The organism is Marinisporobacter balticus, assembly GCF_004345705.1.
Taxonomy (GTDB): domain Bacteria; phylum Bacillota; class Clostridia; order Peptostreptococcales; family Thermotaleaceae; genus Marinisporobacter; species Marinisporobacter balticus.
Genome location: NZ_SLWV01000020.1, coordinates 1 through 57,671, shown reverse-complemented (window position 1 = coordinate 57,671; position 57,671 = coordinate 1). Strand labels below are relative to the sequence as shown.

The 57,671-nt window shown below is 33.2% G+C and carries 45 protein-coding genes, 6 tRNA genes and 1 rRNA gene (1 of these 52 running past the window's edge); 5 read left to right on the top strand and 47 right to left on the bottom strand.

Going from position 1 to position 57,671, the window contains the following annotated elements:
* From EV214_RS13035 to cdaA, 40 genes are all read right to left on the bottom strand, one after another.
* On the bottom strand, positions 1 to 536 hold the 5' portion of the coding sequence (locus EV214_RS13035) for a YitT family protein (protein ID WP_279233130.1). The gene continues 184 nt to the left of window position 1, outside the view; only the first 536 of its 720 coding nucleotides appear in the window; it begins with the start codon at positions 534 to 536; its stop codon lies off the left edge, out of view.
* Between the two features lie 718 nt (positions 537 to 1,254).
* Positions 1,255 to 1,992 carry a Rossmann-like domain-containing protein gene (locus EV214_RS13030; RefSeq protein ID WP_132246467.1) on the bottom strand — a complete coding sequence of 246 codons (738 nt, stop codon included), beginning with the start codon at positions 1,990 to 1,992 and terminating at the stop codon, positions 1,255 to 1,257.
* Between the two features lie 72 nt (positions 1,993 to 2,064).
* Positions 2,065 to 3,156, bottom strand: a complete 1,092-nt coding sequence (locus tag EV214_RS13025; RefSeq protein WP_132246465.1) for an ABC transporter ATP-binding protein — start codon at positions 3,154 to 3,156, stop codon at positions 2,065 to 2,067.
* Positions 3,153 to 3,968 carry an ABC transporter permease gene (locus tag EV214_RS13020; RefSeq protein WP_132246463.1) on the bottom strand — a complete coding sequence of 272 codons (816 nt, stop codon included), beginning with the start codon at positions 3,966 to 3,968 and terminating at the stop codon, positions 3,153 to 3,155. The genes EV214_RS13025 and EV214_RS13020 overlap by 4 nt, the downstream gene beginning before the upstream one ends.
* Entirely contained in the window at positions 3,949 to 4,740 is a 792-nt protein-coding gene (gene modA, locus EV214_RS13015) for a molybdate ABC transporter substrate-binding protein (RefSeq protein ID WP_132246461.1), read from the bottom strand. Before modA ends, EV214_RS13020 begins: the two co-directional genes overlap by 20 nt.
* A 128-nt stretch (positions 4,741 to 4,868) precedes the next feature.
* Positions 4,869 to 6,722, bottom strand: a complete 1,854-nt coding sequence (locus tag EV214_RS13010; RefSeq protein WP_132246459.1) for a sigma-54-dependent Fis family transcriptional regulator — start codon at positions 6,720 to 6,722, stop codon at positions 4,869 to 4,871.
* 13 nt (positions 6,723 to 6,735) lie between these two features.
* Positions 6,736 to 7,329, bottom strand: a complete 594-nt coding sequence (locus EV214_RS13005) for a histidine phosphatase family protein (RefSeq protein WP_132246457.1) — start codon at positions 7,327 to 7,329, stop codon at positions 6,736 to 6,738.
* A complete protein-coding gene (locus tag EV214_RS13000; protein WP_132246455.1) occupies positions 7,322 to 8,428 on the bottom strand; it encodes a DVU_1551 family NTP transferase in 1,107 nt (368 codons plus the stop codon). The genes EV214_RS13005 and EV214_RS13000 overlap by 8 nt, the downstream gene beginning before the upstream one ends.
* Complete coding sequence (locus tag EV214_RS12995; RefSeq protein WP_132246453.1) at positions 8,415 to 9,470, bottom strand: XdhC family aldehyde oxidoreductase maturation factor; 1,056 nt, start codon at positions 9,468 to 9,470, stop codon at positions 8,415 to 8,417. Before EV214_RS12995 ends, EV214_RS13000 begins: the two co-directional genes overlap by 14 nt.
* Positions 9,471 to 10,772, bottom strand: coding sequence for a DVU_1553 family AMP-dependent CoA ligase (locus EV214_RS12990; RefSeq protein ID WP_132246451.1), 1,302 nt, complete (start codon positions 10,770 to 10,772; stop codon positions 9,471 to 9,473).
* Positions 10,773 to 10,788: 16 nt separating this feature from the next.
* Positions 10,789 to 12,129, bottom strand: a complete 1,341-nt coding sequence (trsS, locus tag EV214_RS12985; RefSeq protein ID WP_207669695.1) for a radical SAM (seleno)protein TrsS — start codon at positions 12,127 to 12,129, stop codon at positions 10,789 to 10,791.
* A gap of 2 nt (positions 12,130 to 12,131) precedes the next feature.
* Positions 12,132 to 12,578 carry a DVU_1555 family C-GCAxxG-C-C protein gene (locus EV214_RS12980; RefSeq protein WP_132246449.1) on the bottom strand — a complete coding sequence of 149 codons (447 nt, stop codon included), beginning with the start codon at positions 12,576 to 12,578 and terminating at the stop codon, positions 12,132 to 12,134.
* Positions 12,578 to 13,309, bottom strand: a complete 732-nt coding sequence (gene trsM / locus EV214_RS12975; protein ID WP_132246447.1) for a DVU_1556 family methyltransferase — start codon at positions 13,307 to 13,309, stop codon at positions 12,578 to 12,580. The genes EV214_RS12980 and trsM overlap by 1 nt, the downstream gene beginning before the upstream one ends.
* 1 nt (position 13,310) lies before the next feature.
* Entirely contained in the window at positions 13,311 to 13,517 is a 207-nt protein-coding gene (locus EV214_RS12970) for a DVU_1557 family redox protein (protein WP_132246445.1), read from the bottom strand.
* Positions 13,518 to 13,519: 2 nt separating this feature from the next.
* Positions 13,520 to 15,886 carry a pyridine nucleotide-disulfide oxidoreductase/dicluster-binding protein gene (locus EV214_RS12965; RefSeq protein WP_132246443.1) on the bottom strand — a complete coding sequence of 789 codons (2,367 nt, stop codon included), beginning with the start codon at positions 15,884 to 15,886 and terminating at the stop codon, positions 13,520 to 13,522.
* A 139-nt stretch (positions 15,887 to 16,025) separates the two neighbouring features.
* Positions 16,026 to 18,746: a molybdopterin-dependent aldehyde oxidoreductase gene (locus EV214_RS12960; RefSeq protein ID WP_132246441.1), complete on the bottom strand. Its 2,721-nt coding sequence runs from the start codon at positions 18,744 to 18,746 to the stop codon at positions 16,026 to 16,028.
* Between the two features lie 38 nt (positions 18,747 to 18,784).
* Complete coding sequence (locus tag EV214_RS12955; RefSeq protein WP_132246439.1) at positions 18,785 to 19,816, bottom strand: molybdopterin-binding protein; 1,032 nt, start codon at positions 19,814 to 19,816, stop codon at positions 18,785 to 18,787.
* 200 nt (positions 19,817 to 20,016) lie between these two features.
* Positions 20,017 to 20,283: a DUF234 domain-containing protein gene (locus EV214_RS19725; protein ID WP_408631310.1), complete on the bottom strand. Its 267-nt coding sequence runs from the start codon at positions 20,281 to 20,283 to the stop codon at positions 20,017 to 20,019.
* Positions 20,284 to 21,033: 750 nt separating this feature from the next.
* On the bottom strand, positions 21,034 to 22,296 hold the full coding sequence (locus EV214_RS12945) for a DNA cytosine methyltransferase (RefSeq protein ID WP_132246438.1): 1,263 nt from the start codon (positions 22,294 to 22,296) through the stop codon (positions 21,034 to 21,036).
* Between the two features lie 147 nt (positions 22,297 to 22,443).
* The gene (locus tag EV214_RS12940; protein WP_132246436.1) at positions 22,444 to 23,967 is read right to left on the bottom strand and encodes a hypothetical protein; all 1,524 of its coding nucleotides are present in this window, start codon (positions 23,965 to 23,967) and stop codon (positions 22,444 to 22,446) included.
* Positions 23,968 to 23,974: 7 nt separating this feature from the next.
* The gene (locus EV214_RS12935; RefSeq protein WP_132246434.1) at positions 23,975 to 26,092 is read right to left on the bottom strand and encodes an ATP-binding protein; all 2,118 of its coding nucleotides are present in this window, start codon (positions 26,090 to 26,092) and stop codon (positions 23,975 to 23,977) included.
* A gap of 743 nt (positions 26,093 to 26,835) precedes the next feature.
* A complete protein-coding gene (locus EV214_RS12930) occupies positions 26,836 to 28,365 on the bottom strand; it encodes a Tn7-like element transposition protein TnsE (protein WP_132246432.1) in 1,530 nt (509 codons plus the stop codon).
* A 26-nt stretch (positions 28,366 to 28,391) separates the two neighbouring features.
* Positions 28,392 to 30,281 (bottom strand): TnsD family Tn7-like transposition protein, encoded by a 1,890-nt coding sequence (locus EV214_RS12925; RefSeq protein WP_132246430.1) that lies wholly within the window; start codon positions 30,279 to 30,281, stop codon positions 28,392 to 28,394.
* A gap of 3 nt (positions 30,282 to 30,284) precedes the next feature.
* Complete coding sequence (locus EV214_RS12920) at positions 30,285 to 31,973, bottom strand: ATP-binding protein (RefSeq protein ID WP_330571313.1); 1,689 nt, start codon at positions 31,971 to 31,973, stop codon at positions 30,285 to 30,287.
* The gene (locus EV214_RS12915) at positions 31,960 to 34,122 is read right to left on the bottom strand and encodes a Mu transposase C-terminal domain-containing protein (protein WP_132246426.1); all 2,163 of its coding nucleotides are present in this window, start codon (positions 34,120 to 34,122) and stop codon (positions 31,960 to 31,962) included. Before EV214_RS12915 ends, EV214_RS12920 begins: the two co-directional genes overlap by 14 nt.
* Positions 34,119 to 34,967, bottom strand: a complete 849-nt coding sequence (locus EV214_RS12910; RefSeq protein ID WP_132246424.1) for a TnsA endonuclease N-terminal domain-containing protein — start codon at positions 34,965 to 34,967, stop codon at positions 34,119 to 34,121. Before EV214_RS12910 ends, EV214_RS12915 begins: the two co-directional genes overlap by 4 nt.
* Positions 34,968 to 35,127: 160 nt before the next feature.
* On the bottom strand, positions 35,128 to 36,957 hold the full coding sequence (gene glmS, locus EV214_RS12905) for a glutamine--fructose-6-phosphate transaminase (isomerizing) (protein ID WP_132246491.1): 1,830 nt from the start codon (positions 36,955 to 36,957) through the stop codon (positions 35,128 to 35,130).
* A gap of 405 nt (positions 36,958 to 37,362) precedes the next feature.
* Positions 37,363 to 38,709: a phosphoglucosamine mutase gene (glmM, locus tag EV214_RS12900; protein WP_132246422.1), complete on the bottom strand. Its 1,347-nt coding sequence runs from the start codon at positions 38,707 to 38,709 to the stop codon at positions 37,363 to 37,365.
* 188 nt (positions 38,710 to 38,897) lie between these two features.
* Positions 38,898 to 40,511, bottom strand: a complete 1,614-nt coding sequence (locus EV214_RS12895) for a carbon starvation CstA family protein (protein ID WP_132246420.1) — start codon at positions 40,509 to 40,511, stop codon at positions 38,898 to 38,900.
* 30 nt (positions 40,512 to 40,541) lie between these two features.
* Positions 40,542 to 41,036 (bottom strand): hypothetical protein, encoded by a 495-nt coding sequence (locus tag EV214_RS12890; protein WP_132246418.1) that lies wholly within the window; start codon positions 41,034 to 41,036, stop codon positions 40,542 to 40,544.
* Between the two features lie 219 nt (positions 41,037 to 41,255).
* Positions 41,256 to 41,798 carry a 2-oxoacid:acceptor oxidoreductase family protein gene (locus EV214_RS12885; RefSeq protein ID WP_132246416.1) on the bottom strand — a complete coding sequence of 181 codons (543 nt, stop codon included), beginning with the start codon at positions 41,796 to 41,798 and terminating at the stop codon, positions 41,256 to 41,258.
* On the bottom strand, positions 41,798 to 42,544 hold the full coding sequence (locus tag EV214_RS12880; protein ID WP_132246414.1) for a thiamine pyrophosphate-dependent enzyme: 747 nt from the start codon (positions 42,542 to 42,544) through the stop codon (positions 41,798 to 41,800). Before EV214_RS12880 ends, EV214_RS12885 begins: the two co-directional genes overlap by 1 nt.
* The gene (locus EV214_RS12875) at positions 42,544 to 43,605 is read right to left on the bottom strand and encodes a 3-methyl-2-oxobutanoate dehydrogenase subunit VorB (protein ID WP_132246412.1); all 1,062 of its coding nucleotides are present in this window, start codon (positions 43,603 to 43,605) and stop codon (positions 42,544 to 42,546) included. Before EV214_RS12875 ends, EV214_RS12880 begins: the two co-directional genes overlap by 1 nt.
* Before the next feature lie 13 nt (positions 43,606 to 43,618).
* Positions 43,619 to 43,849 (bottom strand): 4Fe-4S dicluster domain-containing protein, encoded by a 231-nt coding sequence (locus tag EV214_RS12870; protein WP_132246410.1) that lies wholly within the window; start codon positions 43,847 to 43,849, stop codon positions 43,619 to 43,621.
* A gap of 64 nt (positions 43,850 to 43,913) precedes the next feature.
* Positions 43,914 to 44,588, bottom strand: a complete 675-nt coding sequence (locus EV214_RS12865) for a nucleotide-binding protein (RefSeq protein WP_132246489.1) — start codon at positions 44,586 to 44,588, stop codon at positions 43,914 to 43,916.
* Between the two features lie 9 nt (positions 44,589 to 44,597).
* Entirely contained in the window at positions 44,598 to 45,674 is a 1,077-nt protein-coding gene (buk, locus tag EV214_RS12860) for a butyrate kinase (protein ID WP_132246408.1), read from the bottom strand.
* A gap of 23 nt (positions 45,675 to 45,697) precedes the next feature.
* Positions 45,698 to 46,609 carry a phosphate butyryltransferase gene (gene ptb, locus EV214_RS12855; protein WP_132246406.1) on the bottom strand — a complete coding sequence of 304 codons (912 nt, stop codon included), beginning with the start codon at positions 46,607 to 46,609 and terminating at the stop codon, positions 45,698 to 45,700.
* A 376-nt stretch (positions 46,610 to 46,985) separates the two neighbouring features.
* Positions 46,986 to 48,704 (bottom strand): sigma-54 interaction domain-containing protein, encoded by a 1,719-nt coding sequence (locus tag EV214_RS12850; protein WP_132246404.1) that lies wholly within the window; start codon positions 48,702 to 48,704, stop codon positions 46,986 to 46,988.
* 89 nt (positions 48,705 to 48,793) lie between these two features.
* A complete protein-coding gene (locus EV214_RS12845) occupies positions 48,794 to 50,110 on the bottom strand; it encodes a CdaR family protein (RefSeq protein ID WP_165916366.1) in 1,317 nt (438 codons plus the stop codon).
* Positions 50,103 to 50,933, bottom strand: a complete 831-nt coding sequence (cdaA, locus tag EV214_RS12840; RefSeq protein WP_243116661.1) for a diadenylate cyclase CdaA — start codon at positions 50,931 to 50,933, stop codon at positions 50,103 to 50,105. The genes EV214_RS12845 and cdaA overlap by 8 nt, the downstream gene beginning before the upstream one ends.
* Before the next feature lie 335 nt (positions 50,934 to 51,268).
* Between cdaA and EV214_RS12835 the strand changes: the two genes are divergently transcribed.
* From EV214_RS12835 to EV214_RS12815, 5 genes are all read left to right on the top strand, one after another.
* Positions 51,269 to 51,958, top strand: coding sequence for a BON domain-containing protein (locus EV214_RS12835; protein WP_165916365.1), 690 nt, complete (start codon positions 51,269 to 51,271; stop codon positions 51,956 to 51,958).
* 212 nt (positions 51,959 to 52,170) lie between these two features.
* Positions 52,171 to 53,388 (top strand): 2,3-bisphosphoglycerate-independent phosphoglycerate mutase, encoded by a 1,218-nt coding sequence (locus tag EV214_RS12830; RefSeq protein ID WP_132246398.1) that lies wholly within the window; start codon positions 52,171 to 52,173, stop codon positions 53,386 to 53,388.
* A 344-nt stretch (positions 53,389 to 53,732) separates the two neighbouring features.
* Positions 53,733 to 54,785: a M42 family metallopeptidase gene (locus tag EV214_RS12825; RefSeq protein ID WP_132246396.1), complete on the top strand. Its 1,053-nt coding sequence runs from the start codon at positions 53,733 to 53,735 to the stop codon at positions 54,783 to 54,785.
* A complete protein-coding gene (locus EV214_RS12820; RefSeq protein ID WP_132246394.1) occupies positions 54,776 to 55,801 on the top strand; it encodes a M42 family metallopeptidase in 1,026 nt (341 codons plus the stop codon). The genes EV214_RS12825 and EV214_RS12820 overlap by 10 nt, the downstream gene beginning before the upstream one ends.
* Positions 55,794 to 56,792 carry a M42 family metallopeptidase gene (locus tag EV214_RS12815; RefSeq protein ID WP_132246392.1) on the top strand — a complete coding sequence of 333 codons (999 nt, stop codon included), beginning with the start codon at positions 55,794 to 55,796 and terminating at the stop codon, positions 56,790 to 56,792. The genes EV214_RS12820 and EV214_RS12815 overlap by 8 nt, the downstream gene beginning before the upstream one ends.
* 47 nt (positions 56,793 to 56,839) lie before the next feature.
* Here EV214_RS12815 and EV214_RS12810 read toward each other — a convergent pair.
* From EV214_RS12810 to rrf, 7 genes are all read right to left on the bottom strand, one after another.
* Positions 56,840 to 56,914: transfer RNA gene (locus tag EV214_RS12810), tRNA-Gly, on the bottom strand.
* Between the two features lie 4 nt (positions 56,915 to 56,918).
* Positions 56,919 to 57,002 (bottom strand) — tRNA-Leu (locus EV214_RS12805).
* A 50-nt stretch (positions 57,003 to 57,052) separates the two neighbouring features.
* A tRNA-Val gene (locus EV214_RS12800) sits at positions 57,053 to 57,128 on the bottom strand.
* Between the two features lie 5 nt (positions 57,129 to 57,133).
* Positions 57,134 to 57,208, bottom strand: a tRNA-Glu gene (locus EV214_RS12795).
* Positions 57,209 to 57,213: 5 nt separating this feature from the next.
* Positions 57,214 to 57,288: transfer RNA gene (locus EV214_RS12790), tRNA-Met, on the bottom strand.
* 7 nt (positions 57,289 to 57,295) lie between these two features.
* Positions 57,296 to 57,370, bottom strand: a tRNA-Asn gene (locus EV214_RS12785).
* A gap of 7 nt (positions 57,371 to 57,377) precedes the next feature.
* Positions 57,378 to 57,494: ribosomal RNA gene (rrf, locus tag EV214_RS12780) — 5S ribosomal RNA — on the bottom strand.
* Between the last annotated feature and the right edge of the window lie 177 nt (positions 57,495 to 57,671).

Below are 57,671 nucleotides of genomic sequence, written 5' to 3'. Positions count from 1 at the left end.
ACACCTCTGCCTACTTCTCGTATGATATGATCTGCAATTTCTCTTTCCTTTTGTGTTACAACAAACAATAGTTTTTTTCTTTCGATTCCATTCATTACTCTGTTCATGACTTCTGAACTAATGTACATAGAAATCAATGTGTAAAGTGCAATACTGATCCCATTAATCCTTGTTCCAATGAATACAACTACTATGTTCATGGCAAACAAATAGTTTGCTATACTTCCTCCTGTTTTTTTCTTAAGTATCACAGCGATAATATCTGTTCCTCCCATAGAAGCTCTATTTTGAAAAACAATGGCGCCACCAATCCCCCCTAATATACCTCCATATACACTAGATACAACCATATCATTCATCGTATAATAATAAGATATATTTTGAGTTAAAATCATAAACCCCGCTAAAGACACCATGCCAATTAAACTAAAAATACAAAACTCTTTATCCACTTGTTTCATACCCATTAAAAATACAGGTATGTTTACAGCTAATATATAATAACCCGATGAAATATGCGTTACATACTGTAGTATTAAGGCAATTCCCCATCATTCATTATAAAGTACAAAAATACTTTATACCTTTATTCTAAATCAAAATTGTACCCTCATTATAAACTATATAAAAAAACTTCACTACCATTTTCTCCAAATTATTGATTTTTATTTTAACGCAATGTGACATCCTATCTTTTAGAAATGAAATGTATCCAACCTCTTTATCAACGCTTCTACATTAGTCTAATAAAATAATTAATCTTTTCTTTTTTCATCCCAGTATAATTATTGAATACTTATTTTAAATTATAATTTTATGAAAAACTTTGTGAATATAGGTAGATTTTGGGGTGATTTTGTTTATATTGTTTATACAAAGGTATCTTTAGTTCATATATCTTTAGCTATTTAAGGATTTAAACACCCTAAAGAATAAACTGCTATTCATAAAGAAACAAAATAGCATCATGATATAAATATAAGCGCTATTCAATCAAAATATGATACTCTAAAAAATGGCTCACACTATCACAATATTGATGAAGAAAAGTGGCTACTGCTTTTGCCTAAAATAAAATAGTAGATTTACAATCTACTATTTTTCCCTTTATTTTTATAAATTTAATTTTTTTTTCATTAACATGCGAACTACAAATTTCTACAGACATTAAATTAAATATTATCATCCTATGTTTATGATCTGTATTTTGTAATTTATGAAATTCTTTTACTTTAATGATTTCTTTGATTGCATTTAAGATGACTGTGGACAAAAACGGTTTAACCCTGATAGACTGGCAGCTCCTGCAATGGTTGTCCCAAAATAAATGACAGGTTTTTCTATCTTTAGGAAATCGACAATGGATCCATTACAGATTGTACTTCCTGTCACTAAAAATATATCCGCCCATGCTTGAACAGCTTCCATATTACATATTCCACTTTCAATTACAATTCCGTACTTATCTTTGCCGATATTATCTTCATCTAGGTCAAAGACTCTTAATGTAAATTTATGTGCCAAAACTTCAACCATCGCTGGTTGCAGACCAAACATAGCAATTTTAGGATTTCCATATTCTTTCTCTATCATTTCCACCAATTCCACACTACATTTTCGAGGTCCATCATCTTTACAATGAATAGTACACTCAGTCATTTTAAGTTCCCTTAAAACCGCATTCATTCCAGATATAAAAACCGCGCGATCAAAATTTGTCTGTAGTGGTATGGTTGCTAATTCCTCCAATTTACCCCTATAGCCATTTGGCATATCCGTAAACGCTTGGCCGTAGGAACATCCAAAACAAGCTTGCATCAATTTCTCTTTCCCTTTCTGAATAGGAAAATCATTTCTGCCCGGATCCCCAATAGCCTCTTGGGCTGTGAGCACAGAACAGGTAATCGCTATTTCTTTTTCATTAAGTTCATTTTCATTTACAAGTTGTTTAAATTTTCTTTGTATTTTTATCAAATAATCTTCTTTTTTCATATCTCTTCCTCCTATTTTTAAAGTTTCTATTTCCATAGTTTCTTTACACTTTATGATTTGTAGAAATTGTCACTAATCCTCTATAATGTGAATATGCTTCATATTCACCGATAAATTAACCCTTGATCCTACTTTTAAATCGAGTCTTTGCCATTCATTACAAGACAATGCCACATGCCAGTATCTACTCCCCTTACAAATCATCTCAACATGCGTGCTATGTATCATTACCTTTTGTACGCAAGCGTTCCATGTATTTAAATTATGTAAAGGTGTATCCTCCCTCAAAGACACTTCTATTTGCCCAGCATGAATCATCAAATAAACTTCCTTTTGATTAGCATCTGTGCGCAATTTCTCATACAGTGGTCCTAAAACCCATTCATTTTCTCTATCGCTAAACCAAAGTATTCCATTAATGTTTTCAATTTTACCCTTGATGATATTCTCACTTCTAAGAAACTCTGCTACAAAGAGTGATCGGGGCTGATGAAATACATTCAAAGGTTCTCCTTGCTGCACTATTTTCCCCTGATTCATTACAATTAGCTGCGTGCCTAACTGTAAAGCTTCATTAAAGTCATGTGTCACATGAATAATACCCAATCCTTCTGAATGATGTAATTCATGTAGCAACGCTTGCATAGCATGACGTGTTTGTGGATCTAAAGCAGACAATGGCTCATCTAAAAGAAGAACAGGAGGACTACACAAGATCGCTCTCGCTAAGGAAACACGCTGCTTTTCTCCTCCGCTTAATAACCGTGGAACACGCTGCAACAGATGTGAAATGCCCATTGCTTCTGTAATCCTGTTCAATCTTTTTCGTATTTCTACCTCTTTATGCCTTTTTTGAGCGCTAGCTCCGAATAAGATATTTTCTTCTACATTTAAAAAAGGATAGAGTAAGCTGTCCTGATAAGCAAATCCAAAGCAGCGTGCCTCTGGAGACCATGTAGTAATATTGGTATTATTTAGAAATATTTGCCCCATAATTGGTTTTCGCAGTCCTGCTAGTGTTTCCAGCAACATTGTTTTCCCACAACCAGTAGGTCCTAAGATCATTGTATATTCTTTTTTGTGCAATGAAAAAGAAATATCTTGAAGTTGAAATCCTCCAGCTTCGACGCGAAGTCCTTCTACTTGAAAAAAAGTTTTTTTCATACGCTGACCTCATTTCGAAGAAGAATCTTTAATATAATGAGCAAGACAAAAGCAATAAAGAGCATGACAATAGCCGTGGAAATGGCAAATTTTATATCCCCAATAGACATATTGAGAAAAACTGCTACAGAAAGAGTTTCTGTCTTCATCCTAGTAATTCCAGCCAGCATAGCCGTTGCTCCAAATTCCCCTAAAGCCCGTGTCCAAGCCATCATTATTCCTGCAATAATTCCGTTTTTAGCCAATGGCAAGGTAACTTTTAAAAAAACATTTGGGGGAGAAAAACCTAAAGTACGTGCTATATTCTCCATTCGTTGATCAATCGAAGCAAATGCCTGCTTAAAGGTTTTAATGGCATAAGGCGTAGCAATAAAGCATTGGGCAATAATAACTCCTAAAGGAGTAAAAACAATCTTTATTCCAGCCTGAGCCAGATGATCTCCCAAAACAGGACCAAAGAAGATTAGTAAAGCAATCCCACTAATCAGCGGTGGCAACACAATGGGCATGTCTAGCATCGTATCCAAAAATACACGCCCTGGAAGTTTATATCTCGATAAAATATAGGCACAAGGCAAAGCAATGATCGTTGCAAAAATTGTGGCGACTAAAGAAGTCCATAGCGTAAACTTTAATGCAAAATGAAATTCTACTTGTTTAAGAATGTTAAAAAGAGTACTAAGATCACTATAAGAGATTAAGCCCATCATTAATAACAGGAGAAATAAGATTGTAAAGGCAAATACTATCCATAACAAACAAAAAAATATAGCGTTTTGTAGTTGCTTAGGATTATTTTGTCTTGAATCCATATTTCTCGAAAGTTGCTGGGCCGTTCTCCTGTATATATTTCATGAAGTCTAATGCCATATCTTTATTTGTTGAATATATTAAAGAAGTAACAGGAATTTCTTCTACCTGATTCACTTTAGGATCCATTTCAATAACTTCTAATTTATCTCTGTCTTTAAATGTATTACTGTATTCAACTATACCCGCATTTCCTTGACCCATAGTTATTGCAGCTAATACCTTTGCAGGTGTTTCTAAATTAGCAATAATATTTTCTTCTATTTCGTCTTTTTTACCCGTCTTTTCAAAAATTTTATAAGCTGTTTTACCTATAGCCGTCGCATCTTTATCAGGAATTACAAGTTCTACGCCTTCACGCGAGAGATCTTCAACTGAATTTATTTTTGCAGAATTCCCCTTAGGTGTAATGATCACTGGTGTATGATAAGCAATAGGCCCCATTACCTGGTCTATAAATCCATTTTCTTTAGCTTTTTCCACAAATGTCATTCCACCAGGCATAAATATGTCTCCTTTTTTCATTGTCTCTACTTGATTCATCAAAGCACCAGAATTGTTAAAGGTCAATTCTACTTTTATTCCTGTTTCCTTCTCATAAGATTCAGCCAAGTCACTTACTGGATTTTTTAAATTTGCTCCAATAAAAGCAAACAAAACCTTTGTGGATTCTTCTTTCTGCTTCGCTTTACTACTACAACCCCCAAGAAATAATAAACCTACAAAACTAAATACTATAAGGTAAAAAATTCTTGATTTTTTATTATTATACATCTCCTAAAACCCTCCTTATTATTTTGATCATAAATTTCGATTCTTTTGAATACTATCTTTGTCGTATTTTATCCTATAAATAACGCCTCTAAATTGAGTTTGAACTATCATACAAAGTCTTTCAAGCTTTAAATGCATAGGTTATACTTTTTAATTTTATTATAAAGCGTATTCCTTCTAATTCCCAAATCATCAGCAGTTCTTGTAATATTCCCTTTGTTTTTTTGAAGAATTTTTTTTATGTGTTCTCGCTCTACATGCGCCAAATTTAAAATTTCAACGTCCTGTGCATCATCAGTAGCACCCGTTTCTTTATTAAAATATTCCGATGGAATTGTTTCTGTATTAATAATCAATTCAATAACATTTTCTAGTTCTCTAATATTCCCAGGCCAATTATAGTTCATCATTAGCTTCAAATATTCATCTGGAATTTCAATCTCTTTTTTATTAAGATTGTCACAAATTGTCTTCATAAAATAATGAATTAAAAGCTTAATATCCCCTTTCCTTTCACGTAAAGGAGGGATATATAAAGGCAATACATTAAGTCTGTAAAAAAGATCTTTTCTGAATCTTCCTAATTCCACTTCTTTTTTCAAATCTTTGTTTGTTGCAGCAATGACTCGAACATTAACCGGGATGGATTTTTGACTTCCGATTCTTGTTATAATGCCTTCTTGCAATACCCTTTGAAGCTTAATCTGCATATCTAGAGGCAATTCACCAATTTCATCTAAAAGTATTGTCCCTCCGTCAGCTTGTTCAAACTTCCCTTGATTGCCCCCTTTTTTAGCACCAACATACGCCCCCTCTTCATAACCAAAAAGCTCAAGTTCCATAAGCTGTTTAGGTATGGCCCCACAATTAATCGCCAAAAAAGGTCCATCCATTCTGATGCTATAATTATGTATAGCTTGCGCAAATACTTCCTTTCCCGTACCGCTTTCGCCTAAAATTAAAATAGTTGATTTACTATCCGCTATTTTTTTTGCATATTGTACAATTTTCAAAAAATTTTCATTCTTACCAATAATTTTATCAAAAGTATAAAATGCTTGTTTCTCTACTTTTTTGATTTTTTCAAAAACATATATAATCTCGACGCTATCATCTATCGGATTATAAATTGGATTTGCCGTCAGATGACAGTTAGAAGCATTATAAAGAGATTTAATGCTGATATCTTGTTCAAAGTGATCTCTATTTAATACGAGTTCTTTAATGTGATCCCACTCATTGATAATCTCATTCATCATTTTTACCTCTAGTTGATTATCTCTATTCCCTAAAAGTTCAGCGACTTTATTGTTATAAATTTTAATTTTCCCATCCACATCTGAAGTAATAATTGCTACAGGCATTGAATTAAATATTGTCTTAATGTGTTTATTATTTGTATTTTGTAATTTATGAAATTCTTTTACTTTCATCATTTCTTCGATTGCATTCGCAGCGGCAATAACCATCCCTAATGTATGTGGATGTACTTGTTCAGTATACCCTGTAAGATCTAGAACACCTATTAAATTCCCCTGATAATCTTTTATAGGTGCCCCTGAGCAGGTCCATCTGTGATAGGATTTGATATAATGATCTGCTCCTGATAATTGTACGGGTTTCCCTGTTTTTATTACAACTGCCATTGCATTTGTTCCAATACTTTCCTCATCCATATATGCACCCGGAATCATTTTTAGTTTAAAAGCTTCACTTAGGATCTTCTCATCCCCAATTGCATTCAATATACAACCCTCACCATCAGTAAGTAACGCAAAAAAATTATGACCTTTAACAATATTTATCAATTGTTCCATATATGGCGCTGCTGTCAAAATCATTTTTCTTTTTTTCGCAAACTTATTTTGTAATTCAGCATCACCAATAATTTTATTACTGTAAACCATATCTCTATTGATATTTAAGCGTTTACATCTCCCATGAGAGCTTTCGATGACAGGTCTAAATTCCTCTTTAATCATAATCATTACTCCTTTAAATTAACCGTTTGTATTCCCATTTTTTATTTGCATCATTGCATATAAGTTCATTCACACAACCATATGGTTGCTGAATACTAAAAATATCTTCAATAGAAAGCCCTAATATATAACTTAATATAACTCTGTTCACCCCCGCGTGCGCAACGATCATTATATTCCTAGCGTAACGATCAACAATACTATCAAATGCTAATAATACTCTACTTGCTAATTGGTTGAAGCTTTCACCTTCAGGCGGTATGAAAGATCCTAAATTTCCCCCTCGGTCTTCATATGCTTGTGGAAAGTTTTTTTTAATATACGAAATTGGTTTATTTTCCCATATTCCCATATTGATTTCTGTAAATTCCTTAATAGGAATAAAGATTTGTTTTTTTTCTTCACATATGATTTTTGTTGTTTGCAAACATCTTGTTAATGGACTCGTAAAAATCTTTTCAATAGGAATCTGCTTAAAATAGCTTTTTAGGAATTTCGCCTGCGCAATCCCCTCATGATCTAAAGATAAATCTGTTATTCCTAAATACCTTTTTTCATTTCCAATATCAATCTTTCCATGTCTAATTAAATAAATTTTTTTATTCATACATAAAACCTTTTCCATTTATCCTCTCGATTTTCTTAATAATAGCTTTTGCTGCAAGCCACCGTTCATTTATTTTTTCTATTGCCTTAGGATTATCTCTGTTGTCTTGTAATGCCTGCCCAAATCGTTCATCCATTTCACAAATATTTTCCTCTTTCACAAGCTTATCCGCTAAATAAAGTATTTCTTTTTCTGTTATAGGCCCCTCCTCGCAAATTTTTATGTCCATATGAGAAGCGATTATATCCCCAACAAAATCATAACCGATTGACTTTATCATATTTGCACCCAATAGCGCATGATTTTTTTCTTTTCTAGCAATATCATGTAATCGTGCTGCTGCAAAAAGGGCATGCTCATTTAAATAAATTCCACAAGAATTAACTTCATTATAGATAATACAGGCAACACTTTCAACTACTTCACAATGTTTGATTATAGGATCAGGCACATGATATTGCACCATGATTTCTAAACATTCTTCTTTAGTAGGCGCATTTTGTTGATCATATGCTGAAAGTTTTTCATAATCTTCTTTTTTATCCATATCCATTAAAATAGCTTTATCAAAAACAGGAACACATAATGAATCCTCTTGAAACACTTCTAAAACTCTTTTTAGACCCCCATCACTATTGCTATTTAGAATCCTATCCTTATATTTGCAATCAATCAATGGTGGATGTCCTTTTTTTTCGCTAAATATTGGATAAAAAACCCCTTTATCACAGCGAGCATAGCTATTTTTTAATCGTTCAAGTGTTTGAATCTTTATTAAAGGAATATCCACCGGTTGCATAAAAAATGCATCTATATCCTTGTCCAATTCCATAATTCCTTTTTTAATAGAACTAAACATGCCTTGTGGATAGGATTCATTCAACACAAAGGTAACTTCAAATCCTTTCAATTTTTCAATGATCTCCTTGCCTCTATGCCCAACAACAACATAAATATCCTCAATGCCAAAGCGCCTATAGGTATCCACTAATCTTTCAATAGCCGTGCCATTTTCAAACTTTAGCAACGGCTTAAAACTATTCATTCTAGATGAATAGCCAGCTGCAATAATAATCGCTGCAATTCTATTTTTTTTCATTCGTAGGTAATCTTCTCACCTTAATCAGTTCTGCAACAATACTAATTGCAATTTCTTCAGGCGTTTGTGCATAGATTTTAATACCAATAGGACAATGAACCCGCTCTATATCCTTTCTTGCAAAACCTTCTTGTAATAATTCATGATACGTATGGTCTCTTTTCGTGTGACTTCCAATCATACCTATATATTTGGCATCCGTTTTTAACATTTGAGCAAGAACTTCCTTATCATATGAATGCCCCCGCGTTACAATCACAATATAGCTGTTGTGATTAATTTCAATAATATTTGTCAAGTTATCAAAGGAGGGAATCACTCTTACTTCTTGTGCTGTTTGAAATCTTTTCGTATTTGCAAATTCCTCTCTATCATCAACAACAATTGTATAAAAGCCTAGATTTTTCGTAAGATCTGCAATTTTTTGAGCAACATGTCCTGCTCCAATAATACACACTCTTTCAAAATTATAAAATGGCTCTATCAAATATCTTTCCTTACCATGAACTAATTTGATTTTAATATCGTTAAAATCTTCTCTAATAGATTTTGTTATCCTCTGAATTTCATTATCCTCTACCCCATAGAACGCGGTTTCGGTACAAATCCATTTATCCCTACCAGAAATATAACCATTTTTCTCAGAAATCTTTGTTATCATAACAAAGTCGATTCCATTTTTTCTAAGTTCGTTTGCTTTTTCATAAATTTTAACCATATTTTTATCAAAAGGATCGATATATTCTAAAAGCACTTCTACATCTCCGCCACATGCCATACCGATTGCCCCAGCATCCTTATTTGACAATATAAAGTCCTCAATTACAAACTCTCTGCTATTAAATACGCTCGCGGATAATTTCATTGCCATTGCCTCAAGCAAACCTCCACCTATAGTTCCCATGATGGAAAAATCTTTTTTTATCAACATTTTGGTTCCTTCATCCCTTGGTGCAGAACCCGATTTATTTAATATTGTAGCCATTACAATTTCTTGTTTATCCTTTAATAAATCCATCACTTGTTCACAAATATCTTTCATCTATTGTTCTCCTTTCCTAAAATCATATATCTTTCTTTTAATCATGCTATTTGTAATTTTAGGTGTTCTATCATCTGGCTGCCAATTTATATCTAAATCTAACTTAAAGTTCAATCTATCATATATGCGATTTGTAATCTCTTCTTTCATCCTTTCGAATTCACTGCTATCATTTAGGATTAATAGTAATGACAGCATATCATCATTATAAAGAGTGGCATTATAATCTAGCACTTCTCTAAATGCTAAAATGATTTCATCTAATTCTCTTAAATGTATTTCCTTTGAGTTTTTCAGCACTACTTTATTTGTCATTCTTCCAATCACTTTATCCATTTTCTTTAAAAATGTGCCACAAGCACAAGCGATTGTTGAAAATCTTGCAATATCTCCTGTTCTATATCGAATAAGGGGCATAGCCTGCCGATTAAACGTTGTGAAAACCACTTCCCCATATTGACCATCATTAACAATCGCGCCTGTTTTCGGATTGACGATTTCAAAGTATAAATCCTCTTCTCTTAAATGATATCCGTTTAATGCTTCGCATTCAACCCCACCGCCATATCCCATTTCAGTCATCCCATAGTGATTAAAAACGTCGCAATTAAACTGGTCTTTAAGTTCACGAACCAAAACATCGGGAACATAATCCGTACTCAGCAAAACTTTTTTAATATGTTTTCTAAAGACATCGCTTTTCATTCTGCTTAAATAAAGTACTTGCATCGGTATTCCTACGATACAGGTAATGTTATTTTCTTCAATACACCGTTTTACTTCCTCTAGGTTTGTTAACACCCCATGAACAATACATTCTATATCAGACAAACGCAATGCTTTTTTTAGTAGATCTCCAATACTACCATAAGCATTACCCGGAAGAAGTACAAGAACATGGTCGCGTTGATCTATTAAACATCTCATACCATGCTGAAAAAAATCAATTGTACCCTTTAAGTCCTTTTCGCTAAAATAAATTCTTTTTTCATCTCCACTCGTACCAGAAGTATTCATGGTAACAATACGCTTAATTTCTTTTTGTGCTACACATAAAAAATCACGTGGATTTTTGATGATATCTTGCGGAAAAGTAAATGGAACGGCTGCAAAATATCTCATTGATTTTATGGAATCAATATCGATATGTCTCAATTCTCTTCTGTAATATCTACTCTTTTCCTTGGCATAGTTTAGTGTTTTAATTAATTGGCTAAATTGATATTCTTCCAAAGCCTCTCTACTTTTTGTCCCTATAGAAGTACGATGAAGTATCCAATTCTCTAGTGGCGTTAACTTCATGCAATCACCTCTTTTCTCAATTTCTATAGAGTGACCTTCCCTCTGCATTTGTTAAATTATACATGCAAAACGGAATGAGCCTACCATCATGCGTTACAACATGAATACAACAATCCTTTATTCTCTCTAAATTCACATTCCAAGCATCTTGAAATGCCATTGCAGAAATGCTAAATGAACTTTTTTGTATGGTTTTTAATATTTTATCCCAATCAGAACAATCCTCTTGCTGTTTATCTTTATTATTATGGTTATAGTAGGACCAATTTCTTGCAACAAAAGCTTTCGCCTTATTCGCACCTTCCTCAGCCTTTTCTGTAGCGCAACAACAACTTGATCGTTTTGTAACCTGCATCAATCCATTTTCCTCTATGATATAGTTGCCATGAAATGAGCAAAGTGCATTTTCACATCCTGGTGGTTTCATACTCTCAACCAAAATCATATTATCTGTTTGTTTGCTTATTTCTGTCATCACTTCTGGTAAAGTAATACGGTCTTTATCTTGTGGCATTTTAGGCATTCTACCAAAATAACTAACGGGTTGAAAATGAACACCTCTTACAGTGGGCACATGCTTTATTCCAAATTTAATGATTTCTCCAATATTGTCAATATTCACCCCTGGAACGAGCGTTGGTACCAATACAACGCCAATACCATATTTTTTGCAGTTTTCAATGGCTTTAAATTTTTTCTCAAAAAGTGCTTTCCCCCTAAGCTTTCGATATATTTTGTCATGGGTTCCATCAAATTGCAAGAAAACAGAGCTCAATCCAGCTTTTTTCAATGATATAACATAGTTTTCATCGTCTGCCATACGAATACCGTTGGTATTGACTTGGATAAAGGTAAAACCCAAATCTACGCCCATCTTAATAATTTCTGGTAAATCATTTCTTACTGTTGGTTCTCCACCAGAAAGTTGAATATTACATGTACCGGAAACACGTAAAACACTTTGGTACTGGAATCTAATATCGTTTAATGAAGGCTCTTGGCCCTTTTTAGCAAATGAATCCGCAAAACAGAATGGACACTGTAAATTACAGTTTTGTGTGACTTCAATTAAAGCTGTACATGTATGCTGCCTGTGTTCATTACAAAGTCCACAATCATAAGGGCAACCCTTATCCACTTTGGTTACGGTTTTTTCTAAATACGCTCTTTCTTTATGTCGTACCCATTTTCCCATTGGAATTCCACCTCTCCATAAAACCGTCTTAAAGGTTCCATGTTCAGGACATGTCTTCATCATATATGAGGTTTCACCCTCTGTAAAAATGGATGCATCAATCTTCTTGAGACAAATCGGACACAGACTTTCAATTTTTGATTGTTTGTTTAACAACATCATATCTATTCCCTGCTCCCATATTCATAATCGTATTCTGATAAAACTTCATACACCTTCATGTAACTTTTTACAAGTATATCGCCACACTTTACTTGATAACTTTGATCACCATTTTCAAATTCAGTCACACCAATAAGATCTATACATTCTGTGCTTCCAAATTCAGATTCAAACCATTCGCAAAATGTATCCATCATACGTGAAAAGTTTTCTTGCGTATATTCTTCTTCATGCCCTTTTCCTGCATATAAACCTAAAATTCCAATTCCGCCCGTTAAAACACCACACGTTTTTTGCGTACTGCCAATTCCTTTGCAGAGTCCATGTGCAACTCTTATCAAATCATGATTCTTTGTTTCTTCTTCATCAAGTGCTAATTTCAACATAATCTGCGTACAGCAAAAACCCGATGCTGACAGTTTGAATATTTTAAAAGCTAAATCATCCATTATGCTTCTCCTTTCCTTCCAATCAAAATAAAATATCCAGGTTTACATAACTTCAACTTTTTCTGAAACTCAAGCCCATTCATACAATCTGCATTATTCGTTGCTTTATTCCAAAAAACATCCATAGATCCATATGAAAAAATAATTTTAACCATCAACGCTTTTAGTAAATCACTACAGTCCTCCAAATGTACTATTTCAAATCCTATGTTTTTTAATTTTTCTTGTAATAAGTCTAAATCATGGAGTCCTCTCATACAGCTATTCAAAGAACCACTTTCTAATGCTTGAATTTCGCTTGGATTTTTAGCATAAACGTCCGTAATTATAAAACAACCGTTTTTCTTTAAAACCCTATGTACCTCATTTATCGATGCATTTAAATCATTCATAAGTGATAAGGTACATTCGGCAAATACACAATGAAAACTTTCATCCGGAAATGGCAAAAAATCCCCTGTTCCTGTTACAAAATCCGCAAAAACACATTTCTCCTTTGCTATTTTTAGTAATTTTTCAGAAGGATCGATACCCACAGCTTTTATATTATGTTTTTTATATAGGTATCTGACCGTGGCTCCCATGCCACACCCTAAATCAAGAACCTCATTCTGATCTGTAATATTGCAAAATGCAATTGCTTTTTCAGTTAAATCAAATCCACCAGGTCTTAATGTCTCCCCCATAACGTCGCTCATGCATCTGCTTTCATATGCATTACAACCATCCACACTATTTATCCTCCAATCCTTTTTCTACTTCTAGCATTTTCCCTAAAGCTAGATCCTCACTTATAAACACAAGGTTACATTCAGGGCATTTTAAAAGCGCAACTTCAAAGTTGCCATCTAAATAGCGTACCTTTGTCTTTTCAGATACTAACTCCTTATGACATTTATCACATATCCATAGATTCTTTTTTTCATTCTCATGTTTCATCATTATTCCTCCACGACTTCCATTCTATGGCTATACACACTATTTACATAGATCTCGTTTTCTTTTTCTTCATATCTGACCCAATAAGTTACATTTTCAAACTTTAATCTTGCAAGGTAATTGTATGTATCAGGATTAAAGAAACGCTCATTATTTCTTCTTGCATTGTCGATTACTTTTTCAATGTCGCTTACTAGGATATATCTTTCTTCCATTATATTCATAACATCATCAGGAATATTTAATTTAAAATTATAATGCTTCATTAAATCCATATCTTGCTCTTCACCCCATATTTCTTTAAGCAGCTTCATCTTTAATTTTGTTCTATTCTTATTCTTTTCAGATAATGTTGGTATTTTTTGAAGAGATGCATCATTCATTTCTTTTCCATAAATGATATCTAAAATATGGTAAGTCCTTTTATTTCCTCTAACAAGCGAATCCTTACACATCGCACAATAAACTAACATATCTTCATTGCTTTCATTTATACGGTCTTTTACAAATACTTCTGCCTGCGCTTTGTTTGCATAAGATACTAATCCACCATAACCACAGCATTTCGCTTTATCTTTTGTATACGCAAGTTCTTCTATCTTATAGCCTAAAGTTTTAACGATATTTCTGACACTTTCATGGATTTTAGGATTATGTCTAGTAGCACAAGCATCATGAATATTTAAAACACGTTTTCCTTTTTTAATATCAACTTCTGGTAAACCATACTTATCAAATATTTGCCATAATGAAACAGTTTCAATCATAGGTAAGTATTTCTCAAAAGTACTGGCACAACTGGAGCAGGCAAGAATAAGTGTTGGCTTATCCATCTCTTCCCATACACGCTTAATTTTATCAGCATTTTCTTGCATAAAATCCTGCCTTCCGGCCCAATCTGCAGGAGCCCCACAACATCCTAAATAAAGCCCCACATCTTTATCCGCATCATTTTCCTTTATTGTTCCAACTAAATGTTTATAAATATCACCAATATATTCTGAATGTGTTGCACTTAGTTGGCATCCCGGATAAAATAAATATCCAGTCTTACCTGAACCTTTGTATAGCCCTCTTGCATATTGTGAAAAGGCTATAACAGGATAATAAAATAATTCTTTTGACTGCTCCTTACTTGGTTGTTTTCTTACTAAAGAAAAATGCTCACTATTACTAAATGCCATATCCTTTAATGCAAAATCATGCGTAGACAATGGCATTTTGCCTCTTTGAACCATACTTTCTCTCGTTTCATGAATGATGTCCTGCATACCAATACCTACTGGACATTGCTCTTTACATAATCCACATTCTGTACAAGCGTTGATCATTTTATTTGCATAATGTGTTCCAAGTATAATGCGTTCATTATGATTGATCCTTCTAATATATGCATCAGGGGTTATATCAAACTTTTGCATATGACTGCAAGCCTTAATACATTCTATACATTGGCATTTCAAGCATCTTTTTGCTTCCTTAACAGCTTCTTCCTCAGAGTAGGCTTCTGTTTCTTTCTGTACCGGTTCTACTGATACGATATCATCCACTTTATAATCCAATAATGTTTCGTAAATTCCTTCTCGTTCTCTAGAAGCACCCATAGAACTCTTACTGATATATCTATCAATAGAAATAGCTGCTCTTCTGGCTGAACTTACCGAAAAAATAATCGAATCACTTTTATTATGAATTTTCCCACCTATAAATAATGGTAAATCATTTGCTTGAAATGTATTCGGGTCTATCTCATAGTTTTTTTTCCAATATCCCGTACCCAAATATACGGCATCAAATTTGTCCATATACTCCTGTAAATCATTTTGAAAAACTTCAGTATTATAATTTATTGTAATCCCCTTTTTTTCAATGCTTTGAAGTTCTTCTTCTATAATGCTTTTATCAAGTATTTCACCCTCATAATCCCAAATTCTTCCTCCTATACGGTTTGATTTTTCAAAAATAGTTACTTGATAACCTTTTTTATCAAGATCAATAGCTGTAACCATTCCACTTAATCCTCCACCGATCACTGCAACATTTCCTTTTTTCTTTGGTATAGAAAAGCTTTTTTTAGAGCGTATATATCCTAAGTCAATAACAACCTTTTCTAATTCACTAATATTGATACTGCCCCCAACATCTTTTCTAACACATACATTTTCACATGGATGATCACAAATCTTCCCAATGAGTCTGGCAAAAGGAATCTTATTTTCCATCAATTTATAAGCTTTTTTGAAATCCCCTTTCTCAATTTCAGACATGAATGCAATAACATCCATATGAACTGGACAGGATGCTACACATACTGGTGGTTCAGAATGAATGCATTTATTGCTGATAGCCAATAGTTTATCCAAATCCATTATTACATCCTCCCATAATAGCATTTAGATTCTCTTTCTTCTGATAGGAAAATAGGAATTGGGAATATGCTAATACCTATTAAGCTAAAAGCTTCATATCCCAATTCCTTTTTTAAACTTGATTATTTATGAATATACTTTATTTGTTTAACCCTGCAAGAATCTTTTCTGGACGAGCTGGTAAGTGAGTAACTCTAACACCACAAGCATTGTAGATCGCGTTAATAATAGCTGCATGTGGCGCAGCAAGAGGCATTTCACCAGCACCTGAAGCACCATATAAACTATTAGGTCTTGGCGTTTCAACATAAATTAAATCAATATGATCTGGAGCATCTTTTATTCGTGGAATTCCACAACCCGTTAGTGTAGTATGTTTCTTCAAATCTTCAAAGTCTTCAGTTAAAGCAAGCCCCACACCTTGAACAAGACCACCATATAACTGTCCATCAACAACAAGTTTATTAATAATTACACCGACATCAGCAGATAAAGTCATTTTTTTAACTTGCGTTTTACCAGTATTTAAGTCAACTTCAACTTCTGCTACTAAAACACCATACATATATGATGCAAATGGATTGCCTTGACCACCATCTGGCGGCGTATCCGTACATGGCGCTGTCCATTTACCCATATATTTTAATTCTGATCCTTCCGCTACCATTTCATCATAAGTTCTGTAAGTACCGTCTTCTTTTTGCATTGCTTTAAGCAAATTTCTACAAGCAACAACCGTCGCATTTCCTGTTACGACATTAGAACGGCTTCCACCAGCAGGTCCACTGTTAGGTGTTTTCGTCATATCATTCAAAACTAAATCAATTTGTTCAGGTTTAAGATTTAATGGTTTTAAAGCTTCATGTGCAAAGGTTAATGTACCAATATCAGCACCTTGACCATGGTCTTCCCAAGAGTTTCCAATCGTTACCCCATTCGGTGTAAGTTCTGCCCAAGCTTCAGAAGTATCGGGACCATCTAAACCACAACCATAAATATTAACTGAAACACCCACGCCATATTTCTTATCTTGCGTATTTTCATTTTTTTCTGCAGCAGTCTTTTTAGCTAATTCATACGCAGGGCGAACTTTATCAATTAATTCTTCTAAACAATATACATCTGGTTCACAACCTGATGGTGTTGTAGCGCCTTCTCTGTATACATTCTTATATCTGAATTCTAATGGATCCATCCCTACTTTTTCTGCTAACTCATCAATTAGTACTTCTGACGGGAACATAATTTGAGGTGCACCGTAACCACGGAACGCTGAACCCCAGCCATGGTTAGTACAAACTGTACGTCCATTTCCTCTGATGTTAGCGATATCATAACCAGCAGCACCAAATTGCATACCTCTTTGTGTTACTAAGTCACCAAATTCTGAATACGGACCATGGTCACAGCTCCAATCAGATTCAAGCGCTAAAATCTTTCCATCTTGATCAGCAGCCAATTTCATAGTTGTCCAGAATGGTGCTCTCTTACCCGTATATGTGATTTGTTGACGCATATTAAATTCAAGATATACAGGTCTTCCTGTAGCAAGTGTTGCAACACCTAATAAACCTTCCATTGTTGGGCTAAATTTATATCCAAATGTTCCACCTGTATTATTTTGTACAATAAATACATCCTCTGCTTTCATCCCCACACCTTCAGCAATCATCAATGCATGGAAATGAATCGCAATACTCTTAGAATGAATAATCAATTTTCCCTCTTCGTTTACATAAGAGAAGCCCACATCAGGTTCGATTGGTAAATGAGGTTGTCTTTGAACATAGAAATCATCTTCAACAACATATGGGGCATTTTCCATTATAGCCGCTGTTTCTTCCCCTTTTCTAACTTGATTTTCAAAGTAAACATTCGGCGTACCCGGATGAATTTCAATTGCATCTTCTGCCATCGCCTCTGGTGCACTCATATAAGCTGGTAGCACTTCTAATTCAACCTTAACTTTATCCACACCTTTATGAGCCGCTTTTTCATTTTCAGCTAATACAATAGCAATCGCATCACCATATTGGAATACTTTTTCATCACATAAAATCGGTCTATCTAAACCATCCCCTTTATTAGTCGGGAATGCCAAACCGTTAATTCTATTCGTTCCTTTAACGTCTTTATAAGTTAATACAGCATATACACCTGGAACTTTTTCAGCTTCAGAAGTATCGATCGATATGATATTCGCATGAGAAACTTCTGCTTGTACTAGTTTAGCATGAAGCGTATTTGAAGGAAGCTTTAGTCCTAAGTCTGCTCCAAAGTCCCATGTTCCTGTTACTTTCGCTAAAGCCGAAGGACGAATAAAGCTTGATCCAATCAAAGAAGCGCCTTCTGGCAATTGTTTCCAAATATCTTTTACTTCCACTTCTCCTCTAACTAATTTAGCTGCATCCATAACAGCATCAACTAATGGTTTGTACCCTGTACAACGGCAAAGATTTCTATTCTTTTGAAACCAATCTCTCACATCTTCTCTTGTAGGATTATTGTTTTGTTCCAAAAGAGCTTTTGCTGAAACAATAAATCCTGGTGTACAGAAACCACATTGTGCACCACCATGTACCATCCAAGTAACTTGAAGTGGATGAAGGTTATCTTTACTTCCTACACCTTCGATTGTAATGATTTTGGAATCTTCTTCAATTCTTTTCATTTTTGTAATACAAGATTTTACTACCTTGCCATTTAAAATGACCGCACAAGAACCACATTCTCCAATACCACAACCCACCTTAGTCCCTGTTAAACCAAGTTGCTTTCTTAAAACATCTGATAATTTCGCCTCCGGATCCACAACCAAAATTGTTTTTGTACCATTAATTGTTAACGTTTTCTTTACCATCGTATGACCCCCTTAAAATATTGTTTTCTATATGAAGTTTAATAAAGCCCACCTTTTCCAAACCCACAATTAGGAAATGTACATACTTTACAACTTGAACAAAATCCCCCATGGCCAAGTCGAATAATATCTTCTTTCGTTAGCTTTTCTCCTACAACTAATCTTGGTACTGTTAAATCAAAAATTGTTCTTTTCGAATACATCACACATCCTGGTAAACCTACAATCGGAATATTGTTTTTATATGCAAGCATAAACATAGCACCAGGAAGTGTAGGTGCCCCATACGATACAACACAAGCACCTGTTTTTCTAATTCCTAAAGGTGTTACATCATCAGGATCTACTGACATACCACCCGTACACGTTATAAATTCTGCTCCTTGATCTATTAATCGATGCACAGATTCTGCAATCATATCCGCATCATCATTTGCAAAAATTTGCCCGATGACTTCACATCCTAATTCATCAAATTTATTTTTTATTACAGGACCGAATTTATCCTCTATTCTTTTGTGATAAACCTCACTTCCTGTTGTTACAATGCCAACCTTAAACTTTCTAAATGGCAAAACTTGTACAATCGGATCATTCTCTTTGCATATTGCTTCCATTTCAACAATCTTTTGACTATCTGTTATCAGTGGAATAATTCTAGTTCCACCAACCGCTTCCCCACTTTCTATTAGAATATCCGTATGACGTGTTGCCATCATAATATCCTCGATACTATTTATTTTGAACAATGCTTTATAATTAATCTTTAACAAACCCCTATTTTTAGCTATGAAATTAACTTTACCTTCTGAAGGTTCTGTTAATTCAATTCCTAGACCGGCAGCTGCTGTAGCCATTCTAATAGCTGCATCATTTTCATGTATATCCCCTTCTTTAACCACAATAATCCCAATATGTTCTTTTCCCATTCTTAATAATCTTGGAATATCTTCTTTTTTAACAACATGTCCTCTTTTAAAAGCTGCACATTTAGATTTTCCTGGGATGATTTCAGTCATATCATGTGCCAAAATCATCCCTATGGCTTTCTCTACAGGTATCAATTCCATACATTATCCTCCTTTTAAACAATAGGCGCCTATAAAAAATTGTCTTATTATTGTACATTTATTATATTTTATTATGAAAATTTTGTCAACTGTAACGCATTCGAACACTTTTTCCGTCACTATATCTACAACCTCCTGCAATAAAGCGTATACATATGCTTTATTTTAGAACACCTAAAATATTACATATTATTTTATAATCACGGGCTGTCCCTTATATCATTTACTAATATGATCTTTTCATTTGATTGCGAAAATTTTATTACTTCATGCGTAAATCCACTTTTTGAAAATAATATATAATATTTATCTGCATAGTTTAATATACGCCCCTTCTCTATTAAAGAATTTACCACCCCCATGCCTAATAACTCATTTCTCCATTTGCATTCACCAATTATAGCCTTATCTTTATTTATTGCTAATATGTCTATTTCTTCTTGATGAGTTTGAAAATGAAAAGATATAAAGCTACAATGAATGAAGAATTTTTAAGTGAAATAGTATCAGGTATAAAATAACAACAGATAGCTGAGTTATCCCTCACAAGTGTAAGTTGGCATGTTAAATGTATAAAGGTTTATTTGCTATGCCTGTAAAGCCTTTGCTTTAGGTCACTTCTTAAGAAAAATAATCACATCACATATTCTAATGGTGCAATGCTATTTTTAAAAAACTTTGTGAAAAGTTATAGTTGAAATTATATTTCATGCGATTGCCCTGGATAGTTTTCTCGAATCTATTGTGGAATGAGTATTTTTACAAATATTTATTCGCCCAAAACCATAAAAAAAGATGCATAGTTTCCTATTCATCTTTTTTTCAAAGCTACGAATTTGTAGTTTTGGAATAAAGTTTGATCAAAATATTCTATGAAACCCTTGAATCTTCGTCAAACTTAAAGATGAATCTTAAAACAAAGTTTGATCATTATTCAATTGTTTAGAATTTATTAGATAATTATTTTTAAAACAAAGTTTGATCAAAATGTTCTACTTATCTTTCTCTTTCTTTCATTTTATCATAATTTTTATAACATTCTTGATTTTTCAAAATTTTTACCATCACAACAGATTAACTTATGTACGTTTTTTCATAGAATCATTACAGATACTGAGTTTTATTTTTAATATCCTCACCATAATAACTACTAAATATTTTTATCTTCAATTCCTTTTTTATTCTATACTTAAACATAAAGTAAATTAACCCAGTTTCTATAACTGGGTTAATTTTTCTTTAAACCAATTTGCAATTTTTTCTGCCATTAATGGTGGTACTGCATTCCCTATCTGTACAAAATTTGATGTTCTAGGACCTTCAAAATAATAATCATCTGGAAACGATTGAACTCTAGCTGCTTCTCTTACACTAATGGATCTATTTTGTATTATATCTGGATGAATATAATGATGACCATCTTTTGAAATATGTGCAACTACAGTATGTGAATATTGTTCATCCCCTGCAACAACTTTAAATCTGTCTAAAAATGAAGTTAAATTCTTATGATTTCTTAATTCTTCAGGCAAATCAGTATATTTAATCCTTTTCTTTTCTTTATCCCATTTAGTTACAGCAAGTTTATATATCTCTAAGTCTCGTTTAATATGAGGTCTAGCAATATGATGAGTAAGAATGTCATCTCTATCTCTAATATTACTTTCTAAAAGATATTTATTAGGATTCTCTCTATAATTAAATTTCTTATATGCTTTTCCTGCTTTTAATTTGGGAAGATCATTTAAAATATCATTGATCAAATAATTCATATTCTCAGGTCCAATATCTGGATAGTCAAAATCTAAATCTTTTCTCCAACCAATAATAATTACTCTTATTCTATTCTGCAGCACTCCAAATTGCTTTGCATTAAGTTTGCGTGCTTCAATATTATAACCTACTCTTTTCATATATGCTTGAAGGTTTTTAAAAATATTCCCATTAAAAGCTGTAAGTATCCCCGGAACATTTTCAAATACAAATGCTTTAGGTTTGTATCTATTTAAAAATCTTATATACAATTTATATAAATAATTTCTTGGATCATCTTCCATCTGGTTTTCATCTCTTGCTCTTCCTACTACTGAATAAGCTTGACATGGTGGTCCTCCAATTATAAGATCTATCTCATTATTATCCATAATATCTAATCTATTATCAATCATTTCAAATATTTGGGGTAGTGTTTTTTCTGAAATTTCTTCATTAATAATCGGTTCTATTATACCTTCTGGAATATAAGATAGTAACTTTTTTCTTTTTTCTTCTCTTTCATTATCTTTTTTATGATATGTCTTTTGGTATTGTTTATATAAATGCATCATATTATTATTTTTTAAATAATAATATGATGCTCTTGTTTCTAAAGTTTTACATGCGTAACTATTCATTTCAATATGCGCTATTGGTTCGAATTCTGCTCTTAAAAATCCTTCTGAAAGACCTCCTGCACCTGCAAATAAATCTAAAAAGTTCATATTCCTAGCCTCCTTGTATTACAGCATTCTATTTAGTTTATATAAAGCATACCAGGTTAGTTCATAATTGTAAATATTTTTATATCAAATTTATTGATAAAACCATATACTATATAAAAGCTGCCCTTTTATTAGGACAGCTTCTTTCTATAAATTTATAATTCCCACTCTTGATATATATGTAGAAAGCTTATGCTTTATTTCCGTTAATAGCAACTCCCTAAATGAAAAAAGTTTATCTGTTTGTATTAGATTATCATTACATTCATTTGTGATATAATGAAAATTGAATGCTATCTTGAAATTCTTTCCATCTATATTTAGTTCCGGTGTACAATATATATCTTCGGTATTATTAATATCACTAAAATAGAGATCTTCAATCATAATCCCAAATAGCACACGTACTCTTTTAAGTTTGTTCTGAGCATAGTCGCAAGAAGAAGATATATCTAATTTTACTAAGCTATTATGCTTTATATTTATCTTATTTTTATCTTTAAATACAAAACCACTTAGTTCTTTTAAAAGCTCAAAATCATCAACTTTATATATACTTCCCGGCTTCTTAATGTCACCAGACATTATTCTTTCACATAATAATTTGAAATTACTGTTTCCTAAAAAATTTAAATATTTATTATATAATTCTTTGCATACATATCTATCCTCTTCTTCATATCTTTCTATATCACTCATATACTTAAAGGTTTTATAGACCTCATTATCCTTTTTAACAATAAACTTTTTACTAGGCTTTGAAATTGAGTATACACTGTTGTTTACTTCTTTCATAATTGCTGGATCATTAATGAAATTAAATTTATCTTCGTCTATATGCCAATTTATTAGCTGATTCAATAATTCATCAGGTAGCATATGATTTAAAGATAATAAAGCATTAAGTATATATTCTTTAGGTGTTTCGCCTAAAGATTTCCCTGCATTAGCAGTAGCTAGATGCTGAATTAATGTTTTTATATTATTATCCCAAGTCCCATCTAGTTCCGAGAACTGTGCAATGCCATTGACCAAATTATTCACAGATGAATTGGCTAGATTTTCCCATATAAGTAAAATCGATAATGAATTAACTTCTTTTAATTTCTCATCTAAATTATGTATTAATTCTTCAAAAATATTTTCTTTGGTTTCAATTGTTTCTATAGTTTCATCTATTCCTAGATTTTGTAATGCTTCAAATATTTCTTTTTGAGTTTCTACTCCAACTTCACAATCTAGCGCAATAGCCATTTCATCATATATTCTATTTCTTTGATTAGTAACTTTTATGAAGTTACTTTTTTCCATATTGATGATTAAGTATGGTTGTGGAATGCTAGGTTGTTTTATAAGCTCTTTCTTAAATTCTTCTAAATACTCGTTATCATGTTTACTCCATACACATAATATATATGGTCCATTTTCATTACTAATTGCACTTTTTAACAATGTAAACAGATGAGTAATTATAGTTCGTGAATCAGTAACATATGAAAAACGCATATCCAGAATTACTAATCTAACTCCATTTAAAGGATATTCTGGCTTAGTATCTATATCTCCATTCCAGTATATCGAAGAAATCCCTTTAATTGCTAATGCTTGAATAATAGGAAGTGCTTCTTCATATCTATCATCTATTACAAATACTTTATTAAAGATATTCATCCCCTCTTTATTCCTCCTTAAACGAAAGAGCTATTATTGCTCCTTGTTTATATTCATCTGGTAACTGTACATCATCAAATTCTGGAAATAAAAGTTCTCCACCGTGTTGTTTCATTAACTCACTGCCTAAATGAAGCCCTAACCCCATCCCACTAGGTTTATCTGTTATAAACGGCCTTGTTGCAATATCTGTTGGTATCGTAAATCCTTTGCCATTATCAGCAATGATTATACTTATGTACCCTGGAATATCACGTGTAATATCAAAATATATTTTTTTAGTCGATACTTTAGAGTAATGAAGCCACCATATTGAATTATCTATAATGTTAATTATAGTGCTTGCAATAAGACTTTCATTACCTTTTACTTTAAAATCTATTTTACTACTCATATATTGTTTGTCAATCGAAACCTCATGTGCAGCTAATCTAAAATCTACCATGAATAGCGATTGGGTTATCATCTTTTTTAAGTCAAAATATTTTATCGTTTTAGACTTGACAACAGAAGCATATCCATCCGTTAAATTACCTAATCGCTTTACTAAAAGTTTTACATGCTCTGATGCACGCTCAGCAACAATAGCATGCTCAAGTTCAGAAATAATCTTATCAATTTCATGCAAAACTACACTCATACTTAATCCAGCGCTTGAGCTTTTTTGATAAACCTCTGTAATATGTTTATAATCCCTTTCAATGTTATCTAAACAACCAAAGATTTCTTTCTTTAGCTTTTCATCAGAAATCTTTTTTTCTACTTTTTCTTTAAGTACAGATACTTCCGCTATTACAGGTTCCGATTTGGAGGTAGCTCCATAATATTTTCTTAAATACTGCTTATCTTGGGCACGATCCCTTTCAAATTTTTCTACTGCAAAACAAACTGCCTTCCTAAAAAGATTATAGGGTTCATCTTCAATAAAACCTTCTCTATTGGTTTTCTCTTTTAAATCTGAACTAGCATTACGTTTTATATTAACGCTTCCTAATACCAAATTTGTACTTATTTTATCTCCAGGAGCTTTAACACGACTTGATCCTAATCCTAACCAGTCATTTTCTCCAGATGAATATATCCTAATATTATCACGATAAACAAATATTCCTCCATTAGTATTAAGATATCCTTTTAGCCCTTTTATATCTGTTACTCCCATCTTTAATATTGATGAATCTAAATCAAAACTTAATAATTCTATTTCAATATCTCCTATTTTATAATTATCTACATTTATAGGAATAGGTTCTTTTCTCATTTTTCCTTTTTCTGTTTTTACTTTAACGTCTTCTACCATATCAATTTCGGGAATTATATTATTTCTTTTATCAAGCTTGCTCATAGATTTCCAAGGTGTAAAATGATATTCATAATTTTTTATCTTATCTCCTGATAATGTCATATTAGCTTTAAATAAAGCATAATCTTTAATATCATCATATTCGATTAATCCTTTTAACCATCCTTCCTTGTCAATCCCAAACTTAACATTAAATGAATCTAATGCTCTGAATGGTGAGTTTAAAGAATTAATTGATCGATATAATTCTCTTACTTTTCCTCGAGTCCAAGAAGTTTTTAATTTTTCAATAATAATTTTAGTACCTGTAGAACTATTATTCAAAAATTTTTGTATAGGTTTACGTTCTATCACTTCAATCGGAACATCTGCTAGGTACTTACTCGAATTAAATATTGACCAATCAATTTGCAAATACACTTCATTTTCACCTTCTGCTCGAGTGATTAAAGTAATTTTATTCCCTAATTTATGTACACCGAATCTTCCTATCCCCTTTTCTCCCATTGGTAGCCTATTTAATTTACTACGTATATTCTTTTCTATCATATTCTTTAACTTTTTTTCTTTGTTATCTGTTCCTGGTTCCATCCAACAATTTTTTACGATATCTAGAGACATTCCATCTCCATTATCTTCTATAATTATTGTACCATTTAACGGATTATCTATATTTTGCATAGTAATTTCAACTTCTTTTGCATCTGCATCATAAGAATTTTTAATCAACTCTAGAACTGCAATACTCTCATCTTTTATGAGTTGTTCTCCTAATTGAGACATAAGCCTTGCTCTAGGTTTAAATGCTATAAATTCTTTCACTTGTACCCCCCCATAATCTTATTAGAAACTTACGAACCATTATTCTCATTATAAAAAATATGATATGTATACAACTTGAATACTAAATTTATCTGTAACAAGAATATATTTTTTAGTGTGAATATTTTTAAAATATCTAAGTTATAGTATAAACCTATACTTCAATCTAATTTATTACCTTATATTAGGCAAATTTTCATTAATTTCTCTCATACCGATTATTGCTCTTCATAATTATAACAAGATATTTCTATGCCTCGCCTTTTTATAATTAAACTTATTTTAAATTAGAATATCTTTGTAGCTTATTATATATATTCTGCTTTTTTTATCAAACTTCTGGTATCTAATATATATTATTCTATCAAGAGATATTACTATTTTTCGAGCATTACTTATTATACCAAATTTTCAAGTTTTTATCTTGTCGATTAATCCTAATGTTACTAGAAAATATGCGTTTTGCCAATCAATATTATTTCCATAATATAACAATATTTTTAATAAAGATCTATTCTATCTTTTTACTTCTGCTAAATTGGTTTTTTGTTAATTTAAATATTTCTACAAAGCATTCTAAATTTCCTTCTATTTTGACATTATCTATATTTTCATACTCTAAAAACACAAACTATATATAATTCTCCTTTGCTGCCACAAAAACACAGATAAAATGTTTCCTTTTCTTTTACGTTTTTATGCAAATTTCTACACTTTATTTTGCATAACTTTTTATATGAACTTTAATTATCCCTAAATATTTTTTCATATGTATAATCACACTTATCATATATACTACTTTTATCAGACTTATGCCTGATTCTATTTGAAAATACACCTTGTCCTTCTAATCTCTTCAAACCCTGTGAATCCCAAGTACCATTTTTATTCACTAGCCCAAGAGTTACTTTTAAATATAGATTTCCCCAATTAATTGCTTTCACTGCATATAATAATAGTATAGATAAAGACCTTTCTTCTCTTTCTACTTCTATCAAACTAACTTCTTTTCCATTATTCATCGTTATTTTTCCCACCACATATTGTCTCTTGTTTTCTCCATCATGAAGCTTTGAAAATTTCTTACCCTTCTTTCCTTCAGGTAAATCCTTTATCACAAGCTGGACATCTTTAATATTGGGTTTATTCTTTAATAGCTTCATTATCTCAATAAATTCTTCTAGCTCCCCTTGTATACTTACATCTTCTACGTTTTTATATTCTATCCCCTTAGCTTTATCCATTCCCCCAGTATCTGCTGTGGTTCTTAAAGCTTCATTTTCGATTTCATAAAGCTTAGTTTTTTCATCTTCTTCATCTCTTACATAGCTTTCTCCACTTCTTATTCTATTGATCTTGCTATTCTTAGTGTAAATATGCTTTATATTAGATGTATCAACAAAATCTGACTCCGAATTTTTCGCTCCATCTACTTTAGGATCTAATTTCTTATCATCAGTTTCCTTTAATAGCCTGTATTTTCTTTTTTTAGGTTGATTAATTTTCCTTATATTCTTAAGATACCTTGAGCTTATGAATATTTCTTCTGCATTGATTTCTTTTTCTCTAAATTCTATAACTTCTAGAATTCTTATGATATGCTTCTTATTTCTTATTCTCGCTTTAACATTAAAGTGATGAAATAAAAAATCAAAGCTTATATTTTCCTTTAACCATAGATTCTTCCCTACTTGATTAAACATTTTAATTATGCTCTCATTGGTTATGATCCAAGCTAAATGCTTCACATATTCTGTATTTAATAGCTTTTCCTCATATTCATCGAAAAAATTTATATGTAAATTCTTTTGTTTATCATAGCTATAAATAAAGTATTTATCAAGAGAATCGAGTTCAACAATCCTATTGAGTAAAAATCTATTCGTAGCAATAATAGCTCTTATAATTTCTAATGCAGGAATTCTATATTCAACCTTATCTTTGTATCCCACAAATACTTTTGTGGGAATTTCTTTTTTGCTTCCTTCAGCTTCTATTTCTAAAAAATCTTCTATCATTTCGAATACAATACTACTTAAATCTAAATCAACAATAGTAGCATTCTTCCTAATCTCACTATTGTTGATATTTCCATCCTTATAATATCTCCCAAAGGCTAAAAAATGGATAGTTGCCCAATCAAAAGTCATTTTTTTAATTTCCTTGTGTCCTTTAAAATATGCATCTAGCATCCATTTATTGTTGAGCTTATAGGGCTTATCCACCCAATATAGCTTAACCTTTTCTCCTAGCTGAAAAGGCCAATCCTTCACAATTATATTTTCTTTACTGCTGATCTTTATCCCCCCCTATTTATGTACACTTCTAAGCTGTCCTTGATTTTATTAAAAGCCTTCGTTCTAATTCCTGCTAACCTTTGAATTTCCCATAATCTAATAGGCTCTCCCTTAGCTATTTTTTCATCTATTATTCTCTTGGATCTTCTTATTTGAAAGTCCGTTACGCTTTCCAAAATACTATATAAAAATTCCTTTGTTTGTGGTAACTTATCCAAATAATTTTCGAGAGTAGGAAGAATTCCTAACACTTTTCCTATACTAGATTTTGTGATTCTTACAGACTTTTCGCTTTCTAACAACTTCTTATAGGCTTCTTTTATTCCTTCTACTATTTCTGTATCTCTTATATCCCAAGCTACTCTTTGATCACTTTTACAATCAATCTCCTGCTTATCCATATTCTCTGGAAGATTTAAAAAAAGCCATTCTTTTTCATGACAATATAGATAAGAGTACTCCTTCTGACATAGCTTTCTAATTTGCGTCCTTGAAAGACTAGGCTGCTCTCTTATAGTATTTATAATTTTATCCTTATAGGCTTGTATATCAATTTGTCTACCCTGATTTTCATTATCCATTACTTCCTTTACAATTGTTTTAGAGCCTTGAAAATAGTTAAGCCCTAATTTTTCGTCAAATTTTTTTATTGTTTTAGGATCACACTTCATTAATCTAGCCAATTCTCTTAATCCATACTTTTCTTCTTTTAAGTATGCTTTCAGCTTATTTTCCCATACATGTCCAAAGGCTTTGATTCTTCCTATCCTGTATCGATCTTCTTTAAATTGATCTGGTCCTTTTCTAGAGTAAACAAAGCCACAAACACAGGAGAAGGTTCCTACTGGAAGTCTAGTTTTATAATCAGAGGTTATTTTTATATTTTTAATAATATCCTTTTTATAGTGCTCTGCAACAGGATTTAAGCATGGCCAAGAACCTTGTCTAAAAGGGAAATAAAAATCTATTTTTGGCTTGAAAAAGTACTTAATATCCTCAGTTAAGAAATTGATAAAAAGTATATGTCTGATAGGATGTACTGTTCTTTTGCTGTTTCTTGAAATGACCTTTAGCCAATTATATTCATCATCCTTATCTATATCAGATTCAAGATTCTTTAAGAGCTGCTTTCCATAAAACCAAACAAATGCATCGTATAGCTTCTTTTGTTGTATTGTCTTATTGACCGATAAAAATCCTTTTTCATAAAGAAGCTCTCTATACTTCTTTGCTACAATCTCTTTGTCAAATGCTGATAAATCGTTGTCTAGTAAGTAACGTGCAGCTTGAGCTATTTTTACTAATTCTTTATCTATAGCTTTTCTTTCGTTGCTTTCTGTATCAAGCTCTAGTAATTTTTCATCTAGCCTTATAAAGGCCACTCTACTTGCTCTTGTTTTATCTATTTTGTATTTCTTCAGCTTTGCTTCATGCATAGGGCAAACAAATACACCTTGAAACTGATGTATTCTGTGAATATATGCTTCCCCATATTCTTTTATCTCTTTTTTTGAGCATAGTGGACAATAGTATATACCTTCCTTTTTGCATATACTTCCTGCTATCATTCCAAGTCTTGTATAAATACCTTGCCCATCCTCATATTTCATCGTATTTATTAAAGTATTTTTTCTTTCCTGCGGTAAAAATGGAGCATAAAAAGGAAAAAGTGTATGGTTTTTAATAAGATAATCTAACGTATATTTTTTACCTAGCTGCTTTGCTAAATGCTCTAGGTTGCATGGTAAATACAAGCTTGGGATAACACTATCCTTGCCAAATAATTCTCTTAATGTATCCTTGTAATCAATATTTCCTATATAGTAGTGATACCTAGCTATAGCTCCATATAGTAGTTCATCTTCATGGGGATCGGTGAAAAAGGTAAGCATTTTTTATTCCGCCTTCATAAACTCCTTTACAGGATCTTTAATATATCCTTTTTGCTTGAGTAGTTCATAGGCATGTACCTTTTTTTGCTTTGCAATTTTTAATATTTTTCTCAAATCCTTTTCTTCATAGGGTACATCCTTACGGATATTTTTCCCTATTTTCTTTTTTTCATTAGAATTGATTGCTTTTTTTACGACTTCTGCTTTTATTACATTGAAATCATCATCTACTCCAAATTTTTGAACTGTTCTTTTCACCAAATCCCCTATTTCCTTTTCAGTAAGCTCATCAAATATCCCTAATGTAGAAACTTCCACGATTAAGTTTTCTACTATGTTATTTCTTTTCATTTCAAAATATTTTTCTTGATGCTTTGCCATTTCCTTAATCTTTCCTGCTAAATCTATATCTCTTTTATGACTAAAGGAAATATCATCTAAATTTATAGCTATGTCCTCATAGTTGTTAATTTGTTGCCTATTATTGCTTCTAAGTGCCTTGATCATTGGCTGAATCATGTGTAAATCTTCCTTTGAAGCTTTTTTGATAATTGCCTTTGTTAACTTTTCCTTATCTGTATTCAAGGCTCTTTCCTGTGCTAGAATAAATAAATTCACTGCTACAGAAGTAATCCCCTGACACTGATCATAGAAGAAATCCTTCATCTCCTTTGTAATCTCTGTTTTTCCCTTGAGCCATTGAAACTCCCAAAGTGTTTCAACGAAAAAATCCCATTCATCACTTTCTCCACTCATACGATCCCATATAATATTCCCTTCACTTCCAGCCCTTCTAGCCTGTCTGAAATCCTTTTTAAATACTTTAAGAGCTTTAAAGGTTCCTATTAGTACTGTTGGTATTCCTACTGTGTTCGTTAAGGTTACAAAGAAATTTAGCATTTCTTCTGGATCATTCTTAGCATTTATTAAATGTTGAATTTCATCTATAACTAAAACGCCAATTCCATATATATTGGCAAGTGATGTCATGTGAAGCATCATAGAAGAAGTGATCCGATTTAAATACCCATACTTTTCAAGATATCGAGTACCAAGTAAATCATCTATAGCCTTAAAAAAGCTTTTACAAAGGGTTGATAGGCTTCCGTCATAGGGACAATCAATCTTCAACCAAACAATTTGTGTCCTACTCAATAGCTTTCCCTTATACTCTTCATGCTTAATGATTTGAGGATACATCAACAGCAACCTTTCTATTGCTGTAGTTTTCCCGATTCCAGATATACCAATGATAGATAGAGAATCTGCTGTAGAGCGTATATGCTCCATATTTGATATTAATGCTTCTTCTCTTTCTTCCTTTTTTTCAGAGCGCACTTCATTTAATATCTTTAATCTTTCAAAATAACTTCTATCTAAAGGGTTTCTTGCTAAATACCCTCTTCTAATCATTGAAGATAGCTTACCTTCTATTACAAAATGATCTGGCAGTGGCTGTATGAAATTTTTAAGTCTTTTAATCATGTGAAATCTTAGATTTTTACTTTTAAACCTTTCATTTTCCTGAAGAATTGGATACCTTGTAAATTGATCTATAACCTTTTCCTCTTTAAAAATTGCAGGTAATGCTTCTATATACGGATTATCGGCATAATCAATGAGTTCTTGCTCTTTGTATTCTGCAAGCTCTATTCTTCCCTTAAGTAAAGGAGTCCTTTTACTTCTTTCCAAGCTTCTCATCCCTTTTTCTTTTAATTTTTTCCATCAAGGTTAATCGTCTTATATCCTTTTCTTCCTCGTCCTCTTCTACAGCTTCTTTATTAAAGGCTTTTACTATACCTTCCTTTTCATCTCTGCCGATTTCAAATGCTTCCTTTTTCCTGTTGATTTCTTTTTCTAAAGTTCTATTTTCTTTTATTCCTTTAAGCTTCTTTGACTTAGAATTAGTCTCTACAATAGTATCTTTCTTTTCTTTATTTGCCTTTTTTACAAGGTCTTCTATTTCCTTATCTAAATCTATATTTAATTGGTTTTGTTTATCCTTTTCCCATTCTATAAGCTCTTCCTTTAATTCTTCTTGAAATATGATTTCTTCTAGTCTACAATCCTTATATTGAAGGCTTTTCTCTAAAAGATGACATACTTCATAGCCTTTTCCGTCTTCATGAAGAATATATATATCATTCATATTTCTAGGGTCATATACAACATCAACCCATCTCTGCTTAGCTTTTACAAACCATTGCTCTTCAATGGCTTTTTGAGAGCTATAAAATAGCTTCTTAAACTTTAATCCTGCTCGTGATATGCTTGCTTTACCCCTTGGTAGGAGATTTAGCTTCATAATATCTCTATCTATGACTCTTAATCTTCCTTTTTTATTTTTAATTCCCCAATCCCATAAATTGATTGGAGTTGGAGTTAATTCATCAGAAATCATTTCTTTATCCATATTGTAATTCGTAATAATCTTATGATTATGATGCAGTACCATCTTTATAAGTATTTGAGTAAATTCTTCTAGTGTTAGTGTTGCATCTAATCTATAGTCTCGATCTCCTCTTTCCCTAAACTCCTTTTGTATTGCCCCTGGTGTTTTATGCTTGAGCTTTTCATTAACTGTTCTAAAGCTTCTCTCAACAATTCCCTTCAAATCACCTCTATACGGTGGTGTATTTTCTATTTTAATATTTAAATTGTTTATTAAATTTTCAACAGAATAGCCTTCAAATTCCCCTCTATCAGCTATGATTATTTCTGGTAGATGCTTGCATGTCCATTGTTCCTTTGTAATATGAATATCATATTCTTTACAAAATTCTACCTTATCTGCTATCATATTATCTAATGTCATCATAGCACCCATCCAAGATGGTCCTTCTAATCCTGTATATATCCCTGTAACTAATCTAGAATACACATCGATTACCATATATACTATAGGTCTACCTATAATCCTATTTCTATTTAAAGAGCTTACTATATATATATCTGCTACTGTAGCATCTATCTGAAATCTAGTCCCTGGTCCATCCGTTTCCATAGCAGTAGTTCCTAATATAGGTCTATGCTTTAATTCATATTCCTTTTTGCTCCCCCTAAAAATTATATCCTTTTGTATATCCTCATAATTTTTGAACCAATAGTAAAATTGTCTATAGGAAGGAATCCTTGCTTTGCTCCATACGTTATATTTAATTTCTCCATTCTCTACATATCTGTCTGAAAAAAATTCCTTCAGCATAGAATTATATGCAGCTTTTATAGTAGGTTTTTCCTTCTTTCTATAAAATTTATCTATCGATAAGTTTATAATTTTCTTTATGTCCTCTGTTATATTTATTCCTTCTTGTACTTCTCCTATGTAATCTACTTTCTTAGGTCTTCCAACCTTCTTACTTTTTAAATTTCTTTCTTTCCCCTTTGCTCCTGAATTTTTATAATCAGGTAATAAAGCGTTTTTAGTCATTCCTCTTTCCCAAAACCTATTAAAGATTCTTTTGATGCTAACTCTAGAGGTGTTTTCTTTATCTGCTATCTCTTTAAATAACTTTTCTCTTCCCTTTTTTTCTAGAAAAGCTTCTTTGTCACTGTCCCAATATTTTTTTATGATTTCCCATTGTTGATCTCTCTTATATCTTGCATTTTCTGATAGATCCTTTTCATCAATGTTATTAAGAAATGGATCAGCAATTTTAATAAGTACTCCAGTTGCAATTTCTTCTTCTAATTTGTCTATGAGTTCTTTTTTTGGCATGCACATGGTCATGCCCATTATTACATAGTATAAATACATGCTTTCATGATCAATATATAATATCCTTAGCTTTTCTCCATTTTCTTTATTAGTATATTGGAGTGTCATATTCTCTAGGATCATGATATGTTCATCTCCTTATTTAGCTCTTCCCTTGATAACTCAACCTTCATCACTTTGTTTATATCCAAAGGCTGAGACAAGTCTATCTTTAATATTTTTCTTATGAGCAAATGCTTAAATATAGATATTCCTGTCCCTGCTGCTAAAAATAAATCCTTATCAAACTGACTTGAAATGCTTCTTATACTTTCCTTGCTATCTATAACTCTTCTAATATATTCAACAAGTATATCTCCTATATACTCTTTATCTAGCTCTTTTAGGGAATCTATTTCATCAATATGATAATAGCTGTATATATAGCTTATATTCTTAGCGATGGTATTATTAATTTCTTTTTCTGTAACAATCCCCCAATCAATCCCTTGCTTTTCCCAATATCGTCTTTCAATCTCAAATTTTTCTATAACCCTTTCATTCATTAGCTGTTCTGATGGCTTTATTGTTCTTGCCATATCTATGTTTTTGCCATCTAGTCTTTGGGTTACTAAAAAATCTGTAGTCATCACTATATATTCATTTGTCTTTGGATCAGTAGGATGCTTGATACCTAGTTCATCAGCAATTAGGATTGTTTCTTCTACTGGTAGTAAAGGAAATTGCTCTCTTATGTCTATTATTTCATCTGCAAAATCTAAAATATAAAAATAATTTTTTTCTAAATCTGACAAAAAATCATATTGTCTATTAATTTTGATTCCTACTAACCTACTTTCTCTTCCTGCCGAAGGGACATCTTGAATTAAAAGCCATGGTTTATACGCTTCTTCTATACCTTGTCCTCGCCCTTTTTTGATAAGCCTTTCTATTCTTTCTCTGTTTATATATCTTTTTCTTTTACTCATAAAGCAAAATCACCTCTTTGTATTTATTCTAACACAAAGGGGTGATTTTAATTCAAACTTTATTGAAAACATTCATTCTTTATTGTAAATAATCAAACTTTGTTGTAAACATTCAAACTTTATTGTACAATTACAGAATTTTTATCCATTTTTACCATAATTACTCAACCGTTACACTTTTTGCTAGATTTTTCGGCTTATCTACATCGCAACCCCTAGCCACTGCAATATAATAAGAGAAAATTTGTAGTGGGATCACACTTAGTATAGGTGTTAGTTCATCTAATGTATCTGGAATGTAGATTACCTTGTCTGCTACTTTTTCAATCTCTTTATTGCCTTCCTTTGCAACAGCAATTACATAAGCTCCTCTTGCTCTAACCTCTTGAATATTTGAAAGCATTTTATCATAAAGCTTATCTTGTGTTGCAAGTGCTACGATTAATCGATCTTGTTCTACAAGTGCAATCGTTCCATGCTTTAGTTCTCCTGCTGCAATGGCTTCTGAGTGAATATATGAAATTTCTTTTAGCTTTAATGATCCCTCGTATGCAACAGCTACATCTACCCCTCTACCAATATAGAATACATTTTCATTATTAAATTGTGCATCTGCTAGTTGTTGTATCTTTTCAGTATTTCCTAAGATTTTCTTAATCTTTTCTGGTATCGCTTTTAGTTCTTCCATGTATGTTTTATATTGTACATCTGTAAGCATTCCTTTTGTTACTGCCATGTGTAGCGCAACAAGATACATGGATACAAGCTGTGTTGTATATGCTTTTGTTGATGCTACAGCAATCTCAGGTCCTGCCCAAGTGTAGAATACATCATCTGACTCTCTTGATACAGATGAACCTACTACGTTTACGATTGAAAGAATTCTTGCCCCTTTTCGCTTTGCTTCTCTTAGTGCTGCTAATGTATCTAATGTTTCTCCTGATTGACTGACTGCAATAAATAATGTGTTTTCATCAATAAATGGATCTCTATATCGGAACTCTGATGCAATATCTATTTCTACAGGAATCTTTGCAAATTTTTCAATCGCATATTTCCCTACTAATCCTGCATGATAAGCTGTTCCACAAGCTACAATATATATTTTGTTTATTTTTTCTAAATCTTCTTTGGTAATTTTAATCCCATCTAATACAATATTGCCTTCTTTGTCGAGTCTTCTGTGTAATGTATCATGTACACCCTTTGGCTGCTCGTTTATTTCTTTCATCATAAAGTGGGTATAGCCTTCTTTTTCTGCTGCTTGTGCATCCCAAGTAACTTTGAGTACCTCTCTTTTCACGATTTGTCTTAATTCATTAAATATCTTTATACCATCTTTTGTAAGGAGTACCACTTCATCATTTTCAATAAGATACATGTTTCTTGTATATTTTAATAATGCTGGGATATCTGATGCAATAAAGTTTTCATTTTCTCCAATACCTACAATCAGTGGACTATCTTTTCTTACAGCTATAATTTTATCTGGCTCATCTTTGCAAATGACACCAATTGCATAAGCCCCTTCCATTTTGTCGATTGCTTTGTATACGGCATCTAATAAATCACCTTCATAAAAGTAATCAATTAAATGTGCAATCACTTCTGAATCCGTTTCTGATTTAAAATGATCTCCATTTATTTCGATTAACCACTCTTTTAATTTCATATAGTTTTCAATAATCCCATTGTGAATCAGTGCAATACTTCCAGAACAATTTGTATGAGGATGAGAATTTCGATCTGATGGCTCTCCATGGGTTGCCCATCTCGTATGACCAATCCCAAGTGTCCCTTTTATATTTTCTTCTTTCAAATGCTCTTCTAATATACTCATTCTTCCTTTGTATTTTCTAACCTTTATTTCAGTACCGTCTAGTATTGCAACCCCTGCTGAGTCATATCCTCTATATTCAAGTTTTGATAATCCTTCTATTAAAATAGGTGCTACCTGCTTTTCTCCTATATATCCAACAACGCCACACATATTATGTTCTCCTCTCAATAATATTCTAATTTTTATTTTTGGCAATAAAATACCGCGGATAGTATTTTGTGGAAATTTACTACCCTTTCTAATTTGTTTATCCTTATACAAATTCATATCACCTGACCCCTATTTGTCCCACCAATCACTTGGAGGTTTTGTAGGTTCTTTCTCGGTGGTGATACACCGCAGGGCATCCGCCGAAACTTCGATAAACCCTGTCCTCGTCAACTTAAATCCTTTTTTCCGGTCGTGATTTAAGTTCTGGCGCTTTTATTTTTGTATTCTTTCTCTTTCGATAATCATCACCCCTTTCCACAATTTTCATGTAGCTGATAGGGTAAACTCAGAAGTCTCTGAGTTTACCTATTTATAACTTATGCAAGTTTCCTATACAAAGTGACACTATGCTAGTCTTTCTTCAATGATGTTTGCCAATTCTTCACTGAGTGTCTTTAATTGACTTTTATCTTTTCCTTCAAGCATAACCCTTACCAATGGCTCTGTTCCCGAAGGTCTGATTAATACTCTACCTTCTCCATCCATTATTTTTTCAAGTTTTTCAATTTCAGAAGCAATCACTAAATCTTCCATATATTTTAACTTTTTAGCATTGCTTACCTTTGCATTTACCAATACTTGTGGATAGGTAGTCATTGCACTTGCTAACTTCGATACGGATTGTTTTCTCTCTTTTACAACACTTAATAATTGAAGTGCTGATAAAAGTCCATCTCCTGTCGTGTTATGCTCTAAGAATATGATGTGTCCTGATTGTTCTCCACCAAGAACATATCCTTCTTCTCGCATTTTTTCAAGGACATATCGATCTCCAACCTTTGTTTTTTCTACCTTGCAGCCTTCCTTAGCTAACGCTTTTTCTAGTCCCATATTACTCATAACTGTAGCGACAACAGTGTCTTTTTTAAGTTTTCCTTTTTCTTTTAAATGCGTTCCACATATTGTAAGGATTTTATCTCCATCTACAATTTGACCTTTCTCGTCTACTACAATCAATCGGTCTGCATCTCCATCAAAAGCTACGCCTACATCAGCGCCCCAATCCGTTACGAGTTGTTGCATTTCTTCAGGATGTGTGGACCCACAATTTAGATTGATATTGAGTCCATCTGGCTTGTGATGAATGATTTTTATCTCAGCACCTAAAGCGGAAAGTACTGAAGGGGCTGCCACATACGATGCCCCATTTGCACAGTCAACAGCAATCTTCATTCCCCTGAAGTCTACATCTATGGTTCCTTTTAGGAAGCTTGCATATTGCTTGATTGCATCATCAATCTCAATTTTTCGGCCCAAATCCTTACCAAATGGATGTACATCCACTTCTTTATTGTTCTTGATCATGTCTTCTATCTCTTCTTCAACGTCATCTGGTAATTTGAATCCATCCTTGCTAAAAAACTTTATGCCATTGTATTCAACAGGATTATGAGAAGCTGATATCACAACACCTGCATCTGCATTATAATGTCTTGTCAAATACGATACAGCTGGTGTTGGTACAACCCCTACACATAAGCAATCTGTCCCTGTTGAAAGAATCCCTGCAACAAGTGCTGCTTCCAACATATCTCCTGATATTCTTGTATCTTTTCCAATTACTATTTTTGCTTTTTTCTTTCCATTTGTAAGTATATAAGCTCCTATTCTTCCAAGTTTATATGCTAAGTCTGCTGTTAATTCTGTATTTGCAATACCCCTTACGCCATCTGTCCCAAACAACTTTCCCATCTGATTAGACTCCTCTCGTAATAGTCTATCATTCTTTTATTCTCACTATTCTAAAAAAGAAATAGTGCATCCATGTTATTTTATCATATTCTTATAATATATTCAATTTTTACCACAGCCCTTTTCTTTCCACCTATAAAATAAAAAGAAAAATGGCTTAATTAAAGCCATTTTTCCTTTTATTTTTATTACTTTATATTTACTTCTTCTGGTTTTGTTAATGCTTTGAATCCTGCTACAGCAAGAACAAAAGCCAACACCATCAATAATACTGGGAAAATAACTAATATTATGTTTCCTGTAGCTAGATTTGCTTGAATTAAAAGCCCTAATGCTACAACCGTAACGCCAAACATAAAGATCATTGGGATCATAAACATACTGTAATTTTTACCACTATTTTTTAACCAAACAGCAATTGTAAGCAATGCTAACGCTGCAAGTAATTGGTTTGCTGAACCAAATATTGGCCATATTTTTGTCCAGCTACCGACTGCCAACCATCCACCTAATCCAACAGTAATGGCTGTAGCCACAAACCGATTCGTTAAAATAGACTGTGTTTCTTTTTCTGGGTTTCCACATAATTCTTGGAATATAAATCTTCCTAGTCTTGTCCCTGTATCTAAACTTGTTAATGCAAAAGCAGATACAGAAAGGGCAACAAAAGATTTCCCTGCACCATAAGGTATACCGAATTTTGACATAAATACACCAATACCATCTGAAAATACATTTACAGGTCCACCAGCGCCAGCTAGTTCTGCAAATTTATCTTTTGTAACATATGCAGCTGTAATAATAGCAATAACAGCTAATACACATTCAATTAACATACCACCATATCCAACCGCTTTTGCATCGGCCTCATTATCCATTTGCTTAGAAGTTGTTCCAGAACCTACTAATGAGTGGAAACCTGATATAGCACCACAGGCTACTGTTACAAACAACATTGGAAATAGAAGGTTTCCTTTTCCCATATCAAATCCTGTGAATGCAGGTAATTGAATACTTGGTCTATAAAATACAAGCCCTAATACAGCGCCTAAAAGCATTGCATATAATAAGAATGAGTTCAAATAATCTCTAGGCTGTAATAAGATCCATACAGGTGTAACAGATGCCACAAAAATATATCCTAATAAAATAACAATCCATGTATTTCTACTTAATACCAATGGGAACATATTTCCAAGTACAATGCATGCAAATAAAAGAATTACACCAATTACACTTGAAATACCTATCGATGCACCTTTTCTATATACAAAAAATCCAAACCCAACTGCTAAGAAAATAAATAGTACAGATGCTGATGCTGCCGCTGGAACACTCACAAATGTATTCGCAACAATATTTGTAAAAGCTGCAACAACTAGTAATAATGTTACCCAAGCAAAAACGGAAAATAGTTTTTTCATGTTTCTGCCCATATTTACTTCAATGATTTCACCAATAGATTTTCCATCATGTCTAACGGATGCAAATAGAGAACCAAAATCTTGTACGCCTCCAAAAAAGATTCCTCCAATAATGATCCAAAGCATTACAGGAACCCATCCAAATACTGCAGCTGCAATAGGTCCTACAATCGGTCCTGCTCCAGCAATAGATGCAAAGTGGTGCCCCATTAATACTGGCGCTTTTGCTGGTACATAATCTACCCCATCATTGATTGTATGTGCTGGTGTTTTTCTTGTTGGATCAACACCCCACTGTTTTGCAAGCCAACTGCCATATGTTACATAGGCAACACTAAAAATAACGATACTTACAAGAATTAGCCATAACGAATTCATAATGATTCCTCCTTTAAATTTTATTTTTTACTAAGGTTGATAAACATCCTTAACCTCCTTTCCTTTTTTATTTGTAGTGATTTCATGATTATCTAAGCTCACTAAAAGCAACCTTATATCCACCCAACCCTTAAATCCAAAAGCAAAACTTTTATGAAATCTGAATTTTTCGACAATTCTAGCCATTTCTTCATCACAATCTGCATCTATTACCACAACCCCTGTCACAATACTTGACATATGCTCCTCATTTGGTGTGACTAAGTCAGTTACCGCAGCTTTTATATGTTCCATAAAATTTTGAAGTTTTTCCTGATCTAAATGGTTAAAATATTTGATTAAACAATATTCATTATTCTCAAAGGCATAAATAGATGCTTTTTTACTGCCTATATATCTTTCATTCCTTAGAAAATATTTTGCAAACAAATCTATTTTTATATCTTTACAGAAAAAATCTTTTTTAATATCAAAATGTCTATTTAATTTTCTTTCTATATTTTCCAAATATTCTATATGTTTCATATATCGACCCCTATTTTTTGAATGATTTTTATCGTGTATTTTAAATCCTCTTTTTCTAATATTATACAAGAATTTTCATAATATTAGAAGTATTTTTTTGCATACAACATGAATTGCCATTTTCGTTACATGAAGTGCATTATTTCATTTACTAGTAAGCAAGATCGTAGCACGAGCTAAAAAAAAAATGATGCGTATTACTACACATCATTTTTATCATTATCCTCTTACTGCAGCTGCACCTTTCTCAAGGGCTTCTTTATTCATTGGAATATGTTTTTCTTTACTAGGTCCAAATACTTTTTTAAATGCGGCAAGAATAGAATCGATTGAAACCACTTTTGTAATTTCTAAAAATGCGCCTAGCATTACCATGTTCGCAGCCTTGCCATTGCCTAGCTCATTTGCAATTTCATTGGCAGGAATATAATAAACCTTTACATCTTCTCTTGAAGTTTTTTGATCTATTAATGAACTATTTATAAGTAATAATCCATCTTTCGCAAGATGTTTTTCATATTTTATAAGTGATGGTAAGTTCATAACAATAGCAGAAGTTCCTTCTGTTACAATAGGAGAACCAATGGGTGTTTCTGAAACGATTACACTACAATTCGCTGTTCCTCCGCGCATCTCTGGTCCATAAGATGGAAGCCATGATACATGTTTTTCCTCAAGCATACCTGCATAAGTTAAAAGTTGTCCCATAGACATTACTCCTTGCCCACCAAATCCAGCACAAATAATTTCTTGTTTCATCATTACTTCACCTCCTCAGGTGTACGGAAATTTCCTAGTGGATAGTATGGCATCATGTTTTCTTCTAACCATTTTAAAGCTTCTATAGGTGATAATCCCCAATTTGTTGGACAGGTTGATAAAACTTCAACAATACCAAATCCTTTTCCTTCTATTTGCACTTCAAAAGCCTTCTTAATTGCTTTCTTTGCTTTTCTTATATTCGCAGGTGTATTTACAGACACTCTTTCTACAAACACTGCACCATCAATTGTTGCAAGCATTTCAGAAACTTTTAGCGGCATCCCTGAGTGTGCTTGATCTCTTCCAAAAGGCGCTGTCGTTGCCTTTTGTCCAATTAAGGTAGTGGGTGCCATTTGTCCACCTGTCATACCATAAATCGCATTATTTACAAAGATCGTTGTTATTTTTTCTCCTCTATGTGCTGCATGAACGATTTCAGCAGCACCGATCGATGCCAAATCTCCATCTCCCTGATACGTAAATACTGTTTTATCCTTATATACTCTCTTCACACCTGTTGCAACAGCTGGTGCACGTCCGTGAGCAGCTTCTTGCATATCACAATTAAAATAATCATATGCCAAAACAGAACATCCTACGGGTGCTATCCCTATTGCTTCTCCTAATACACCAAGTTCTTCTAATACTTCCCCCACTAATCTATGAATAATTCCGTGCGTACATCCAGGACAATAATGGGTAGATTTTTGTGTTAATCCATTTGTTCTTTGAAATACAACGCTCATTACTTCTCACCTCCTAATACTTTCTTTACGCTTTCTACAATCCCATCCGGTGTAGGGATCATCCCACCACTTCTACCATAAAAATGTACGGGTAATTTTCCTTCATTTGCAATCTTTACATCATCAATCATTTGACCCATACTCATTTCAACAGATAATAACGCTTTTGTAGTTTCAGGTATTGCATCAAATGCTTTCATTGGGAAAGGCCATAATGTAATCGGTCTAATTAATCCTACATGAATCCCTTCTTCTTTCATAGCAGCAATTGCATTTTTTACAATCCTTGAAGTTGTACCATATGCAACAATCACTAATTCTGCATTTTCCATATTGTATAATTCATAACGCACTTCATTTTTTTCCATTAAATCGTATTTTTCTTTTAAATGAATATTATGTTTTTCAAGTTCTGCTGGATCTAATGCAAGAGAATTTATGATATTGGGTTCTCTTTGTCCTTTTGTTCCAATTGTAGCCCAATCCTTTGGTAAAAGTTCACGTTTTGGAGCTTCTTTAAATTCAATCGGTTCCATCATTTGTCCGATCATACCATCTGCTGATATTACTACTGGATTTCTATAAAAATCTGCTGCATCAAAAGCTTCCATTGTTAAATCTACCGCTTCTTGAAGTGTTGCTGGTGCATAAACTAACAAACGATAGTCTCCATTTCCACCGCCTCTAGTATTTTGGAAATAATCAGATTGCGCTGGTTGAATGCCTCCAAGACCAGGGCCACCCCTAGAAATATTTACAATAACACAAGGTAACTCTGCTCCTGCAATATAACTAATCCCTTCTTGTTTCAATGCAATTCCTGGTGATGATGAGGAAGTCATAACTCTAGCACCTGCACCTGCTGCTCCATATACCATATTGATTGCTGCCACTTCACTTTCTGCTTGAACAAAGCATCCTCCAGTTTTATGAAGTTCTCTTGCCATATATTCAGGTAATTCATTTTGTGGTGTGATCGGATATCCGAAGAAATACTTACATCCGCCTTTGATGGCAGCCGCAGCAATTGCTTCATTTCCCTTCATCAATATTTTAGCCATTTATTTTCCCTCCTTATTTCTCCATTTCTCGCTCAACAGTAATTACTAAATCTGGACACATTGTTGCACAATTTCCACATCCAATACATTTATTCATTTCATCTACAGTTGCAGGATGATATCCTTTGATGTTGATTCTTGTTCTATCCATTTTTACAATCTTTACAGGACAAACCGTTGTACAAAGTTCACATCCTTTACATAGATCTTCTTTAAATGCAACCTTACCCTTTGCTTTTGCCATAATTTCACCTCCCAAATATACTATCGAAATCCTTTCATCTATGATTTCGTATAGACCTTTCACTTTACATCCAATCTTTTCGCATATACATCTTAATTGGAAAAATTGTTCCTTCCATTTTTTCTGGAAGACCTCTTGCAATCTCTTCTAATGTGCTTATATATTTAATTGGAATATTGGATTCTCTTGAAACTTCTTTCACTAGATTTTGTCCTCTTAATACATCTTCTATAGTTGTTTCTCGTAAGAGATGGGTATTATTTATAAGTCCTGTAACTTTTGCTCTTGCAACTGCTTCAATGGTTCTTACGTGATTCATTGCCCCATTGATCTCTGATGTTTGTGGTCGATTGGCATTGATTACAGCAAACATATCATAATCATCTTTTTTAAAATAAGTATGGTATCTTCCTAAAGTTCTCGCCCCGATCGCATCTCCTCCTACATCCAATATCACTTCAAAAGATTTGTCTTGCAATGGCATCAATATAGAAGAAGCAACTGCTGGTAAATCAGAGCCTAATGAATTCTTTATCTGACTACTAATAACAGTGATTCCTAAGCTTTCAAGCATTTCTTGTTTTTCTCTACTTCGAAAATAAGGATTCACAATATCAAGATCTGCTAATGCTACTTTTTTTCCCATCTTAGTAAGTTTCATTGCATAATTTATCGCAAATTCTGTTTTCCCACTTCCATAATGCCCAATGATTACACGGATTCTTTTATCATTTAACATATCCATCACCTATAGATATTCTTTTGGTTGTTCTTCGCCTCTTAGCACTCTTAATCCGCCTTGTGCCAATGCAACCATCTCTTCTTCTCCTGGATAAACCATGACTTTTCCGATAAATTCTATATGTTTCGTAATCCATTTTACAAATTCTTTGTCATAAGCAATCCCGCCGGTTAGGATAATCGCATCTACTTTTCCCTTTAGTACTGCTGCACAGCTTCCAATCTCTTTTGCTACTTGATAGGCCATTGCTTTATATACAAGGGCGGCTTTTTCATCTCCATCTTCTATCATTTTTCCTACTTCTCTACCATCATTGGTGCCAAGGTAAGCCACAAGTCCACCTTTTCCTTTTAGTTTTTTCTTGATTTCATCGATTGTATACTTTCCTGAAAAACATAGTTTTGCCATATCCCCTACTGGAAGTCCTCCAGCACGTTCTGGTGAGAATGGTCCTTCTCCATCTAGTGCATTATTGACATCTATTACTCTGCCACATTTATGTGCACCTACTGAGACGCCTCCACCCATGTGTGCTACGATGAAATTTCCGTCTTCATATTTTTTCCCGATTTCTGTTGCTGCGCATCTCGCAACAGCCTTTTGATTTAATGCATGAAATATACTCTTTCTATCTATTTCAGGCATTCCTGAAATTCTGGCTAAATCATCCATTTCATCTACAACTACTGGATCTACAATAAAAGCATCCACATCTAATTGTTTTGCAATTTCATTCGCGATAATACCGCCTAGATTAGAAGCATGTTCTCCTAAAACCCCTACCTCTAAATCCTTCATCATTTTTTCAGATACCTTATAGGTACCTCCCTCTATAGGTTTAAGTAATCCGCCTCTTCCTACAACCGCATTTATTTTTGTAATATTGATCCCATTTTCATTTAACGTATCTAATATTACCTGTTTCCTAAATGCATATTGATCATAAATTTTTTCATATTTATTTATTTCTTCTGTACTATGTCTTAAAGTTGTTTCAAGTACTGATTTTTCATCATCAAATACAGCGATCTTTGTAGATGTTGATCCTGGATTGATTGCAAGCATTCTAAATACTTTTTTCATGATTTTAATCCTCTCTTTCAGTTCTAGTTACTTTTCTTTGCAGCCATTAAAACGGCTAGTGCAATGGAATTTAATTTTGTTTCATCACTATCTGCACGAGATGTAAGTACGATCGGTGCCTTCGCTCCAACGATTACCCCTGCGTTTTTGGTATCCGAGAAAAATACCATGGATTTATATAAAACATTTCCTGATTCTATATTTGGTACAAGTAAGATATCCGCACATCCTGCAACAGGATGATCAATCCCTTTGTGCTTCGCTGCTTTTTTACTTACAGCATTATCTAGTGCAAAAGGACCGCCTACCATACACCCCTTTATTGCTCCTTCTTTATTCATATCTTCAAGTTTTTGGGCATCTACTGTAGGTGGCATTTTAGGATTTACCTTTTCTTTTGCACATACTACAGCTACCTTAGGTGTATCTATATCTAGTGCATAGGCAACCTCTACAGCATTTTCTATGATTTGTTTTTTTGTCATTAGATCAGGGGCAATATTCATCGCTGCATCGGTAACAAAGATAAGTCGATCGTAATTTGGCACTTCAAAAACTGCTGTATGGCTTAATACATTTCCTGTTCTTAATCCAATCTCTTGATTGAGTACAGCTTTTAAAATAATAGCTGTATCTACTAATCCTTTCATAACAATATACGCTTTTCCAGTTGAAACAAGTGCTACTGCTTTCCTACTAGCTTCCTTTATATCTTTTTCATGTATCATTTCACATGCAGTAATATCGATATGATGTGTCTTTGCGATCTTCTCAATTTTATCTTGATCTCCAACCAAAATTGCATCCGCAATCCTAAGTTTTTGAGCTTTACTTACCGCTAGCAATACATCTAAATCTTCTGCTACAGCAACCGCGATTGTTTTTGGTCCTCTTTCTTTTGCAAATTTCAGTATTTCTTTCATATTTTTGATCATAAATTTTCACCTCTTCTTCGTATTTTTTTCTTTTGCTTGTCCTAAAAACACTCTATTTACGCCTTTATTTGAGACGATGATTTCATCTTTAACCATATGAATCAATACAACCATTTCTTTTGCAAGATATATGCCACTTACTTACATTCTATTATGTATTTTTATCTTGCAACAAAACATAGTTGTAAGTACTTGATTTTTCTAAGTTTCATTATTGTTTTTTTTATATTTTACAAATTTTTTTACACCTTATTTATTTTGTGAAAAGACACTATCAATTATTCTATGCAAAAAAATTCATGCAATAATTTGCATTTTTATATTTTGTGCAAATTTTTGCATGAATCATCGATTCTATTTTATTTTTCATCATTCCTTATTCTATATTATATTTCTTCAGTTTATAGTATAGACTTCTTATAGATATTCCTAGATGTTTTGCTGTTTCTGTTTTATTATCATGATAAACTTCTAAGACTTCTAAAATATATCTTTTTTCATGGTCGTTTATTACATCTTCTAATGTTTTATTGATTATTTCTTTACGTTCATCAAAGGATATATGCTGCATAAATTCCTTTTTAATTTCTCCTTTAGTTGTAGGCAAATGCTGAGATCTTATAATCATTTCATTGAATTTCATATTAATCATGGCACGTCCAATAAAATTTTCTAATTCTCTTATATTTCCTGCCCAATCTAAATGGATCAATGTCTTTATTGCATTAGGAGATAGGTCTTGAACAAATCTCCCATATTCTTGATTGTACTTTTTAATAAAATGTTTTGCCAATAAAGGAATATCTTTTTTATGATGTCGAATGGGCGGTATGATAATCGGAATTACATTTAACCTATAATATAAGTCTTCCCGAAATCTACCCTCCTTTATGGCTCTTTCTAAATCTAAATTCGTAGCAGCAATGACTCTTACATCTATATTGATTGCTATACTTGCGCCAACTCTAACAACTTCCTTTTCTTGCAACACTCTCAAAAGCTTTACTTGTGTACTTAAGCTAATTTCTCCAATTTCATCAAGGAATATGGTTCCACCGTTTGCCTGCTCGAACAAACCTTTTCTTCCGCCTTTTATCGCTCCTGTAAAAGCGCCTTCTTCATATCCAAACAATTCACTTTCTAATAGATTTTCGCTAATGGCCGCACAGTTGACACGAACAAATTGTCTATATTTCCGTTTGCTTTCATTATGGATCGCATGTGCAAATAACTCTTTTCCTGTTCCACTCTCTCCTCTAAGAAGCACCGTTGCAGGTGTAATTGCAGTCTTTTTTGCTCGATCAATAGCGGATAGTAGTTGTTCATCTTCTCCAATAATATCGTCAAAGGTATATTTTGCTTCTAATTTTCGTATGATTTGCTTTGCTTGGTTTAGCTCAGAAGTAAGTCTTTTGATTTCTGTTAAATCCTTCAAAACTGCTACGCTTCCTCTTAGTTGCCCATCAACAATCATAGGTGCTGCATCTGCTAGCACTTCCTTTCGTGATGGTCCTACCTTTAATTGGGCATTTTTCACAGGTTTCTTTGTTTTCAAAACTTCCAGATGAATACTTTCCCCCTCTGCAATATCAACGGTACATATTTTTCCAATAATCTGTTCTTCTACAAGTCCAGATAATTTTGAATAGGCAGGGTTGACCATTACCCCAATCCCCTTTTCATCTACGACAGATATGGCATCCTCTGTTGAATGAAATATGGCTTGTAGCATACTTTGTATTTCTTTTAGATTGGTAATTTCCTCTGCTAATTCTTTCACCTCTGTAATATCTCTAAAAACAGCTACAGCTCCAATAACCTTTCCACGTTCATCCTTTACAGGCATACGATTCGTAACAATAGATATATCTCCTAACGGCTGCTTACGATTTAGTTCTGATTTTCCGGTCTTTAGAATATATGGAAGTCTTGAATTACCGATTACTTCTGTAATATATTTTCCTATAACTTCTACCCCTTCATGTTTTGTTAGCTTTTTTCCAGCTTTGTTAAATAAAGTGATAATTCCTTTTTCATCTACTGCAATCATTGCATCATGCGTAGAATCTAATATAACTTCTAATTCTCTTTTCATCCCACATTCTCCCTTTAAAAATGTTTTTTATTCTTTTCTTTATCCCTTAAAATAGCCTGGATATATTATATCCAGGCTATTTTTATTATTTATTCTTCTAATACTTCTGTATTCACTTCCGCATTAGCTTTCTTATCTGTTGGCTGTATTTCTTCTTGTTTTTTCATAATTAAATCCACTTGTTTAGGGAATATCGTTATATTCTCAACTTTCTGAGATATATTATGTGAAATTTGAATATAATATAGCCCTTCTGACAAATCATTTGCATCGATAAAAAGTTCTATGTCCTCTTTATTAATTTTATCAAGCATACTTTCTTTAGCCATTACACTGACCTTTATATTCTGTGGGAATTGGCTCAAATCTGCTATATATTCTTGTTTTACATTTTTTATATTCACTTCTTCACTTTTAAAATTAAAATCCTTGCTTTTTATAGGTTCTACCATGATAGAAGTACTGGGGGTTTTATCTAGATAGGGTGTTTCTATGCCCTTGGGTAAAACTAAATAAATATCTTTTCGAACATTTTTTTCTACTCCCTCTAAATTAATCGGTTTTGCATTAATTTGTTTGATGCTTTCTACAATTTCTTTTCTTCCTTTTATCTTTACAGTTTCCTGACTTAAGGTAATATTAGTAATCTCGTAGCCTTCTTTTACAGCACCCTCATAAGCTATAGATATGGGTACGTCTTTTATTCTTAATATCGGTAACACAATCTCCACATACTTATTCTTTACTTCTACGCCATTTACTTTTTTTCCTTCACTATTAACAGCCTTAAGCGGCAATTTTTCTATTACATCGTCCTGTCGGTCCTTTATGTTTACATCCACTAAAACCATTGTCACCTTATTTACTAAGCTTTCCGGCCCTTCTACAATGACTTTTGTTGGAGATATGGTCGCTTCACTAGGTTCAAATCCTTCCGAAGCTATTCCAATGTGCTGTGCCATCACTGGCTTTTGCTGTTGTACAATCTCATCTAATGTAATCTTTATTTGGCTTGGAAAGATCTCTGATATACTTACATTATGAGATGTACTGATCTCAACAGGTACACTATTGACACCTTTATCAAACCCTCTTATATCTGCTCTTGCTATTAAATCCTGCGCACGCATCTTATATATATCATTTCGTCTACCACTTATTTTTACATTCACTGAGAAATCTTTTTGACCCATGATTACCAATCCAGATTCCTTTAATTCTTCTACATTTAACAGTTGCACTTCTACATTTGTAAGTTCTATCATACTTTGAGGATTTACTTCACCCATAACATATAGCCACATAATGATTGCAAAAACAATTGACAGAATTTTAGGCATAGTATTGTTACTAAAAAACCTAGTATTTCCTATATTAAATTTAATTTTTTTCCAAATATTATTCATCTTTTTGCCTCCATTTCCATCGCAATAAAGGCTTCTGCTGTTCATTTTGATAGGCATTTTTTAATACAGACATTAATGTCTTTGCATCTAAATATCTTGATAATTTTCCATCCATAGCAATAGATATGGCGCCAGTTTCTTCTGAAACCATAATGGCAATGGCATCACATTTTTCAGTCATTCCAATTCCTGCTCTATGTCGTGTTCCTAACTCCTTGCTAAGATTAGGATTTTGTGTAAGGGGTAGGACACAACCAGCAGCCATTATTTTATCCTTTCTTATAACTACCGCACCATCATGAAGCGGGGTGTTTGGAATAAAAATATTTATAAGAAGTCTAGAAGAAATATTTCCTTGAATCGTAGTTCCCGTTTCAATAACATCTCCTATTCCTGTTTCTCGTTCTATGATGATTAGTGCACCTATTTTTTGTCTTGAAAGATTCGTCGACGCTTCTACAATCTCATGTATATTTTCATTTAATGCTTCACGAGATAACTCCATAATAGACTTTGTTAAAAATTTGGTTCTTCCTATATGCTCAAGCGCGCGCCTAAGCTCTGGTTGAAATAGAATAATTAATGCAATGATTCCAACCGTTATCGTATTTTTTAAAATCCAATTAGTTACATAAAATCTTGCCCATTCACTAAGCTTTGTGACAATTAAAAGCACCACTAGTCCTTTTAATACCTGTTCCGCACTCGTGTGGCGAATGAGCATAAACAACTTATAAAAAACAAAAGCTACAATTGCCATGTCTAGTATATCTCTTACTCCAATATTTGAAAATATCTCTAGTACCTCTTTCAATTTGAACACCTCTTCAACAAATAATATGCCACCTTTTTTTAAAATTTGTTACACGCTTTTATATATTATTATTCTAATATACAAGGTTAAATCCCTCTAAATTCTATTTTTTTGTTTTAACCCTTCTTTATTATTTTACACTATTTCCTCCAGTCTATGGCTATTTGATATGAAAATTTAATATTTCACATGATTATTTTATTTTGTGGCACACTAATAAATAAGTCGAAAGAATTTCCCATGCTATTCTCGTTGTTTGATTTTCTTGGAATAGCAATTAAACGCACAATATGTATTTAAAACGCCTTACGCCATATCACATGAAAATGAAAGGAACGATGAAAATGAAAAAAAAGCGTGCAAATGATATAAAAAATTATAAAATTCCCAATCAAGATGATTTAGTCACGGATTACATCAAAGATCAATTGGAAGAAAAAATGCAAGCAAGTGCAATGGATATTAATGTATTTTGTGAAAATGGTCATGTTCACATGTCTGGTATGGTAGATGTCCTTTCTGAAAAAAAGACAGCTGAAGCCATTGCAAAAGGAATTGAAAGGGTAAAAAGAATTGAAAATAAAATCACCGTTGCTATGGACAGCAATATTACAGATAAACATATGCAAAAAGAAGTCATGGCCAGACTTATAGGCGTTGATCATCTTTTAGGTGTTGGTGTAAAAATAGAAGATGGCGTTGCTAACCTTTTAGGCTCCACAAATACCCTAAAAGATGCCCATACAGCCATGTCTATAGCATCACAAATTCGTGGTATAAAAGATGTTGTGAATAATATCCATATATCTACTGCTCAAAAATATGATGATTCCAGGATTAATAGTAATGTTACACAGGTTCTTAGTACAACTGATTTAGACTATATGGATATTGCCCATTCAGTAGATCACGGAAAACTTACCTTAAGTGGCTATGTACATAACAAAACTGAAATGGAATTTGCAAAAGAAATTGCTATGGGTGTAGAGGGTATTACAAAAGTAATTAATAAGCTAAAAGTCAGAAAGCGATAATAAAATGCCCGAATTTTCTTGGGCATTTTATATTGTCTTTCATATTCTTCATTCATTCGATACATTTCCCAGGAAATAAATATCTCTTATACAATTTATTCCGCAATTCTTCTACAAGTATTTCAAACATATTTTTCATCTAATTTTATTAAAATTTTCTTTTTTGTGGAAAACTATAATATATTCAATTCTAAATCTAAGAGGTGATCTTTATGCATTATGAACAAATCATTCAAAATACAATCAAAACAAATAATTCAACCATTGTTTTACTCGTGCTAGATGGGATAGGTGATATTCGAAATCCACAATTTAAAAATAAAACAGCTTTAGAATATGCCCATACACCCCATTTAGACAACCTAGCAAAAGAATCTGTAACCGGTCGTATGTACCCTATTTTACCAGGTATTACCCCCGGCAGTGGTCCAGGCCATCTTGGTCTTTTTGGATATGACCCTATGTGTCATATCATCGGTAGAGGTGTATTAGAAGCAGTTGGGCTTGGTTTTGAACTAAAACCCTATGATGTAGCTACAAGATGTAATTTTACTACGATGAATGAAAAAGGTGTGATTACAGATCGTCGAGCTGGAAGAATTCCTACTGAAATGACAGTAGCCTTATGTAATATCTTAAGCAGTATCAAAGAAATTGATGGTGTGGAGATTATTATAAAGCCTGGGAAAGGGCATCGTTTTGTAACTATATTTAGAAGCAAAGAAAAAGAGATTGGATCAAATATCAATGATACTGATCCTTTAGTAGAAGGAAAACCTCCCATTCCTGCTACTGGAAAAGATCCTTCCTCTCAGTTTTTAGCAAGCGTTATCAATAAATTCATGAAAGAAGGTTATGCTCTAATAAAAGAAAAACACCCTGCAAATGCATTCTTAATGCGCGGTATTGCTTCAAAACCTAAGATTCCTTCTATGAGAGATCATTACCTTTTAGAATCTGCAGCAATTGCTACCTACCCTATGTATAGAGGCATTGCATCTTTGCTTGATATGACGCTACTTCCTGCACCAGATTCTATCAAAGGATTGTTTGAAACCTATAGAGATTATAAACAAAAATATGATTTCTTCTTTATTCATGTAAAGGGTACCGATCAAGCTGGAGAAGATGGTGATTTTGAATCAAAGGTAGGTTGCATTGAACGCGTAGATGAAGCCCTTCCTATTATTCTTGAAAATAAACCTGATGTTCTAGCGATAACAGGAGATCATGCTTCTCCTTGTGCCATGCGTTCTCATAGCTGGCATCCTGTACCTCTTTTAATTAATGGCAGATTCAGTGGGGTAGATGATGTGAAAAAATTTCATGAAAATGCTTGTAATAACGGAGGTTTAGGATTTTTTGAAAGTAAATATTTGATGGGTTTACTCCTAGCGAATTCGAAGCGATTAGATAAATTTGGTGCTTAAGGTACACTTAACAGCATTTGAAGTAGCTAAAATTTATTCGCAATCCCATCATTTTTTTCTTATTCCTATAAATAAGTAGTAATCTATCATTTATATTTAATATAATTTTATACAGATATATCAAAATAGTTTTAATATTGTCTAAAAATAATTATGCAAAATAATTTTTACTATATATATAAACAAAATTGGTTAAAAGAGGAATATATATTGAGTATATGCTATAATAATGGTCGTAGGGTGTATATCTTAGTAAAATTGTATAGGGAGTTTACATGAAATTATAGATGTAGATTCTTTACTTAAGATTTCCATCACGCTATTCATAAGAAAGGAGGACATATATGCAAATTAGAAATATTTTAGAAAATCTGGTAGAAACACCTAGTGTGTCAGGATTTGAACAATCTGCGTCTCATATCATTGAATCTTTCTTAAAAGATACTTGTAATGACATAAAAAGAGATAAACTAGGAAATCTTATCGCCTACAAAAAAGGCAATGCGCAAAAACCTATAAAAATTATGTTGGCAGCCCATATGGATGAGATTGGTTTAATGGTAAAAGATATTGATGAAAAAGGCTTTGTTAAATTTACCACTATTGGTGGTGTAGATCAAAGAACCCTTCTTGCACAAGAAGTGATCATTCATGGAGAAAAGAATCTATTAGGAATCGTTGCTACAAAAGCACCCCATCTACAAACGCCTGAGGAGCAAAAGGAATCCATCAAAATAGAAGATATGCTAATCGATATTGGCTTATCAAAAACTGCGGCTGAGAAAATCATTACAATTGGTGATCCCATTACCATTAACCGCAAAATAATCTCTTTACAAGAAAATGTTGTTGCAGGCAAAGCTTTAGATGATAAAGCAGGTGTTGCTGCAATTATCGTATGCTTTAAAGAACTGAAAAAGTGGCATCATCAATGTGATGTTTATGGTGTAGCAACCGTACAAGAAGAAGTTGGAACAAGAGGGGCCATGGTAAGTACCTTTCAAATTGCTCCTCATATTGGCATCGCTGTGGATGTTGGTTTTGGAAAAACACCTGAACTTTCAAAGGGTGATAGCTTAGATCTTGGAAGAGGTCCTGGTATTGGTTTTGGTGCAAATATTCATCCAAAGATACATGAAAGACTTAAAAAAATAGCCAAAGAATATAATATTCCTTATCAAGTTGATCTAAGTCCTGCAAATTCTGGAACAGATGCGCAATCTATGCAAATTAGCCAATCTGGTGTCGCAACAGGTGTGATTTCTATTCCACTACGCTATATGCATACTTCTGTCGAAACAGTAGATATTATAGATATAAAAAATACTGGAAGACTTTTGGCTTATTTTATCACGAGTTTAGATGATGAAGATTTGGAGGAATTTCTATGCTTCTAAAAAAACTAACCCAGCTTCATGGTGTTTCTGGTAATGAAAAAGATGTTTGTGCGTTTATATTAAAAGAGATTAAACCTTTTGTAGATGATATAAAAATAGACCCCTTAGGAAATTTAATTGTCATAAAAAGAGGAAAAGAAGATTACCCATCAATCATGCTCTCTGCCCACATGGATGAAGTAGGTATGATGGTAAAAGAAATTGATGAGAATGGTTTTATTAAATTTTTGCCTGTTGGTGGTATGGATGATCGTATTTTTGTTTCAAAAGTAGTGGAAATTGGAAAAAATAAAGTAAAAGGTGTCATTGGTGCAAAAGCCATTCACCTTCAAGAACCCGATGAACGAAATAAGGCACTAAAACACAAACAGCTTTACATAGATATTGGTGCACAATCAAAGGCTGAAGCAGAAAAATTGATTACCATAGGAGATTATATTGCCTTTGATAGTGATTACATAGAATTTGGAAACCACCTTGTAAAAGCAAAAGCTTTAGACGATCGGGCAGGCTGCGCAATAATCATGGAAATCTTAAAGAAATCATACAATAGTACCATTTATGCAGTCTTTTCTGTACAAGAAGAAGTAGGTTTAAGAGGCGCAGGTGTAGCTGCTTATCGATTAAACCCAGATATAGCCATTGTTCTAGAAGCTACCACTTGCTATGATGTAACGGATATTGAAGAGCCAAACTATGCTACCCGTCTTGGATCTGGTCCAGCTTTATCTATTGTAGATAGCGTCTCTTATTTTGATAAAAACCTTCTCAAAAAAATATTAGAGATTGCTGATAAAAACCATATAAAAGTGCAGTTTAAGCAAACCATCAAAGGCGGAAACGATGCAGGAAGAATTCATCTAACACAAGAAGGCATTCCTACAGCATCTATTTCTGTCCCTTGTCGTTATCTTCATTCTCCTGTCTCAGTGATTCACAAGGATGATTTTGAAAATGCGCTTAAGCTCGTAACTATTTTCCTTGAGCATGTAAAAAAGGAGGAATATCATGAATAGTCAATATGATCTATTAAAAAAACTTACAGAAACCTACGGTCCTTCTGGAAATGAAGAGAGTATTCGCCATTTGATTCAGGAAGAAATAAAGGATTATGTAGATGAAATGAAAATAGATAAAATGGGCAACTTAATCGCCATAAAAAAAGGAAATGGCACCAAAGTCATGATTGCCAGTCATATGGATGAAATCGGCGTAATTGTTACAGGAATCGATGAAAATGGATTCTTAAGATTTGCAAATATTGGAGGTGTTTCTCCTTATATTTCACTAGGTCAAAGGGTACAGTTTGCTGATGGCACAATTGGGGTAATCGGCATGGAACATTTAGAAGATATGAAAAAACTAAAGCTTGATAAAATGTATATTGACATTGGTTCAAAAAATAAAGAAGATGCTATGCAGAAAGTAACTATCGGAGATGTTGCTTGTTTTTATCGTCTATACACTACTCTTAATGATGCGATCACTGCGAAAGCTTTAGATGATCGAATTGGGTGTTTTATAGCCATTGAAACATTAAAAAAAATAAAAGATTCTTCCAATGAACTCTATTTTGTTTTCACTGTTCAAGAAGAATTAGGTTTAAGAGGTGCAAAAACTGCTGCTTTTGGCATTGATCCCGATTTAGGAATTGCAGTAGATGTAACCACTACCGGAGATACCCCAAAAGCAAAAGCAATGGCAGTAAAATTAGGGAAAGGTCCAGCTATTAAGATCAAGGATAATTCCTTACTAAGCCATCCTGCTGTCAAAAGTCTTATGATCAATACTGCAAAAGATCATAAAATTCCATATCAACTAGAAGTTTTAGAATTTGGTGGTACAGATTCTGGCGCTATTCATGTTACGCGCAGTGGCGTTCCATCTGGTGTGCTATCCATCCCTTGTAGATATGTACACAGTCCATCCGAAATGGTGTCTAAAGATGATGTTGAAAATGCGATCATTCTTTTGACAAAAATATTAGAAAGAGACATTGTATTATAAATAAAATAAAACTCAGCATTTACTGAGTTTTATTTTATTTATTCATTTGGAGCGGAAGACGAGATTCGAACTCGCGACCCTCGCCTTGGCAAGGCGATGCTCTACCACTGAGCCACTTCCGCATATTGGTGCGGGTGGAGGGACTTGAACCCCCACGCCATAAGCGCTAGATCCTAAGTCTAGTGCGTCTGCCAATTCCGCCACACCCGCATGCTTCGATCACACAAATTTTATATTTCTAAGTTTTTTATTAACTTAAATGGTGGGCGCAATAGGGCTCGAACCTATGACCCCCTGCTTGTAAGGCAGGTGCTCTCCCAGCTGAGCTATGCGCCCAAAATTGGTGACCCATCCGGGAATCGAACCCGGGTTACCGCCGTGAAAGGGCGGTGTCTTGACCGCTTGACCAATGGGCCTTGATTGGTTGCGGAGGCAGGACTTGAACCTACGACCTTCGGGTTATGAGCCCGACGAGCTACCACTGCTCCACTCCGCGATAATAATGGCTCCAAGGGTGGGGCTCGAACCCACAGCCTACCGGTTAACAGCCGGTTGCTCCACCATTGAGCTACCTTGGAACACTCTAACCAGCAACGACCTACTCTCCCAGGCAGTTACCCACCAAGTACCATCAGCGCTGAAGGGCTTAACTTCTGTGTTCGGTATGGGAACAGGTGTGACCCCTTCGCTATTGTCACTGGATATTTTAAAGGTTTTACCCTTTAAGCAACCGAAATTTCAAAATGTTAATTTTGTAATTAGGTTACTGTTGGTACAATTTGTGGAACAAATTGTACCTTCAAAACCGAACAATGCATATGTTTTTGGTCAAGTCCTCGACCTATTAGTATCGGTCAGCTAAAGACATTACTGCCCTTA

Bases quoted from the DNA above. Each gene is read 5' to 3' on its own strand.
- EV214_RS12825 (WP_132246396.1), top strand. From the start codon at position 53,733: ATGCAAATTAGAAATATTTTAGAAAATCTGGTAGAAACACCTAGTGTG.
- EV214_RS12880 (WP_132246414.1), bottom strand. From the start codon at position 42,544: ATGAGCGTTGTATTTCAAAGAACAAATGGATTAACACAAAAATCTACC.
- glmM (WP_132246422.1), bottom strand. From the start codon at position 38,709: ATGGGAAAGTTGTTTGGGACAGATGGCGTAAGGGGTATTGCAAATACA.
- EV214_RS12980 (WP_132246449.1), bottom strand. From the start codon at position 12,578: ATGGATGATTTAGCTTTTAAAATATTCAAACTGTCAGCATCGGGTTTT.
- EV214_RS13020 (WP_132246463.1), bottom strand. From the start codon at position 3,968: ATGGATTCAAGACAAAATAATCCTAAGCAACTACAAAACGCTATATTT.
- EV214_RS12845 (WP_165916366.1), bottom strand. From the start codon at position 50,110: ATGAATAATATTTGGAAAAAAATTAAATTTAATATAGGAAATACTAGG.
- EV214_RS12895 (WP_132246420.1), bottom strand. From the start codon at position 40,511: ATGAATTCGTTATGGCTAATTCTTGTAAGTATCGTTATTTTTAGTGTT.
- buk (WP_132246408.1), bottom strand. From the start codon at position 45,674: ATGAAAAAAGTATTTAGAATGCTTGCAATCAATCCAGGATCAACATCT.
- EV214_RS12890 (WP_132246418.1), bottom strand. From the start codon at position 41,036: ATGAAACATATAGAATATTTGGAAAATATAGAAAGAAAATTAAATAGA.
- EV214_RS12995 (WP_132246453.1), bottom strand. From the start codon at position 9,470: ATGAAAGATATTTGTGAACAAGTGATGGATTTATTAAAGGATAAACAA.
- EV214_RS12875 (WP_132246412.1), bottom strand. From the start codon at position 43,605: ATGGCTAAAATATTGATGAAGGGAAATGAAGCAATTGCTGCGGCTGCC.
- EV214_RS13005 (WP_132246457.1), bottom strand. From the start codon at position 7,329: ATGAATAAAAAAATTTATTTAATTAGACATGGAAAGATTGATATTGGA.
- EV214_RS12940 (WP_132246436.1), bottom strand. From the start codon at position 23,967: ATGAATATCTTTAATAAAGTATTTGTAATAGATGATAGATATGAAGAA.
- EV214_RS12965 (WP_132246443.1), bottom strand. From the start codon at position 15,886: ATGGATTTGGATAAACTATTGGCTATCAGCAATAAATGCATTCATTCT.
- EV214_RS12815 (WP_132246392.1), top strand. From the start codon at position 55,794: ATGAATAGTCAATATGATCTATTAAAAAAACTTACAGAAACCTACGGT.
- glmS (WP_132246491.1), bottom strand. From the start codon at position 36,957: ATGTGTGGCGTTGTTGGATATATAGGAGAAAAGCAGGTAGCACCTATT.
- EV214_RS13000 (WP_132246455.1), bottom strand. From the start codon at position 8,428: ATGAAAAAAAATAGAATTGCAGCGATTATTATTGCAGCTGGCTATTCA.
- EV214_RS12915 (WP_132246426.1), bottom strand. From the start codon at position 34,122: ATGATCCTAGAGAATATGACACTCCAATATACTAATAAAGAAAATGGA.
- EV214_RS12820 (WP_132246394.1), top strand. From the start codon at position 54,776: ATGCTTCTAAAAAAACTAACCCAGCTTCATGGTGTTTCTGGTAATGAA.
- EV214_RS12945 (WP_132246438.1), bottom strand. From the start codon at position 22,296: ATGAACTTTTTAGATTTATTTGCAGGTGCAGGAGGTCTTTCAGAAGGA.
- trsS (WP_207669695.1), bottom strand. From the start codon at position 12,129: ATGATGTTGTTAAACAAACAATCAAAAATTGAAAGTCTGTGTCCGATT.
- EV214_RS12835 (WP_165916365.1), top strand. From the start codon at position 51,269: ATGAAAAAAAAGCGTGCAAATGATATAAAAAATTATAAAATTCCCAAT.
- EV214_RS12910 (WP_132246424.1), bottom strand. From the start codon at position 34,967: ATGAGTAAAAGAAAAAGATATATAAACAGAGAAAGAATAGAAAGGCTT.
- ptb (WP_132246406.1), bottom strand. From the start codon at position 46,609: ATGATCAAAAATATGAAAGAAATACTGAAATTTGCAAAAGAAAGAGGA.
- EV214_RS12970 (WP_132246445.1), bottom strand. From the start codon at position 13,517: ATGAAACATGAGAATGAAAAAAAGAATCTATGGATATGTGATAAATGT.
- EV214_RS13010 (WP_132246459.1), bottom strand. From the start codon at position 6,722: ATGATTAAAGAGGAATTTAGACCTGTCATCGAAAGCTCTCATGGGAGA.
- EV214_RS13025 (WP_132246465.1), bottom strand. From the start codon at position 3,156: ATGAAAAAAACTTTTTTTCAAGTAGAAGGACTTCGCGTCGAAGCTGGA.
- EV214_RS12960 (WP_132246441.1), bottom strand. From the start codon at position 18,746: ATGGTAAAGAAAACGTTAACAATTAATGGTACAAAAACAATTTTGGTT.
- EV214_RS12830 (WP_132246398.1), top strand. From the start codon at position 52,171: ATGCATTATGAACAAATCATTCAAAATACAATCAAAACAAATAATTCA.
- EV214_RS12870 (WP_132246410.1), bottom strand. From the start codon at position 43,849: ATGGCAAAAGCAAAGGGTAAGGTTGCATTTAAAGAAGATCTATGTAAA.
- EV214_RS12955 (WP_132246439.1), bottom strand. From the start codon at position 19,816: ATGGAATTGATACCTGTAGAGAAAGCCATAGGGATGATTTTGGCACAT.
- EV214_RS12990 (WP_132246451.1), bottom strand. From the start codon at position 10,772: ATGAAGTTAACGCCACTAGAGAATTGGATACTTCATCGTACTTCTATA.
- EV214_RS12885 (WP_132246416.1), bottom strand. From the start codon at position 41,798: ATGATGAAACAAGAAATTATTTGTGCTGGATTTGGTGGGCAAGGAGTA.
- EV214_RS12850 (WP_132246404.1), bottom strand. From the start codon at position 48,704: ATGAAAAGAGAATTAGAAGTTATATTAGATTCTACGCATGATGCAATG.
- EV214_RS12865 (WP_132246489.1), bottom strand. From the start codon at position 44,588: ATGTTAAATGATAAAAGAATCCGTGTAATCATTGGGCATTATGGAAGT.
- EV214_RS13030 (WP_132246467.1), bottom strand. From the start codon at position 1,992: ATGAAAAAAGAAGATTATTTGATAAAAATACAAAGAAAATTTAAACAA.
- EV214_RS12925 (WP_132246430.1), bottom strand. From the start codon at position 30,281: ATGCTTACCTTTTTCACCGATCCCCATGAAGATGAACTACTATATGGA.
- modA (WP_132246461.1), bottom strand. From the start codon at position 4,740: ATGTATAATAATAAAAAATCAAGAATTTTTTACCTTATAGTATTTAGT.